This window comes from Brevibacillus laterosporus, assembly GCF_030489605.1.
Taxonomy (GTDB): domain Bacteria; phylum Bacillota; class Bacilli; order Brevibacillales; family Brevibacillaceae; genus Brevibacillus_B; species Brevibacillus_B laterosporus_E.
On the sequence record NZ_JAUKFY010000001.1, the window covers coordinates 230686 to 288356 of the forward strand.

General features: G+C 42.1%; 49 protein-coding genes (2 of these 49 only partly in view). 35 read left to right on the plus strand and 14 right to left on the minus strand.

Annotated features, from left to right (window positions below):
* On the plus strand, window positions 1-1646 hold the 3' portion of the coding sequence (locus tag QZ995_RS00825; protein ID WP_301801842.1) for a thiamine pyrophosphate-dependent enzyme. Its footprint begins 649 nt before the window's first position; the window shows 1646 of its 2295 coding nt (coding positions 650-2295); its start codon lies beyond the left edge, outside the window; it ends in the stop codon at window positions 1644-1646.
* A gap of 101 nt (window positions 1647-1747) precedes the next feature.
* Here the strand turns inward: QZ995_RS00825 and QZ995_RS00830 are convergent, their stop codons facing one another.
* Entirely contained in the window at window positions 1748-2329 is a 582-nt protein-coding gene (locus tag QZ995_RS00830) for a biotin transporter BioY (protein WP_301801844.1), read from the minus strand.
* A 239-nt stretch (window positions 2330-2568) separates the two neighbouring features.
* Between QZ995_RS00830 and QZ995_RS00835 the strand changes: the two genes are divergently transcribed.
* Entirely contained in the window at window positions 2569-3540 is a 972-nt protein-coding gene (locus QZ995_RS00835) for a nucleoside hydrolase (protein ID WP_301801846.1), read from the plus strand.
* Window positions 3541-3543: 3 nt separating this feature from the next.
* On the plus strand, window positions 3544-4491 hold the full coding sequence (locus tag QZ995_RS00840; RefSeq protein ID WP_301801848.1) for a nucleoside hydrolase: 948 nt from the start codon (window positions 3544-3546) through the stop codon (window positions 4489-4491).
* Window positions 4492-4575: 84 nt separating this feature from the next.
* On the opposite strand, the gene QZ995_RS00845 is transcribed toward QZ995_RS00840, so the two are convergent.
* The 7 genes from QZ995_RS00845 to QZ995_RS00875 all read right to left on the minus strand — a co-directional run bounded on the left by QZ995_RS00845 (window position 4576) and on the right by QZ995_RS00875 (window position 13074).
* A complete protein-coding gene (locus QZ995_RS00845; RefSeq protein WP_301801849.1) occupies window positions 4576-5436 on the minus strand; it encodes a DUF2087 domain-containing protein in 861 nt (286 codons plus the stop codon).
* 133 nt (window positions 5437-5569) lie between these two features.
* The gene (locus QZ995_RS00850) at window positions 5570-6871 is read right to left on the minus strand and encodes a Ger(x)C family spore germination protein (RefSeq protein ID WP_301801850.1); all 1302 of its coding nucleotides are present in this window, start codon (window positions 6869-6871) and stop codon (window positions 5570-5572) included.
* Window positions 6846-7958 (minus strand): GerAB/ArcD/ProY family transporter, encoded by a 1113-nt coding sequence (locus QZ995_RS00855; RefSeq protein WP_301801852.1) that lies wholly within the window; start codon window positions 7956-7958, stop codon window positions 6846-6848. Before QZ995_RS00855 ends, QZ995_RS00850 begins: the two co-directional genes overlap by 26 nt.
* Before the next feature lie 23 nt (window positions 7959-7981).
* Entirely contained in the window at window positions 7982-9574 is a 1593-nt protein-coding gene (locus QZ995_RS00860) for a spore germination protein (protein WP_301801853.1), read from the minus strand.
* A gap of 319 nt (window positions 9575-9893) precedes the next feature.
* The gene (locus QZ995_RS00865) at window positions 9894-10883 is read right to left on the minus strand and encodes an ABC transporter substrate-binding protein (protein WP_301801855.1); all 990 of its coding nucleotides are present in this window, start codon (window positions 10881-10883) and stop codon (window positions 9894-9896) included.
* A gap of 129 nt (window positions 10884-11012) precedes the next feature.
* Window positions 11013-12071 (minus strand): FecCD family ABC transporter permease, encoded by a 1059-nt coding sequence (locus QZ995_RS00870; RefSeq protein ID WP_301801857.1) that lies wholly within the window; start codon window positions 12069-12071, stop codon window positions 11013-11015.
* Complete coding sequence (locus QZ995_RS00875) at window positions 12064-13074, minus strand: FecCD family ABC transporter permease (RefSeq protein WP_301801859.1); 1011 nt, start codon at window positions 13072-13074, stop codon at window positions 12064-12066. The genes QZ995_RS00870 and QZ995_RS00875 overlap by 8 nt, the downstream gene beginning before the upstream one ends.
* A gap of 402 nt (window positions 13075-13476) precedes the next feature.
* Between QZ995_RS00875 and QZ995_RS00880 the strand changes: the two genes are divergently transcribed.
* Window positions 13477-13950, plus strand: a complete 474-nt coding sequence (locus QZ995_RS00880; RefSeq protein WP_301801861.1) for a GNAT family N-acetyltransferase — start codon at window positions 13477-13479, stop codon at window positions 13948-13950.
* A gap of 126 nt (window positions 13951-14076) precedes the next feature.
* On the opposite strand, the gene QZ995_RS00885 is transcribed toward QZ995_RS00880, so the two are convergent.
* Window positions 14077-15858: a flavocytochrome c gene (locus tag QZ995_RS00885; RefSeq protein WP_301801863.1), complete on the minus strand. Its 1782-nt coding sequence runs from the start codon at window positions 15856-15858 to the stop codon at window positions 14077-14079.
* A gap of 362 nt (window positions 15859-16220) precedes the next feature.
* On the opposite strand from QZ995_RS00885, the gene QZ995_RS00890 reads away from it, so the two are divergent.
* The gene (locus tag QZ995_RS00890) at window positions 16221-16784 is read left to right on the plus strand and encodes a DUF402 domain-containing protein (protein ID WP_301801864.1); all 564 of its coding nucleotides are present in this window, start codon (window positions 16221-16223) and stop codon (window positions 16782-16784) included.
* An 18-nt stretch (window positions 16785-16802) separates the two neighbouring features.
* Here QZ995_RS00890 and yunB read toward each other — a convergent pair whose 3' ends face one another.
* The gene (gene yunB, locus QZ995_RS00895) at window positions 16803-17507 is read right to left on the minus strand and encodes a sporulation protein YunB (protein WP_301801865.1); all 705 of its coding nucleotides are present in this window, start codon (window positions 17505-17507) and stop codon (window positions 16803-16805) included.
* A 143-nt stretch (window positions 17508-17650) separates the two neighbouring features.
* Between yunB and QZ995_RS00900 the strand changes: the two genes are divergently transcribed.
* The 22 genes from QZ995_RS00900 to QZ995_RS01005 all read left to right on the plus strand — a co-directional run bounded on the left by QZ995_RS00900 (window position 17651) and on the right by QZ995_RS01005 (window position 45228).
* Window positions 17651-18433 (plus strand): Cof-type HAD-IIB family hydrolase, encoded by a 783-nt coding sequence (locus tag QZ995_RS00900; RefSeq protein ID WP_301801867.1) that lies wholly within the window; start codon window positions 17651-17653, stop codon window positions 18431-18433.
* A gap of 268 nt (window positions 18434-18701) precedes the next feature.
* On the plus strand, window positions 18702-21137 hold the full coding sequence (gene nirB / locus QZ995_RS00905; protein WP_301801869.1) for a nitrite reductase large subunit NirB: 2436 nt from the start codon (window positions 18702-18704) through the stop codon (window positions 21135-21137).
* A 49-nt stretch (window positions 21138-21186) separates the two neighbouring features.
* The gene (gene nirD / locus QZ995_RS00910) at window positions 21187-21513 is read left to right on the plus strand and encodes a nitrite reductase small subunit NirD (protein ID WP_301801871.1); all 327 of its coding nucleotides are present in this window, start codon (window positions 21187-21189) and stop codon (window positions 21511-21513) included.
* Between the two features lie 363 nt (window positions 21514-21876).
* Window positions 21877-24141 carry a formate C-acetyltransferase gene (gene pflB / locus QZ995_RS00915; protein ID WP_301801873.1) on the plus strand — a complete coding sequence of 755 codons (2265 nt, stop codon included), beginning with the start codon at window positions 21877-21879 and terminating at the stop codon, window positions 24139-24141.
* A gap of 141 nt (window positions 24142-24282) precedes the next feature.
* Complete coding sequence (gene pflA, locus QZ995_RS00920) at window positions 24283-25023, plus strand: pyruvate formate-lyase-activating protein (RefSeq protein WP_301801875.1); 741 nt, start codon at window positions 24283-24285, stop codon at window positions 25021-25023.
* A 425-nt stretch (window positions 25024-25448) separates the two neighbouring features.
* On the plus strand, window positions 25449-26585 hold the full coding sequence (locus tag QZ995_RS00925; RefSeq protein ID WP_301801878.1) for a KamA family radical SAM protein: 1137 nt from the start codon (window positions 25449-25451) through the stop codon (window positions 26583-26585).
* Window positions 26582-27946 (plus strand): ATP-grasp domain-containing protein, encoded by a 1365-nt coding sequence (locus QZ995_RS00930; RefSeq protein WP_301801880.1) that lies wholly within the window; start codon window positions 26582-26584, stop codon window positions 27944-27946. Before QZ995_RS00925 ends, QZ995_RS00930 begins: the two co-directional genes overlap by 4 nt.
* A gap of 11 nt (window positions 27947-27957) precedes the next feature.
* The gene (locus QZ995_RS00935; protein ID WP_301801881.1) at window positions 27958-29205 is read left to right on the plus strand and encodes an MFS transporter; all 1248 of its coding nucleotides are present in this window, start codon (window positions 27958-27960) and stop codon (window positions 29203-29205) included.
* 235 nt (window positions 29206-29440) lie between these two features.
* On the plus strand, window positions 29441-31240 hold the full coding sequence (locus QZ995_RS00940) for a M3 family oligoendopeptidase (protein WP_301801883.1): 1800 nt from the start codon (window positions 29441-29443) through the stop codon (window positions 31238-31240).
* Between the two features lie 115 nt (window positions 31241-31355).
* Entirely contained in the window at window positions 31356-32834 is a 1479-nt protein-coding gene (locus tag QZ995_RS00945) for an aminoacyl-histidine dipeptidase (protein ID WP_301801885.1), read from the plus strand.
* A gap of 42 nt (window positions 32835-32876) precedes the next feature.
* Window positions 32877-34292: a sigma-54 interaction domain-containing protein gene (locus QZ995_RS00950; protein WP_301801887.1), complete on the plus strand. Its 1416-nt coding sequence runs from the start codon at window positions 32877-32879 to the stop codon at window positions 34290-34292.
* Between the two features lie 171 nt (window positions 34293-34463).
* Complete coding sequence (gene gabT, locus QZ995_RS00955; protein ID WP_301801888.1) at window positions 34464-35828, plus strand: 4-aminobutyrate--2-oxoglutarate transaminase; 1365 nt, start codon at window positions 34464-34466, stop codon at window positions 35826-35828.
* Window position 35829: 1 nt separating this feature from the next.
* The gene (locus tag QZ995_RS00960; RefSeq protein ID WP_301801891.1) at window positions 35830-37254 is read left to right on the plus strand and encodes an aldehyde dehydrogenase family protein; all 1425 of its coding nucleotides are present in this window, start codon (window positions 35830-35832) and stop codon (window positions 37252-37254) included.
* A 270-nt stretch (window positions 37255-37524) separates the two neighbouring features.
* Complete coding sequence (locus QZ995_RS00965; RefSeq protein ID WP_301801893.1) at window positions 37525-37989, plus strand: DUF1284 domain-containing protein; 465 nt, start codon at window positions 37525-37527, stop codon at window positions 37987-37989.
* A 166-nt stretch (window positions 37990-38155) separates the two neighbouring features.
* Entirely contained in the window at window positions 38156-38485 is a 330-nt protein-coding gene (locus QZ995_RS00970) for a hypothetical protein (RefSeq protein WP_301801895.1), read from the plus strand.
* A gap of 89 nt (window positions 38486-38574) precedes the next feature.
* The gene (locus QZ995_RS00975; RefSeq protein WP_301801897.1) at window positions 38575-39102 is read left to right on the plus strand and encodes an ACT domain-containing protein; all 528 of its coding nucleotides are present in this window, start codon (window positions 38575-38577) and stop codon (window positions 39100-39102) included.
* A gap of 561 nt (window positions 39103-39663) precedes the next feature.
* On the plus strand, window positions 39664-40683 hold the full coding sequence (gene coxB, locus QZ995_RS00980; protein ID WP_081873049.1) for a cytochrome c oxidase subunit II: 1020 nt from the start codon (window positions 39664-39666) through the stop codon (window positions 40681-40683).
* A 36-nt stretch (window positions 40684-40719) separates the two neighbouring features.
* Window positions 40720-42567, plus strand: a complete 1848-nt coding sequence (gene ctaD, locus QZ995_RS00985) for a cytochrome c oxidase subunit I (RefSeq protein ID WP_301801898.1) — start codon at window positions 40720-40722, stop codon at window positions 42565-42567.
* Window positions 42567-43193 (plus strand): cytochrome (ubi)quinol oxidase subunit III, encoded by a 627-nt coding sequence (locus QZ995_RS00990; RefSeq protein WP_301801900.1) that lies wholly within the window; start codon window positions 42567-42569, stop codon window positions 43191-43193. The genes ctaD and QZ995_RS00990 overlap by 1 nt, the downstream gene beginning before the upstream one ends.
* 1 nt (window position 43194) lies before the next feature.
* Window positions 43195-43509 carry a cytochrome C oxidase subunit IV family protein gene (locus tag QZ995_RS00995; RefSeq protein ID WP_301801902.1) on the plus strand — a complete coding sequence of 105 codons (315 nt, stop codon included), beginning with the start codon at window positions 43195-43197 and terminating at the stop codon, window positions 43507-43509.
* 323 nt (window positions 43510-43832) lie between these two features.
* A complete protein-coding gene (locus QZ995_RS01000) occupies window positions 43833-44738 on the plus strand; it encodes a cytochrome c oxidase assembly protein (protein ID WP_301801904.1) in 906 nt (301 codons plus the stop codon).
* Window positions 44739-44769: 31 nt separating this feature from the next.
* The gene (locus QZ995_RS01005) at window positions 44770-45228 is read left to right on the plus strand and encodes a DUF420 domain-containing protein (protein WP_301801906.1); all 459 of its coding nucleotides are present in this window, start codon (window positions 44770-44772) and stop codon (window positions 45226-45228) included.
* Between the two features lie 163 nt (window positions 45229-45391).
* Here QZ995_RS01005 and gerQ read toward each other — a convergent pair whose 3' ends face one another.
* Both gerQ and QZ995_RS01015 read right to left on the minus strand, forming a co-directional pair.
* Window positions 45392-45880, minus strand: a complete 489-nt coding sequence (gene gerQ, locus QZ995_RS01010; protein WP_301801908.1) for a spore coat protein GerQ — start codon at window positions 45878-45880, stop codon at window positions 45392-45394.
* Window positions 45881-45898: 18 nt separating this feature from the next.
* Window positions 45899-46321 (minus strand): cell wall hydrolase, encoded by a 423-nt coding sequence (locus QZ995_RS01015; RefSeq protein ID WP_301801909.1) that lies wholly within the window; start codon window positions 46319-46321, stop codon window positions 45899-45901.
* Between the two features lie 185 nt (window positions 46322-46506).
* On the opposite strand from QZ995_RS01015, the gene QZ995_RS01020 reads away from it, so the two are divergent.
* Window positions 46507-47883, plus strand: a complete 1377-nt coding sequence (locus tag QZ995_RS01020; protein ID WP_301801911.1) for an amino acid permease — start codon at window positions 46507-46509, stop codon at window positions 47881-47883.
* 293 nt (window positions 47884-48176) lie between these two features.
* On the plus strand, window positions 48177-49301 hold the full coding sequence (gene ald, locus QZ995_RS01025; RefSeq protein WP_301801913.1) for an alanine dehydrogenase: 1125 nt from the start codon (window positions 48177-48179) through the stop codon (window positions 49299-49301).
* A gap of 187 nt (window positions 49302-49488) precedes the next feature.
* On the opposite strand, the gene QZ995_RS01030 is transcribed toward ald, so the two are convergent.
* The gene (locus tag QZ995_RS01030) at window positions 49489-50064 is read right to left on the minus strand and encodes a YqaA family protein (RefSeq protein ID WP_301801916.1); all 576 of its coding nucleotides are present in this window, start codon (window positions 50062-50064) and stop codon (window positions 49489-49491) included.
* A gap of 253 nt (window positions 50065-50317) precedes the next feature.
* Between QZ995_RS01030 and QZ995_RS01035 the strand changes: the two genes are divergently transcribed.
* The 6 genes from QZ995_RS01035 (at window position 50318) to QZ995_RS01060 (ending at window position 56459) form a co-directional block, all read left to right on the plus strand.
* Window positions 50318-50536 carry a hypothetical protein gene (locus QZ995_RS01035; protein ID WP_301802250.1) on the plus strand — a complete coding sequence of 73 codons (219 nt, stop codon included), beginning with the start codon at window positions 50318-50320 and terminating at the stop codon, window positions 50534-50536.
* A gap of 82 nt (window positions 50537-50618) precedes the next feature.
* Window positions 50619-51725 (plus strand): cyclic dehypoxanthinyl futalosine synthase, encoded by a 1107-nt coding sequence (gene mqnC, locus QZ995_RS01040; RefSeq protein ID WP_301801918.1) that lies wholly within the window; start codon window positions 50619-50621, stop codon window positions 51723-51725.
* 364 nt (window positions 51726-52089) lie between these two features.
* Entirely contained in the window at window positions 52090-52962 is an 873-nt protein-coding gene (locus QZ995_RS01045; RefSeq protein WP_301801919.1) for an FMN-binding protein, read from the plus strand.
* 80 nt (window positions 52963-53042) lie between these two features.
* Window positions 53043-54923, plus strand: a complete 1881-nt coding sequence (locus QZ995_RS01050) for an FAD-dependent oxidoreductase (RefSeq protein WP_301801921.1) — start codon at window positions 53043-53045, stop codon at window positions 54921-54923.
* Between the two features lie 131 nt (window positions 54924-55054).
* Entirely contained in the window at window positions 55055-55492 is a 438-nt protein-coding gene (locus tag QZ995_RS01055; RefSeq protein WP_301801924.1) for a hypothetical protein, read from the plus strand.
* Window positions 55479-56459: a polyprenyl synthetase family protein gene (locus tag QZ995_RS01060; RefSeq protein WP_301801926.1), complete on the plus strand. Its 981-nt coding sequence runs from the start codon at window positions 55479-55481 to the stop codon at window positions 56457-56459. Before QZ995_RS01055 ends, QZ995_RS01060 begins: the two co-directional genes overlap by 14 nt.
* A 1118-nt stretch (window positions 56460-57577) precedes the next feature.
* On the opposite strand, the gene QZ995_RS01065 is transcribed toward QZ995_RS01060, so the two are convergent.
* Window positions 57578-57671: the final stretch of a UbiA-like polyprenyltransferase gene (locus QZ995_RS01065; RefSeq protein WP_301801927.1), read on the minus strand. The gene runs 779 nt beyond the window's last position; 94 of the gene's 873 nt are visible here — the last part of the coding sequence; its start codon lies off the right edge, out of view; the stop codon is at window positions 57578-57580.

A 57671-nucleotide genomic window follows, 5' to 3' on the forward strand; every position in this document is an offset into this window, starting at 1 on the left:
ATTCCACTGATGTGAAAAATCCGACTACCATCGGTCCATATATGAACGACCCTGATTATATCAATAACAAATATCAGCAGTCGCAAGCCATGTACGAGGCGGAGCAGGTGTTCCTTGATGTGGCTAAGGAGTTTGAGGAGCTAACGGGCAGACGCTACGGCTTGCTGGATGAATATAGAATGGAAGATGCAGAGATCGCGCTGTTTTTGCTAAACTCCGCGTCTGATACCGCCCGTGATGTAGTAGACAGCTTACGGGAAAAAGGAATCAAAGCAGGTGTGGTATCTCCAAATATCATCCGTCCTTTTCCGAAAAAAGCTGTGCAGGAAGCATTTCGTCATGTAAAAGTGGTGCTAGTAGGGGAGCGGGCGGATTCCTACGGAGCTCATGGCGGGAATATCAGTCATGAAATTAAAGCCGCTATGTTGGACGCCAAGGCTGATACGACTGTCCTAACGCGGATTTTTGGCTTGGGAGGTAAAGATTTTTATGCTTCAGATGCAGAAGCGTTCTTTACACTATGCTTACAAAAATTACAGGGAGGAAAAGTAGCTTCTTTTGACTACCATGGCATTACCCCTGGGGATGAACAGGCTAGTCCAACACGCGTGCTGGAACCATTGACGAAAGAGCAAACCAGTGGCTTCATTACAGTTACTCATGATGAGGAAAGCGGCGACTTGAAAGTAAAAGTACCACCAATGCGCATGCTAACTAAAAAAGCAAAGCGTATCGCCCCAGGTCACGGTGCCTGCCCAGGCTGTGGAATTTTTTCTGGGTTAGAAATGTTCTTTAAAGGGATTGAGGGTGATATTGTCGTTCTCTTCCACACAGGCTGTGCGATGGTTGTAACGACGGGTTATCCATATTCTGCTCATAAGGTCAATTATATTCATAACCTCTTCCAGAATGGTTCTGCCACGCTCTCAGGTGTCGTGGAGATGTTCTGGGAACGCATACGCCGAGGGGAAATTGAAGTAGATCAGAGCAACGTAACCTTCATCATGATTTCTGGTGACGGTGGTATGGACATTGGAATGGGACCTGCAATTGGTACAGCATTACGCAATCATAAGCTAATCATTTTGGAATATGATAACGAAGGCTACATGAATACAGGATCGCAAATGTCGTACTCCACGCCAATGGGGCATATGACATCTACCTCCAATCTTGGAGAAGGGCGACAAGGGAAGGCGTTCCACCATAAAGATACGGTACAAATCATGGCGGCAACCAACATTCCTTATGTTTTTACAGGAACAGAGGCTTTTCCGCAAGATTTAATTAAAAAGGCGGCAAAAGCCCAATGGTATGCTCAGCATGTCGGTACGGTTTACGGCAAAATTTTAATTAGCTGCCCTCTCAACTGGAAAGCTCCGGAGGATAAGGGGAAATCCATCGTGGAAACGGCCGTTACTAGCTGCTTCTTCCCGTTATATGAAGTAGAGAAGGGAAAAACTAAGATCACGTTTAATCCGGAAGAGAAAAACAAACGTGTACCAGTGACAGAATGGCTTCAATTATTAGGGAAAACGAGACACTTGCTGCGCCCTGAGAATGAATCCTTACTCAAGGAATTTGAAACGGAGATCGAACGTCGCTGGAATATGCTGAAAGCGAAGCACGAGAGTCCTTATTTATAAAAGTTAGTTATTGTTATAACCTAAAAAGCGAAATCCCGTCTCTGAGAGTTGTATCAGGACGGGATTTTTTAAAGTTTAGGTCAAACAGAATCGAATTCTATTTAATTTGGTACCAAACGGTTGGTGGATGATTTATCTTTTAACATCCCGATCGAAATCAAACGTTTCCGCAGAATAATGCCTACGTAAGCAGCCAGCACTGCTTTAATAACCCCACCAGCGATGAAAGGAGTTACCCCTGCAGCCATTGCACCAGCCCAGCTTAGGTTCAGGACTAGCTTCAGTTGGACTACACCGAAGAGAAAAGTGACTGCCATCCCAAGGAGGTTCGCAATCAATGCCATAGGGAAGGTATATTTTGTTTTTTCCAAAAGGCAGCCCATTATAAAGGCAGTAGCAATAAAGCCAAAGATAAAGCCTCCGGTAGGGCCGATCAATACTTGTGGACCACCAGAGAAGCCTGCAAACACTGGTACGCCAATTGCTCCTAGCAGGGCATAAAGTGCCATAGATACAGTACCATAGCGACTTCCAAGTACTGTTGCCACTAAGCCTACAGCTAGAGTTTGGCCTGTAATGGGTACGATTGGCAATGGAATTGTAATCTGTGCAAATACTGCAGTAATCGCAGTAAAAATAGCAATGACCATATAAGTTCGTAAGCTTTCGTTGCGATGTTGCATGAGGCACCTCGATTCTTAATGTAAACAAATAGTATAGTTAGGTTTACTAAAATTGTATCAAAAGAATATTTCGCTGTAAATAATGGGATGTGATAGAAGAAACAATTTGAATATTTGAGGAAGCCAGAATGTAAGATGCCTAGCTTGGCATGATAGGGCAGAAAATATGGTACACTTGGAGATAATGAGGGTTTATGATCATGAAAAACTAGCTTTTTTCTAACGACAGGAGTGGGACGATGGCAGACCAAAAACGGTTGTTACTAGATGTAGATACAGGCATTGATGACGCACTTGCTATCTTATATGCGTTGCAATCGAAAGAGGCTCGCGTGGAAGGCATTATTACTGGGGCAGGGCAGGTTAGCTTGGACCAAGCCACTTATAATACCTTACAGGTAGTCGAAGCAGGACAAGCAGGATACGAGGTACCGGTAATAAAAGGGGCCTGTAAGCCATTAATTCGTCAAGAGATTGGCAATGAGCAAAATGACGGTACGAACGGGCTGGATCATGCTTATTTACCTGAGCCCCGGCAAAAAGCCTTGGCAACGTCAGCTAGTGATTTTATCCTATCGAAAGCGAAAGAATGCGAAAATGAGCTAATTATCGTCACGATGGGACGCCTCACAAATCTAGCAAATGCGGTTGCCAAGGACCCTTCTCTTGGAAGAAAAATCAAGCAAGTAATCATTGCAGGTGGCGCAATTCGTACAGCCGGAAATGTGACGGCGGCAGCAGAATTCAATTTTTGGGGAGATCCCGAAGCTGCCTTATTTGTGTTAGAAGCCGATTTGCCTATTACAATCGTTGGGTTAGATATAACTCAACCAACACTGTTTACATCTAGACACCTAGAGCAATTACTCCACAATAAATCAGCACATACAGAAAGTGTGCTGTCCTTTATAGAAGAGATGGTACGTTTTCAATTTGGGAAATATGAAGCTGCCGAGCAGTGCCAGCCCTCAATCGCTATGCAAGGTCCGTTAGCGGTTGGTATAGCACTAGATAGTAGCTTAATTCGTACCGAAGAGACTTTTGTTCAAGTGGAATGCAAGGGGGAGGTTTCACGCGGAGCCCTTATCGCCGATCTACGACAAACAGCGAGCGTTGGACGAAAAGTGCTTACGGGTGCAGAGGCAGACAGTGAGCGTTTCATACAGCATTGGATTACTACTTTAACGATGGATGCGAGCGGGAGGAATTAATCGATGAAATACGTTATTTTAGACGTCGATACAGGAATTGATGACGCGCTTGCGCTTGCGTATGCGATACAATCGCCTGCTTTACACGTTCTAGGCCTAACCACTAGCTTTGGAAATCACGTTGTGGATATTACGACAGAAAATACGCTAAAAGTGCTTGAGATTCTAGGGGCAACGGATATCCCTGTGGCAAAAGGAGCAGGCAAACCTTTGCTACGTTCCCCTTTAAAGGCGAATGCTACGCATATACATGGGGAGGACGGTATTGGGAATACCTATTTGCCCAAACCAAAGGCAAAGGAAATCGACCGGCATGCCGCTGATTTTATCATTGAGCAAGTTCGTAAATACCCGAAGCAAGTAACGCTTATTACTGTTGCTAGCCAAACCAATTTGGCCTTGGCCATTATGAAGGACCCTGAGATTGTTTCACTCGTAAAGAGAGTTGTCATTATGGGAGGAGCAGTTACAGTTCCGGGAAATGTAACTCCGGTAGCGGAAGCAAATATTTATACGGACCCAGAGGCGGCAGAGCTTGTGTTTCAATCAGGTATACCGATTACCTTAGTAGGGCTAGATGTTACTATGCAAACCCTGCTGACCAAGGAACATACCCATATGTGGAGAGAGTCGGGTACGCCAGTAGGCAAATTCTTAGCATCTTGTAGCGAATTCTATATGGATGCCTACGCTAAAATTAACCCCTACCTTGGAGGATGCGCTTTACACGATCCGCTAGCAGTAGGGGTGGTTATTGATCCGTCCTTTGTTCAAGCAACGCCAATGTACGTATCTGTGGACACGGAAGGCTCGGCCTCTATCGGCAGAACCATCGGTGACAGACGAAATCCTCCAAAGCAATCGCCCAATATGGATGTATGCCTACAAGTAGATGTTAATCGCTTTGTTTCCCATTTCCTACAGCAGGTGATAACGAAAAACAACATCTAAGCAGCTGGCCCGGAGGAAGGATGCGGCTCAAATCTTAATTAGTCAGCAGTCAAGAGCAGACAGTAGTGTCTGCTCCGACTGCTGTTATTCTGCTGGCGGTTGCGGTGTAAATGGAATGAGCCAGTACGAGCTGCCATCTGCCTTGCGATCCATATAGCCATATTCAATTAGATAGCGGCGTAAGATGGCGTAATCTTCGTAGACGGTTGTAAGTATAGCGTTTACCTCTTTTTCAGTATAAAGTGTGTTGCGCTTAAAACGACCTACGATATGATGCAGTATTGCTGCTTTGCGCTTTTCTTTAAGTGGGAATTCCTTTATCCTTCCATCCAATCCGTCAGGAAAGTACGTCCGTAAGATTTCTTGATATTCTTCTTCCGTCATAGCAAAGCGCTCGTCTTGAAATTTAACAGTAGGTGGAACAGCTAGAAAAGGACTTTTCGGTTCACGGATTTTTTTCTTGGGTGATGCGGTTTCGACTGAAGGAGCAGAGCCAGCGTTTGATTTGGGGGAAGACTGGTTAGCTTCTCCCAGCAATTCCATGATGGCGAGAAAAATCTTGGCCTGCTTTTCCTTCTCTCTTAACATAAAACGGTGGTTACGGATAGTGGAATTGCTTCGTCCTTTGCTATTTTGGACAATTTGGGCATCGGTTTGTCCTTCATAAAACTGAGCAAGGAGCTGACGCTGTACGTCGGTTAATCCGGTCACCTTTTTATCCAGTGATAAAAGAAAGTGAAACATCGAGGTATGAGCGTCATGAATATGATGCTTCATGGCTTTTTTGGCTTCATACCAATTGTCACTAATTGGGTAAATAATTCCTTCTTCATAGGTCTGACCGCAAACGAGACATGTAAAGTTCTCTTGTTTCTCATTGTAAACATAGCCATTTTTTATTTCTTCCATAGATGCTTTCCAAAACAAGTCAGCTAAAATATCCATAGATGAAAACCCCAATCGTTTGTTTATTTATAGACATATTAATATCTTGTCTGTTTTTAGTCAAGATTAACGTATAAAACCCACAAAGGTCGTGACCCTGTGGGTTTTGTTTTTGATCATGTAGTTCCGATAATTAATGTTTTGAGCCTTTTAATCCGAATTCCCTTACATGCACTTTTACTTGAACGTCAACAGGAGCTTTGCTAAATTCCTCATCCCAATTGTCCTTCATTTTTTCCCAAACATCTGGATAGTGAACAGACAGAGCCTTGTGAAATTCCAAAACATCTATTTTCCATTTTTTTTGGAGCTTGTTAAGCGTGTTTCTCGTTAATTCCTTGATCTTTTTCTCAAAAGCTTCTCCAGCCTTCTCAAGATAGCTGTCTTCAAAGCTGTTTTCCGTTTTAGACCAATTTTCGCCGATTCGTCCATTCAGATTTATCTGTACAGAGAATGAGACTTTTCCATTTTGGACTTTGGGCGTTACCTTACTTGAAATGGTGCGAATCTCATAGATAATCATGCTGTTATTCGGAGGCATAGTAGTTTTAATCAGACCCGCGTGCTTTTCCCATTTCGATTTTCCGCTTCCTATGAGCAGATTGGCACCGCGTACTTCTTCATCGCCTAGCCATCCGATCATTTTTCCGATGTCACCTTTAATAAGAGCAGCTCCTGATATCTTCATGGTCTTGTTTAATGTTTCTATGCGCGGAATCATAAAGCTGCTTTTCGTGGTCATATTCTCTGAAATATAACCGAGTGAAGCAGGAGTGGCGATATCTAAGCTCTTTCTGACATTATCTAGAATACTAAGGATTTCGATTGCGGGAAGCGTTTCATTAAGCGGTTTTTTATTCAGTATATCAATAGCTCGACCTTTGGCTACCACAACCAGTACGGTTCTGCGAAGTTCCGTGTCGCGTAAAAAGTACTCTAGCATTTTGTTCAGGCTTAATTTTTTAGCGATAGCTTCCCCGATCACCATCGTCTTGACATGCAGAAAGAATGGGGGTCTGGAGCTTTTGGTAGCAAAATTGCGGATTATTTCAAAGAACGAGTTGCCTTCACCAGAAATATTAAAATAGGCTTCTTTTTGAGTGCCGGTTACTTTAGCAGTGCCAACCAGAACCTTAGGTAAAACATTTTGATGAGTTAAGAGGATGGGGATTTTTTGATTCACCTTAGTGCCTGAGCCAGCATCATCTTCCTGCTGTGTTGATTCAGAGTCAGCATCAGATGACCCCCCCTCCTCTCCCTCTTCGTTTTGCTGTGAATCAGAATCGTTTCCCTTCTGGGGGGAATCAATTCCAACTCCAATGACCATACCCAAATCTTCAATTTCCTGACGGTCCCAACATCCCGATATCAATAGGGTTAAAGAGAGTGTGAGCACAAAAGCCACCCAATTATGTTTGTTTGTCTTGCTGGGCATTGACAGGTTTCCTCCATTTTGAGAAGAGTAGCAATAAAATCGGAATGACTACGGATGTTATAATTGAAGCATAACCAAGCTGTGTGCCTAATGAGAAGGCTTGGTCTAAATTTTGCGGTACCATGGCGAAAGCATATAGAAGCAGGGTCAACAAAACCTGTAGCAAAGGCAGCCTTATCGGTACAAGTAAGCTTAATCCTAGACTTACTAAATAAAAGCAAAAGACAAAAGTAGTAAAAATGCTAAATACCCAGATGACCATAAAAAACAATTCGTAGTGTTCAAAGAAGGCCCCGGGAAATTCGATCTGCTTTACGAACTCCATCGTGGGCCAAGTCAGCGTTTTAACCTCATGGGCAGTCAAGGTTCCTACTACCATCAAGGTAATTGTTGTATAGATCAGGGTAGCAAAGCCAAGACCTATTACTACACTTTTCGAGGAATCTGCAGGTGATTTCATCATATAAGTCAAAAACATAATCACCTCGAAGGTCATATAGGAGGGGGAAGTGGCTGGCAAGCCATGGAGCAAAGGCATCCAGCCATCTTTTAAAACTGGTAATAAATTTTGAATCTGGAAGCTTTGGTAATTAAGGAGAACAATAGAAAATAAAATAAGGATCGTGACCGGAAAATAGAGAAGGAACAGACGAACAATAGGATGTGCACCGCCCATTACCAAATATAATCCTGCCAATAAAAAGCAGATGATCGTCATATGAATAGGCGTTTGGTCTAACAAAAAATGACGAATAACCTCAGCTTGTACCCGTGCTTCATAGACGCATAAAAAAAAGTAAAAGAGAGAATAGATTAAGATAATCAGTGAGCTTATCCATTTTCCTGCAATAATTTGCGTTATTCGATAAAAGTGATACGAGGGATACTGTTGGCTTAATTTGGCGCAAAAATAGCCAGCTATCATTGCTAAAATCCCCCCAGCCAGTACATCAATCCAGACATCAGCTGTCCCTACTGCTTCAACAGCAACACGCGGTAAAGTCAGAATAGATACTCCTATGACCATAGATGCAATAAAAGCGGACACATCAAGACCAGAGAATTTAGGCTGGAAATTAAGTGACATTCTTTCTCGTACCTCCTTCTTGTTTAGTTCCTTGTAGAATTATCTTGAGGTTTTTTCCTTATTCTTTTTGTATCCATCGGTTGAAGAATTTGAGGGCGTCTCACTAACAATTTATGGGGCAGACGTAAAATAAAATCTTTCCAATCCTTGGTTATGATCGGTGCAAAAGGTGCTAGATAATCGACACCGAAGCTCTTGAGCTTTACCAAATGAGAGGTCAGAACAATAAAGAACAAAATGACCCCATACAAACCTAGAAAAGCAGCAGACAGCATCATTCCAAAACGTAAAAAACGAATGACAATTCCTGCTTCATATTGAGGAATCGTAAATGATGCGATGGCAGTAAGAGCGACCACCACGACCATAATTGGACTTACGATCCCTGCTTCTACAGCCGATTGCCCGATAACTAAACCGCCAACAATTCCGATCGTCTGTCCTAAAGGCTTGGGGAGGCGCAAGCCCGCTTCACGCAGAATTTCAATAGTAATTTCCATGATTAATGCTTCAATGATGGTTGGAAAGGGTACACCTTCTCGTGTCCCAGCAATCGTAAAGGCGAGCCGCATGGGAATCAGCCCTTGATGATAAGAGACCAGTGATACATAGAGAGATGGTAGAAACAACGAGATTAGCACACAAATAAATCGTAAAAATCGCAGGATCGACCCGATATACCAAAGCTGGTAGTAATCATCAGGGGATTGCAGCAGCATGGGATAGGTAACGGGAGCAATTAAGATAAAGGGTGATCCGTCGATTAAAATGGATACTCTTCCTTCTAATAAAGCAGCCTCGACACGATCGGGCCGTTCCGTGCTTTGAATCAATGGAAACGGCGACCAGGGATCATCCTCAATCAAGTGCTCCAAATAGCTGGATTCCTGCAGATCATCAATCATAGTGTTGCTTACGCGGCGTATGACCTCATCCACTAAAGCAGAGTTTGCAATTCCTTCTATATAAGAGATTACTACCTTTTTAGGAGCAAGCTCCCCAATTTCTTGGGAAAGGAAGGTTAATTTAGGATTTCGTATACGGTGGCGCAATAGGGCAACGTTATCAGCAATAGTTTCTACAAAGCCAATCCGTGGTCCCCGAATAACTGATTCAGTGACCGGTTCTTCCATAGGACGTGAGGGAAAATAGGCTGTATCCAATAGAAAAGCACAATCATATGAGTCGATTAACAGTGCCGTATATCCACGAAGAATATCCTCTATGCAATCAGAGGCCCGTGTATATGTTTTTACTTTCCGACAAACGGAAAGTGTAGTAACCAGTTGCTCAACGGAAGGAGACGGAGTTGCTTCTGCGTTTTTCTGGGCAGATTGGTCCTTCGCCTTTTTTTGATTGGAGGTAAAAGGGGATAAAAACTCCTTCCATTGTTGCTTATCAATAATTCCCTCTACATAGAGAATAGCCGCTTTTTTTTGTAATTGATTCAGATAGATTTCGCGTGTGGAGACATCATAGCTTTTTCCAAAAACATCTTGTAATTGATAAAGAGATCGCGATAAATCTGATGAAAAGGGAGCACTTTCTTTTGAATTTTTTTTTGCAGACAAATGCTTCTGTCGTAACTGTTTTGCGCGCTGAAAAAAAGTGGACATAATTAACCCCTTGTATCGCAGTAATAAACAAAAGAGTAGTCAGATACCTAGCTTACTGGTGTTAATAGGAAGTATTTGTATTTTATAGGTAAAACATGCAGGCCAGCTTGGAAATCGCCTTTTAATGGGAATCCAAAAGATGCTCAGTCCCCTATAAGAGAACGAAATAACAAAAACACTCTGTATGAAAGTTTTTTTGTTATAACCCTAAGAGTCGCAATAAAAAAGGGTGTCTCCACTGTCCTCCTAGTTAGGAGCCACAGGGATTCACCCAGTTTTGATATGTTCCTTGCTTTACACGTTCACTTACTCATGAAACCTACAATTTTTCAACGAAGCCTAAAAACTCATCTAGCATATTATGAGCAGCTTTGATACCACCAGACGTGTTCCAAATAATTTCGTTTACTTGGAAAGCTGTATTTTTCTTCGCTACATTAAGGCTTTGGAAGAGCGGATCGTTCATCCATTCTTGTTGGTTCTTTGTTCCGCCTTTTTTCTCATCATAATCTGCGTTAAAGAAGAACATGACATCGCCATCTAAATCATTGATACGTTCTTTCGTAACGACTTCCATAAAGTTATCTTTATCTTGCGCAGCAGGACGGGCAACACCTAAATCCTTGAGCATCACGCCGGCGAACGTGTCTTTTTGATAAATACGTACTGCATTTGGCAAGAAACGTACAATGGATACTTTCATATTAGCTTTATCGCCCAGTTTTGCTTTAATCTCTTCCACGTGCTTATCATAAGCAGCCATGGATTTTTTACCCTCTTCTTCTTTATTTAAAGCTTTTGCGTACAACTTGAAGTTTTCTTTCCATTGACCTGCTAAATCTTCAGAGAATACAGTAGGTGCAATGCTTTTCAATTGATCGTAGATTTTTTCCTGACGGCCCTTGTTTCCAATGATTAAATCAGGCTTTAAGGATGCAATTAGTTCAATGTTTGGCTGTGATTCATAGCCTAGCTCGGTTACTCCATCCATTTCGCTTTTAATATGCGGATACCAGCCATCGCCAACACCTGAATTAACAGCACCTACTGGTTTTACCCCAAGTTCTAAAAGTGCTTCTGTGCCCTCATTGGTTAAAATAACGACTCGTTTCGGGGTCCCTTTTATCTCTGTTTTGCCCATCGCGTGTTCTATGGTGTAAGAATCACCTGATGCTGTTGCTAATTCTGTCGAGGCTTTTGCAGGAGCTGATGTTGCAGTGTTGGTTGGGCCACAACCGGATACAAGAAGAGAAAACACCATGCAAAGCAGCATCAATGCAGGAATTTGAAACCATTTTTTTTGAACCATGAATTGATTCTCCCCTTAAATGTTCTAAATTTGAAAATACTCAAATGATAACAATAATCATTATCAAATATATTTTATATACAATATATGGTACATGTCAACATAATTTCCAGAATAAATTGTATATACTTACTTTTTTCCTTGTCCTCGATAGAGAAGATAGAGAAAGAATGGTGCACCAATGATTGCGGTAAAGACTCCGGCTGGGATATCGGCAGGAGAGAATAGCATTCTGCCTGCAAGATCAGCCAGCACTAAAATAATAGCACCTAATAGAGCAGAGGCTGGTATTAATACCCCATAAAGCGAACTGACTAAACGCCGAGCAATATGGGGTGCAGTAAGCCCAATAAATGATATATTGCCGGCTAGTCCTACAGCGGCTCCAGCGAGTGCTACACTGATAAGAATGAGCAAAAAACGGGTTGTCTGTACAGGATTGCCCAATCCGGTTGCGATTTCATCACCGAGCGTCAGCACGTTCAGTCTGCGAGCCAGTAGCCAAGCGAGTGGCACAAAAAAGATGATCCACGGCAAAACAGCTATGACATGCTTCATGGATGTGCCGTAAATTGTACCAGTCAACCAGCCGAGAATTTGAGAAGCTAAATGTGCCGGACCACTTAGTAATAAAAAAGTGGTTAAAGCGGACATGGCCGTAGAAATTCCGATGCCGATCAATACCAGTCGATAAGGCGAAACGCCACCTCTCCAAGCAAACGTATAGTTTATGAAGGCTGTTGCAAAGGCGCCGCCAATAGCAAGAAGCGGTAGCCAATGGATGCTGGTTTGTCCATTGCTGAATGTCATAAAGGCTACGGCTGCCACTGAGCCCCCCCCCGTCACGCCTAATAAATCGGGTGAGGCTAGAGGGTTGCGGAAGACTCCTTGCGTAATAGCACCAGCTACGCCTAAAGCAGCACCAATCATAATGGCCATTAATGTTCTTGGCATTCGTAATTCCAAAATGACGATCCGATTAGTCACGTCTCCACCTACAAACGTGGCTAGGATATCTGGAATGGGGATTCGAGTCGTGCCAAAGGCAATGCTTAGCAGTGTGCAGACAATCAACACCAAAAATAGGATAACCAATACAAGTAAATCACAAATAGAAAGCTGAGCGGAGAGGGCCGGTCTATTACTCCGAATGGTTATAAATTTATGAACAAAAGATGGTTTACTCATAGCTACTCCTTCTAGCGATATAAATAAGGAATGGGACGCCTAACAATGCTGTGGCTACGCCAACGGGAACCTCTTTTGGCATCAGTAAGAATCGAGAGGCAGTATCGGCTGAAACCAATAAAATAGCCCCGGTTACCCCGCTAAATGGAATCAGCCATTTGTGATCAACTCCAACAATATATCGGCAAATATGTGGGATAATCAGTCCCACAAAAGCAATTGGGCCAGCTAAGGAAACAGAGCCACCTGCTAATAAAATCACCGCAAGAATGATGAGAAGCTTAGCGAAAGCAGTATGTAAGCCCAAGCCCTTTGCCATATCATCTCCCATTGCCATTAAATTGAGCGCGTGAGAGAGACACAGAGCAATCATCCAGCCGATCACCATATAAGGCAAGACCGTGGTAAGATGCTCCATTTTTCGTCCAGTGACGGAGCCCACTAGCCAAAATAATGCTTGATTTAACGATTCATTATTTATAAGCATAATCCCTGAAGTAAATGAGGAAGCAAATACCGAAGCAGCCGCTCCTGCTAATGTTACTTTGATAGGCAAAAAACCATCCTTGCCCATCGTACCTAGAATCAGCACCAGCACGGCAGTCACACCAGCTCCAGCAAAAGCGATCCAGACCATCTGTGTAAGGGTTAAATCCGAGTCAAAGAAAAATAGAGTGAGCACGATAAAAAGTACCGCACCAGCATTAATACCGAATAAAGAAGGCGAGGCTAACGGATTTTTTGTTAGATTTTGCATCAAAACGCCAGCAATGGCTAGACTAGCCCCTACACTGGCCGCAATAAAAGCTGCGGGTAATCGAACATCTCTGAGAAGGAGATGTTCCTTTGAACCATCAAATTGGCAAAGCATATCGAGTAACATGTGGAAGGTAAACATATGATAGCCGAACAAGATACTCATCAGCATAGAGACGAACAGCAACAAGATACCGGTCAATAATGCCCAGACTTTGGCTCGGCGGCTCTGCAATAAACCAGACATGACAGAGACCCCTCTCTAGGAAAATATTGCATATTAGCATATTGATTGTAAAAAAATCAGAATATAATGTCAATGAAAATCGTTATCAATTATATGCCGATAAACTTTTTCCCGACGAGGATAGCTGTCTTCATAGATTAGGTCTTGATTTAAAAAGAACTGATTTCGTTATTTGAGAAAATAGAGGTAACTCAAGGAAGCGCTATTTGATAAACAGCTTTTCACTCCTGCAGCATGCAGAATAAAGGGGGGGAAGGTAAGGAAGGGATGTTATCAATTGTGTACAGGCGCTGTGCAATAAAACCATAAATGGGCTGATATTATCAAAGCCCACGGCCGTTTTTCCACATGATAAGAGCAGAGTTGCTCATGAAGGCATTATTGTGTATGGGAGGTAGTATCATGATTTTCATTCGCAAGGTAGCAAGTGAGGCAGATGATGGCTTTTTATTTCAGGTATATGCTAGTACACGTGAGCAAGAGATAGCTGAATGGGGATGGACCAAGCAACAGCAGAAAGAGTTTCTACAGATGCAATACACCTGTCAAAAGCGCTCTTATGAAAGTAATTATCCACACATGGAATGGTACGTAATTGTTCACCAGAAGGAGCGGATCGGTCGATTATTAATTGATAAGCAACCCGACTACTGGACTCTTGCAGATATGACGATTCTGCCAGCCTATCAGAGGAGAGGATATGGTTCACAGCTACTTCAAGAGCTGCTAGAATCGGCTAATCAAGCCGGGGCTAACGTTCGCCTGCATGTTGCTGCAACCAATCAGCGGGCAAGAGATCTGTATAAAAAGCATGGCTTTCAAGAGATTGATCATTCAGGTATCTATGTGCAAATGGAATGGAAAACCTCACAGTAATCAAGCAGAAAAGAAAAAAGCCAATTCTGTAGAAGAGGCTTTCCTCAGGCGCGTCAGGAATAAAAAAGCTACCGAAAATTCTCCGGTAGCTCGATGTTTCTCATGTTAATCGCTAATCAATCTGCATTATTTTTGTGCAGCCGCATTCTGTCCGGCAATGCGACCGAATACGAAAATGTCGGCGATTGCGTTACCACCTAGACGATTTTTCCCGTGGATCACGCCGGTTACTTCTCCTGCTGCGTAAAGGCCAGCAATTATTTTTCCGTTGGTATCCAGTACATGAGTCTCAGGGTCAATGACTAATCCACCCATGGTATGGTGCACGGAAGGAACCGCTTTTTCAATGTACCAAGGGCCTTGTGTCATTTCGATTAACTTTCCACGATGATGAAAATCTAGGTCTTTACCATTCTTAGCAAATCCATTGACACGGTCAACTGTTTTTTGAAGCTCTGTTATTGGGATGTTAAAATGCTTTGCTGCCTCTTCCAATGTATCAGCCTTCACTAATAAGCCTTCTTTTACAAGCATGTCATATTCATCTTTATGCACGTCTACTGTTTTACCAATATCACCTACAGCTTGGTTCCAGACCTGATAGGCATATTTACCTTCCTGAGCAAGGATCGCTTTCGAAATCACATCGCGGCGCTCTAATTCCTCTACAAAGCGCTTACCACTTTGGTTCACTAAAATAGCTCCATCAAAACGCGTATCCGCTACCAATGAAATAACACCTGTCTTTGGATTGCAGATTGGGTATGTTTGAATACTCTCCATATTTGTGATGGCTGCCCCGATTTTTTCGCTCATCACGATACCGTCACCAGTTGTACCAGGAGTATCGGTAGACATGTAGCTTTCATCTAAAATTGGGTTGTATTTCTTACGCATTTCTACGTTGGAACCGAATCCACCAGTTGCAACAATGACACCCTTGCTTGCGTTAAAGGTAATTTCTTGACCAGCGGCAGTTTTGGCTTTAACGCCAACGACACGACCTTCGCTATTTTTCAATAATTCTTCCGCTTTCGTTTCCGTTTTGACAGGAATTTGCAGCTGATCAGCTTTTGCTTTTAGTTTTGTAATTACTTCTGCGCCAGTGTGACCTTTAGGGATGAGGGCACGAGGCACAGAGTGACCGCCGAATTGGAATAGGTGATCTGGTAAAAATTCCACCTTTATTTCATCCCTTAGCCATTCTGCTGCGCTTGTTGCATTATCTGTCAACACACGCACCATAGCAGGGTTCCCTACGTTATCCCCGCCTTTTAAGGTGTCTTGGTAGTGGGACTCCTTGCTGTCTTTTATGCCTTTTTTTGCTTGTACCCAGTTGTTAGCAGCATTCATCTCTGCGCCGGAAATCAGAGTGTTACCGCCGACGGATGGCATTTTTTCCAGCAGAACTACAGAGGCCCCGGCTTTTTTCGCCTCCATAGCAGCCGCGAAGCCTGCACCACCTGCGCCAATGACTACTACATCGTAATTTTGTACAGCCTCCTCTTTGACTGTTGCAAAAGTATCTGAACCTTTAGCAGTTAACGTCAGTCCGGATTTACTCAAGGCGTCCCCTACAGCATTGATATAGCCTTGGCTTGTAAGAGTAGAACCACTTATCGCATCTACCTCCGTGCTGTTTTTGGCAATGATTTGGTCTCGCAATTTCTTGTATACCGGCTCGGATAATACTTCATTTTCCTTTTGTTCGAGAACCTTAATATCTGAAAGCTCGTTGTTTGTAATTGTCACCTCAACCTTGATTGGGCCATGTTTACCGTCAGCTTGACCGATAGCTTTCACAGTTTCACCTTTTGCAGGGGCGGTGCCTTGATTGCTGCATCCAGCCATGGCTACTATGATAGCCATACTTAAGAAAAGCATAAAAATCCTTGATAAACCCTTCAAGACGATAACCTCCTTGGATATATGTATAGTAATGAGAAGGGAGAGCAGGAAAAAATCTGAATCATAATTCTTGATTGCAACCAAGGATACTCATAATCGGTTCACCATGATTGTAATAACCATTCATAAAAGCTTAAGTGAAAAAAATCACAATTTACAGATAGCGTCATCCTGTATAGGTACGATGTGATTCTAAAGCGTTTTCATATCAAGTGTTTTAAGCGATTGTGTTTAATCTGTGAAGTTATGTTGACGAGATTTTCAAGATGAAAATAGTGCTATAAGTCTTAAAATTCAAATTAAATTTCCGTCTGTTACAATGAAAAGAGACGATGATGCTACAGGGTAAAGGAGACGTATTCATGAAACGGAAATATGCAGATGTAACAGGGTGGACAACAGTGATAGACAAGCATTTTATACCATTGGCCCAACGTGGAGAGTACTTTGACGGAATCATTACTGGTCTCGTTCTAACAAAAATGGAGGAACCATACTGGGTAACGTGTAACGAACAAGAAATTTGTATCGCTGATGATGGATACGTCTGGATACAATGCTTTCCCGCGGGGCGGCATTATGTTATGACCGCGATGATAGATCAGACAGGTAAAGTAGTCTACTTCTATTTTGATATTGTTCTTAGGCATGCTATAGGGGAAAATGGTGTTCCTTGCTATGATGATTTGTATCTAGATTTAGCGATGATGCCTTCTGGGATCACTGAGATTTTGGATGAGGATGAACTGGAGGAGGCGTTCCAAAACAACATGATTAGTGAGTGGGAGCGTGATTTGGCCGTAATGGAAATGGAACGGCTGGTCGCAGAGGTAGCAAATGATACATGTATCTTACCAAAGCTAGTGCTAGCTCATGCGACAGAATGGCGAGATATCGTCCTGCAAGTAAAAGAATCCTCCCAATAAAGGAGGATTCCTTTTGTATTATTTAGCTGGTGGCTCTACCTTCATTCTGGGAACCTCTGGCTTGCCTAGCGGATTGTTGTACAGATAGTCCGGCACTTCTCCCACGACAAGAGAGTTGGTAATGGGAATGGAGGTTGTGACAATGGTTTGATCAGTTGCAAAAGGTATGATCACTTGCAAGCGAACTTCTACTTGCAGATAGATCGTTACCATCACCATGTTAATCCCAGCTTCCGATAGCTTAGGGTCAAGCCATGTTTTTGCAGAACCAACAGGGCTAAAGGTGATCGGTAATTTAGGCCCCGTATCGGACAAGAAAGAGTTGCCTGAGGCTAATCCCAGAGGTACGCGAGCTTCAATTTTTTCACTTTCAAACTCTTTTAGTCTGTTTTTAATACGTTGATTGGCTTCCCCCATGATTTTTGAATATCCTTGAAAATTAAAATTAATAGCCCGTATTTTATTATCGCTGTCCTTCTCAATGTCTAGAACTTCGGCTGTATTCATATCAATTTGAGCGATCTTTTTGGTCACCGCGTCTGCGATGGCCTCTTTGGCAATTTGCTCTGATTTCTGCTTGGCGATCACTAATAAGGTAGGTTTAATTTTTTGCTCTAGGAAGACGATACTCTGGATGATGATTGCAAGAAAAATAATGAAGGTAATAAAAAAAATTTTCTTTTTGGACGTCCGAATGCGCCGGCGTCTCATGCGAATAGCCATCTAGATCACCCCATCTGTAGACTATATGTTACAAATAGGGAGAAACATGACAGCTTGCCAAGGGTTCATGCAAAGAACTTCATTTATGAAGTGAGAATATTTCGTTTATAATGAACGGTAAATCAAAAAAAGGAGTGAAGCGCATGCCCTACAAGGTTATCTTTTTTGATATGGATGGCACGTTGTTAAATGAGCAGAAGCAGATTCCAGAGGATACTCGAAAAGCACTCCGTCAGCTACAGGCTAGCGGGATTCATACGGTTATTGCTACTGGGCGTTCACCGTTTCATGTTCGAGACCTCGCAGAGGATTTAGGAATTGAGACACTGGTATGCTTTAATGGTGCGTATGTAGAGCACAAAGGGGAAGTGGTTTATTCTACTCCTATTGATGCTGAAAGTATTGAGAAACTGTACCAGCTTGTGATGGCACGTGATCATGCTCTTGTGTATTTGAGTGACGACTCCTTTTATGCGACACATGAGGGAAATGAGATGGTGAATCGTGCTGTTTCCTCTATTCTATTTGACCCGCCCGGCATGAATGCAGAGGCATTCCGTAACAAGCCGATTTACCAATGCTGGCTTCACTGTGCTCAAGGAGAAGAAGGGGTCTACGAGCAAGACGATGCGCTTCAAAACGTGCGCTTTTTCCGTTGGCATGATGTGTCCTTGGATGTGATGCCAAAGGATGGCTCTAAGGCAAAAGGCATTGAAGCCTTGCTACAGCACCTAACAGTAGATCGGTCAGAAGCGGTAGCCTTTGGTGATGGCAAGAATGACATTGAGATGATTCAATTTGTAGGAATGGGAGTAGCGATGGGAAATGCGCATCCTGACGTATTTCCACACGCAAACTATGTCACGAAGCACGTAGATGAGGGCGGTATCAGCCATGCTTTAAAGGAATTGAACATCTTGCTGTAAAGGAAAGCCGACCGTCTTTTTCAGGGACGATCGGCTTTATTTCATTAGCTAGAAAAATTGTCATTTTACCTGTGATTTACCACACATCTGCTGGTCTTTTTCTATACTATACTCGGTCTGTACACAGATAAAAAGAGCAGTAAAATCCTTGGTATATCAATGCTTTACATGAAGTGAAAATAGATCATAGAGCGAATTTAGAATCACGTAGAGTCATTTTTGTGCATTATTTCACAAACATATATAGAATATTTTGGGGGGATTGTCTATGAAGAAGCAACGTCTCGTATTAATCGGAAATGGTATGGCTGGCGTCAATGTTATTGAACAAATCTTAAAGAACAACAAAGAGATGTATCATATCACAATCATAGGAAACGAACCGCATCCCAACTACAATCGCATTATGCTTTCGTATGTGCTGGAAGGCAGTAAAACGATTGATGATATCGTGTTAAATGACTATAGCTGGTATCAAGACAATCAGATTGATCTACAAACAGGCACAGCAGTGACTCATATTGATACCGAAGCGAAAAAGGTGTACACAGATAATGGATCGGTATTTTCTTACGATAAAGCCATAATCGCTACTGGCTCTCAACCATTTGTTTTACCTGTGCCTGGTGCGGATAAACAAGGAGTAATTGGCTTTAGAGACATTCAGGATTGCAATCAAATGATAGAAGCTGCTAAAACCTGTAAAAAAGCTGCCGTGATTGGTGGCGGTCTGTTGGGCTTGGAAGCAGCTAAGGGCTTGGTTCATTTGGGAATGGAAGCAACGGTCGTGCATTTAGGCAATGTTTTAATGGAACGGCAACTGGATGACACGGCAGCAAACATGCTAAAAGAAGAACTAGAGCGTCAGGGCATCCGATTTGCAATGGAAAAACAAACGGTAGAGCTGCTTGGCGACGAGCGAGTCTCGGGACTTCGTTTTGCAGATGGAAGCGCTTTGGAGACCGATTTTGTTGTAATGGCAGTGGGAATCGTACCGAATACCAGCGTGGCCAAAGCAAGCAATATTGAGGTAGCACGAGGAATTGTTGTAAATGACCTGCTGCAAACATCGGCACCAGATGTGTATGCGGTTGGGGAATGTACTCAGCATCGCGGACTTTGCTACGGTTTGGTAGCTCCATTATTTGAACAGGGTGCTGTATTAGCCAAGCATTTATGTGAGCTTGAGACGAAGGGCTATGAAGGCTCCGTTGTATCTACTAAATTAAAAATTTCTGGAGTTGACGTATTTTCAGCAGGTGAATTTCAGGATCAAGCGGATATGACCATCGTACGTATGCAGGATGATTGGAAGAAGATCTACAAGAAGATTCTGATTCGAGACAACAAAATCGTCGGCGGAATCCTATTCGGCGATGTTAATGAGTCTGCTCGCTTACAAAAGCTGATCAACAACCACACAGAAATGACCGACGAGGTGTACGCTTCCATAATGGGCGGAGGAGCTTGTTGTGGTGGAGGAAATCAAGCAGCTTTAGTAGCGGAGATGTCTGATGAAGAGATCATCTGCGGCTGTAACGGTGTCACAAAAGGGAGTATCGTGACAGCGATAAAGGAACAAGGCTGCTCAACGGTAGATGAAATAAAAGCCTGCACTGGTGCAGCACGATCCTGCGGGGGATGTAAGCCAATGGTGGAACAAGTGTTGCAATATGTGCTTGGAGATCATTTTGATATCAATGCCAATAAACAGGGAATTTGCGGATGTACTACGTTAAGCCGTGATGAAATCGTAGCCCAGATACAAGAGATGGGCCTTGCTACGATTAAAGAAGTAATGCATGTATTAGCATGGAAAAACCCAGAAGGCTGCTCCAAATGCCGTCCTGCATTGAACTATTACTTAGGAATGATTCATCCGACAACGTATCAGGACGAAAAAGCTTCACGCTTTGTGAATGAACGTTTGAACGCTAACATTAATAAAGACGGTACCTATACGGTAGTACCACGTATGTACGGCGGGGTAACGACAGCGGAGGATTTGAAAAAGATTGCTGATGTGGCTGTGAAATATGATGTGAAAATGGTCAAAATGACAGGTGGACAGCGAATCGACCTGGTGGGTGTACAGAAGGAGGATCTGCCAAAAGTCTGGGCAGAGCTCGATATGCCGTCTGGTTATGCCTATGCCAAAGCCTTGCGTACAGTGAAAACCTGCGTTGGTTCTCGTTTCTGTCGATTTGGGACTGTTGATTCGATTGGGATGGGTATTGCTTTGGAGAAAAAATTCGAACGTCTCGATATGCCCGCTAAATTAAAAATGGCGGTAAACGGTTGTCCACGCAACTGTGCGGAGTCCTGCACAAAAGATATCGGGATTGTGGGTAACGATGGCGGATGGGAAATCTATGTTGGCGGTAATGGCGGTATTAAAGCACGTGTCGCTGATTTATTGTGCAAAGTAAAAAACGATGAGGAATTAGTTGAGATTTGCGGAGCAGTCATCCAATACTATCGTGAGACAGGCAAGTATCTAGAACGTACTTCTGAATGGGTCGAGCGAATGGGGTTGGAAATGATTCATAAAAATGTGGTTGAGGATGTAGAGAATCGTCAGCAGCTATTTGCTCGTATCGAATTAGCACTTGCTCAAGTCCAAGATCCATGGCAAAAAGTACTGCAGGATCAGGAAACCAGAACAAAGCTGTTTGAACCAATTAAGGTGGAAAGTCTGTCATAGTACAGAAATGATAATGGACCAATGTCATGAAAAAAAGGGGGAAAACAGGATGGGAGATTTCACTAAAACAATCACGATTGGACGAGTGGAAGAGTTCCCTGTTCAACTGGGGAGAGTGGTACAGCTAGGGGAGGAGCGAGTTTGCGTCTTTCGATTATCGGATGGGAATATGTATGCCCTTGAGGATAAAAGTCCGTATCGGGGAGGGCCTTTATCAGAAGGCATCGTTTCCGGCAAATATGTATACGATCCTCTTTATGATTGGAAGATTTGCTTACAAAGCGGTCAGGTTCAGGCTCCTGACACAGGCCAGGTCAAAACCTATCCATTACAGGTGATAGATGATATTGTTTCGATTCATATGGAGTGCAGGTAAAAGTGAATGATACAGGTTTATAACCTGTATCATTTTTGTTTTTTTGATGATCCGAAATGTGTTATATATCAATGGTTTTTAGTGTTACAACAGTTTTATAAGTGAAATGAAACAAATTTGTGAACCATATCACAAAACAGGTACAAATGTGATCTTTTTCACACACTGAGGTGCAATCTCTCTTGTATGATGAAACTGTAAAGAGCAGTTGTTCAGAATGGAAACAAGCTCTTTTACGCAATAAATCCTTCAATAGCTTTTTAATCATATAGAATGGCCTTCGTTACAGGCAGAGACACCTCATGTAAAGAGTTGTGCTGCCGAGTACAGAACAACGAGCCAATACTTGAGGAGGTATGTAAGATGGCGATTCAAGAGAAAGACCTGCAAACATTTGAACACGCATGGAGAGGCTTTAAGCCAGGGAAATGGATGAAAACGATTGATACTCGTGACTTCATTGAAGAAAACATCACTCCTTACCATGGCGATGATAAATTTTTGGCTGGTGCTACTGCTAATACAAAAGCACTGTGGGACATCATCTCTGACTTAACAAAAAAAGAACGTGAAAATGGTGGGGTTCTTGATGTAGATGTTAACACTCCTTCTACTATTACATCCCATAAACCAGGTTATTTGGATAAGGATAAAGAAAAGGTTGTAGGTTTACAAACAGACGAACCATTCAAGCGTTCGCTTCAGCCTTTCGGTGGAATCCGCATGATGATTGATGCTTGCAAGGCGTACGGCTTTGAAGTGCCGGAATCAATCATTAAGTTGTTTACCGATATTCGCAAAACACATAACCAAGGCGTTTTCGATGCCTATACAGAAGAAATGAAAAAGGCTCGTCGTGCAGGCATTATTACAGGTCTTCCAGATGCTTACGGTCGCGGCCGCATTATCGGTGACTACCGTCGTGTAGCTTTATATGGTGTTGATCGTCTAATCGCTGAGAAAAAAGGCGACCTCCAACAATTGGAAGTAGATGCTTTAACAGAAGATGTTATTCGTTTACGGGAAGAAATCTCCGAACAAATTCGCTCCCTTCAAGAACTAAAATTGATGGCAAAAGAACATGGTTTTGATATTTCTGTGCCTGCTAAGAACGCACATGAAGCATTCCAATGGTTATACTTTGCTTACCTAGCTGCTATTAAAGAACAAAATGGAGCCGCAATGAGTTTAGGACGTGTTTCCTCGTTCTTAGATGCTTACATTGAGCGTGACCTTGCTGAAGGTACATTGACAGAGGAAGCGGCACAGGAACTGGTTGACCATTTCGTTATGAAGCTGCGCATTGTTAAATTCCTGCGTACTCCTGATTACAATGAATTATTCTCCGGCGACCCAACCTGGGTAACTGAATCCATCGCTGGGATGTCCTTGAGTGGTAAAACTCGTACAACGAAAAACTCTTTCCGTTTCTTGCATACACTCTATAATCTTGGTCCGGCTCCAGAGCCAAACTTGACTGTTCTTTGGTCTAAAGATCTTCCTGAGAACTTCAAAAAGTTCTGCGCAAAAGTATCCATTGAAACAAGCTCTATCCAATACGAAAACGACGATTTAATGCGTCCGTACTTTGGTGACGATTATGGTATCGCCTGCTGCGTATCCGCTATGAGAATTGGTAAGCAAATGCAATTCTTTGGCGCACGTGCTAACCTTGCGAAAGCACTGCTTTATACAATCAATGGTGGTGTGGATGAGAAATCAGGCGTACAGGTAGGACCTCAATTCGCTCCTATTACTTCCGAGGTGCTTGACTTTGATGAAGTCATGGCGAAGTTCGACAATGTTATGGAGTGGCTCGCGAAGCTATACATGAATACATTAAACGTAATTCATTACATGCATGATAAATACTCTTATGAGCGTATTGAAATGGCATTGCACGACCGTGAAATCCTCCGCACGATGGCTTGCGGTATCGCTGGTTTATCTGTAGTAGCAGACTCCTTATCTGCAATCAAGTATGCGAAAGTAAAACCGATCCGTAATGAACAAGGTATTGCGGTCGATTTCGAAACAGAGGGCGAATATCCTCAATATGGTAATAACGATGATCGTGTTGACTCCATTGCAATTGATATCATGGAGCGCTTCATGAACAAAATTCGTAAGCATAAAGCCTACCGTAATGCGTTGCCAACAATGTCAGTACTCACAATCACCTCCAACGTAGTTTATGGTAAAAAGACTGGTACGACTCCAGACGGACGTCAAGCTGGTGAACCATTTGCACCGGGGGCGAACCCAATGCATGGACGAGATAAAAAAGGTGCTTTAGCATCCTTGTCTTCCGTAGCTAAACTTCCTTATGAACATAGCTTGGATGGTATCTCTAATACATTCTCAATCGTGCCAAAAGCGTTGGGCAAAGACCTAGAATCTCGCGTTACTAATATGGTTGCGATGATGGACGGTTACATGACGCCAGACGGCGGTCATCACCTAAATGTAAACGTATTTGACCGTGAACAATTGCTGGATGCGATGGAACGCCCAGAAGATTATCCGCAATTAACCATTCGCGTATCCGGTTATGCGGTTAACTTCATCAAATTGACTCGTGAACAGCAATTAGATGTTATCAACCGTACTTTCCATGGCAAAATCTAGGCTTACATGTATCCCGACTGTTTCCGAGGCAGCTAGCTGGCTGCTTCGGACAACAGCAAGGGAAGGAAAGTGACGGAGCATGACACACTAACTTAGAACAGCTTTCCTTCTCTTGCTGTTGTGTAGAAAGGATTGATCAACATGAAAGGTCGAATTCACTCCCTTGAAACATTTGGTACTGTAGACGGTCCAGGTATTCGATTTGTACTATTTTTGCAAGGCTGTGCTTTAAAATGCAAATTTTGTCATAATGCAGATACATGGGATACAAGCGGTGGAACAGAGATGACGGTAGACGAGGTCTTGGCTGAAATTGAACCCTATCTGAATTACTATCGTAACTCTGGCGGAGGTCTGACAGTCACAGGCGGCGAGCCGACCCTGCAAGCTCCTTTTGTAACGGAGGTATTTACTGCTGTTAAAGAAAAATGGGGTCTTCACACTACGCTAGATTCTTCAGGCTTCTGTGACACAGCTAAGGCGGATAAATTACTGGAAGTGACCGATTTGGTCCTTCTTGATCTAAAACAGATGAATCGCGAAAAACATATCTGGCTTACCAGCCAACCAAATGATCGGACGTTAACATTTGCCAAGTTTTTATCTGATCGCGGCAAAAAAATGTGGATTCGTCACGTGTTAATCCCAGGTATTACGGATTCGGCTGGTCATTTGCTTGAAATGGGGGAATTTATTGGCTCCCTACAAGGTGTGGAAAAAGTAGAAATTCTACCTTACCATGAAATGGGCATATATAAATGGGAGGAGCTGGGCAAAGAGTATCCGCTAAAAGGACAGCGCTCTCCCTCAGAGGAAGAAGTTAAACGTGCCTATGAATTAATTGAAAAAGGCAGAACGAATCAGCTTCAAGTAATTAAATAAAAGATAGTCGATAAAGCCAAACTCGCTCTGGATTAAGGAGGGTTTGGCTATTTTATTGCGGCAAATGATCTCTCGTGTAATCTTTTAATTGCTCACCCTTTTTCCACTATTAAGTTCGCTTTTGTCAACATTCCTTATGACGGAACTAGATTTTCATTTTGTTAAATACGAAACGAGACCATTCTAGTATTAAGTCATGAACAAGACATTGTGAATTGCCAAAAGATAGTCCATTGATAGAATGGAGAATGGATCTTGGAAGCAGATAAGATTTTTAACAAATCATAGTAAATTTGACCTAGAAGAATCGGGGATTTCCCGATCTTTTTTCTTGTGGATGAGCAAAAAACCTATTATTGACAAAAATGTAAATTAAATATAAGGTTTAAATGAAAAAATCAAATTTTATTAAGGGAGGTAACAAAATGTCAAGAATGACGGAAACAATGGTCTCTGAAAGAGAAAGAGAGATGCAGAAGCAGGTAATGCAAAAATTCCGTTCCAAAATTAGTCCTTCTCTAGCTAAGATTGTGAAACAATCTCAGGGTGTAGCCAAGCAATTTGTACCAAGTCCCTATGAAGCATTAGAATACGGCACAGAAAAGCCTTTTGAAGAGGGCAAAAATAATAAAGGAATATATGGACTTGAAAGAATATACGAGGATCGAGCAGTATTGACTCCTTATTTTGAATGTTCTGCCTATTGTAGATACTGTTTTAAGAAAACCCGTACGTTAGCGGGAGAAGCCAAGCGGATGTCGGATGAAAATATTGCAGATGCGATCAACTATATAAGCAATGATGATCGGATTAAAACGGTATTAATTACCGGCGGGGACCCGTTTCTCGATGTAACATTACTGCATAAGGTTCTACAGCAAATCAAGGAAATTGATCATGTACGAAACATCCGGGTAGGTACGAGAAATATTTTATTTGCTCCCGAAAACATCACGGATGAAACAGCAGAGATGTTATCGGAATTTAATCAAATTAACTACGACAACCCGCGTTTATCCAAGAACCTTTCCATTGGTTTATCACTAAATCACCCAGATGAACTTACCCCAGAAGTTATTCGCGCTGCCCAAAAGATCATTTCTCGCGGTATTACTATAAGAGGACAAATTGTTTTGATGAAAGATATTAATGATAATACCAAAACGATGAGGGAATTAATAGAGCTGTTTCTCTGTAATGGGATTGTGCCTTATTATCTTTTCCACTGCATGGCTGTAGTCGGAGCTAAGCATTTCCGTACATCGGTTCAGAAGGGAATTGATATTATACGTGAACTATCCGCTTTCTCTGGTAGCATTGCTCCGCATTATGTTTATGTAACTCCAATTGGTAAGCATCGAGTCGGTACGAATTCCCAGCTCGATTATGTAGAGATTGAGGGACAACGGTATATTCGCTCCACTACACCATATAAAGCAGCTGATTTCTTACATTTCTCTGATAACACGATGCTGCCGCCTCTCCACGAAATAAATGAAAACGGATACATTGTTTCTCATTATCTTGACGGAGATGACAATCCGATGGAGGCATTGATATGAAAGAATTAATCGTATTTATTGAAAATCTCTCGGTAGTTCCTACCATTAATCGCGCTGTTCATGCTACGAAAATGGGGTACCAGTGTGCAATCATTACTCGCCCTCTCACAGAGCATGAAAAATCGAAAATCGCTCAATTAGAAGAAGAAAACCACATTCCTGCTTTGTTTGCCGAAATTATTGAGACTACTGATTTTGGCTATGAGGAATTAGAAAAAAAGGTCTGCATGCTTGAGGAAACATATAAAATTTCTGCTGTACTTAGTATTCTTGGATTATTTTCAAGCGCAGGTTTATTAGGGGCTGATGTCGCGAAGATAGCTGAAAAAAGAGGACTGCCATCTCAGGACTCAGATGCGTTGTATCGTACAAACAACAAATATCTTATGCGTGATGCACTAAGACATGCTGGAGTGCTAACGGTTGATTATGGGCTAGCAGTCGATGTGGATTCAGCAGTCGCCCATGCGGAACGGATTGGCTATCCGGTGATTTTAAAGCCGATTAACGGAGTTGCTTCTCATTTAATTCTTAAATCCCACAATCAGCAAGAGGTAAGGGATAATTTTACATACGCCCTTCAAAAGCTGCCTGACTGTAATTATTCCAATCTTTATGCATCCTGTCACACCTATGCGGCGAAGGATGGGAATCTTATTGATTTTAATCCCATGGGTTGCATGCTAGTGGAAAAATATATGAATGGTCGGGAAGCTAGTGTAGAGATGGTGATCACAGAGAAGGAAATCATTCCTCTGCTTGTGCATGATAAGCTAAAAGTCACAGAAGAAAAGCAGGTGTTCTATGAGCATCTTCTGGTCGTTCCTCCTCTTCGCTTTACAGAGAAGGAAGTTGAGGAGCTCAAACATTATGCAGTGGAAGCTGTTCGCGCTGTTGGCTTAAAGAATTCGTTGTCCCATGTTGAATTGCGCTATGACGAAAAATTAGGTCCGCAGGTATTAGAAATCAATCCGCGTATAGGTGGTATGTGTGTTAAGGATAGCTTAGAAACAATGCTTGGGTTTGACTCGGTAAAAGCCCAATTGGGAATTGCTTTAGGAACCTATGAATTACCTACTCTACCAAACCAAGAACAAACCCCTCACGCCATGTTTACTTTATATCCAAAGGAGAGCGGGATTCTTCGAGCGGTAAACGGACTAGAGGAGCTTGAAAAAATTCCTGGGGTATTAAGAGTAACACAAGTCTATCCGATAGGTGCAGAGATAAGAGGGGACGAGGAAGAAGTATTTCTAGTTATGTGCTGGATGCGTGGAGAAAGCTATGAACATATTGAACAAGTGTATGAAAAGGCGTGCGAGCTAGTCACGTTTGAAATCGAGAAATTGGTTAAGGTGTAGGAGGAAAGAACATGACAACAACAATTCCAGCAGGACAGAATAATAAAATGCGGTACATTTACCAGTTGATTGCTGGAAGAACCATTTCAGATATAGGCAGTTATTTAGATATGATTGCACTAAATCTGTATGTGTACCTATTAACGGGCAGTGCTGTTTACATGGGATTATTTATGGCTGTTCGTTTATTGGGAAGCTTTTTAGCAGGTTTTTATTCTGGTATGCTAGCAGATAAATTTAACCGTAAAAAGCTAATGATTATTAGTGACGTTGTGCGGTTTTGTCTTCTATTTTCTCTATTTATTACACCACAAGAATATCATTTTTATATGCTGTATGTTGTGATCTTTGGTATGGGAATGTTTAGCTCGATGTTTAACGTATCCATGCAATCCAGTATTCCTATGCTTGTTTCACCGGAAAATAGAGTAAGAGCCAATGCTTTATTACAGTCTTGGCAAGCCATTGCCATGGTTGTGGGGATGCTCTCAAGTGGGATTCTCATTAATCTGTTAAGCTATCAAAATATTTTCTTGCTTGACTCCCTGACGTATTTGCTTTCGGCTGTGAACCTAATTAGCCTGCCCATTAAAACGAATGAAACGCGAACTCAATCAGATCAAAAGGCTTCGTTTTTTTCAGAGTTTTCGTTTATTTATCGGTATTTACGTGTAATTCCCGTTTTATTATCTTTAATGACGATTCGATTATTTGATACCTTTGGTTCCGCAGCGCATAATGTAGGGATACCGATTTATTCGTCTATGATTAAGCCGGACAATCCCTCTATGATTATGGGCTTTATATGGGGAATCTGGGCAATTGGTAATCTTGTCGGTTCTCGTTTTATGAGTAAGCATTCTAAAAATGCTAAGGAAGTATTCACCGAAAAAGCATTTGGCATCTCGACGATTTTAATGTCGTTCTTCTTTATCTTACTGTTTGCGTTCTCTACAACGTATCTTCTGCTTGTCTGTGCTTTCTTAGCGGGAGTATCTGACGGTATATCGGCCATTTGCTATAACTCCCGCCTACAGCAGGTATCTGATGACAAGCGTGGTCGTGTTTTTGGAGTATCCTCCACGTTGCAAACCATTGGATTTGCGTTTGGAATGCTGATTTGTTCCCCTTTATTTGAAATCATGCTGCCGATATGGGTAGTAGGTATCCTTCATGGTGTACCTATGGTCATGGCGCTGATATTCACGATCTATTTCTATCGGAAATGGAAAGCACCAACTGAAGTTGCTTCTTCGTAAAGAAGAAAGGATTAGCTTGGCACCGCCAAATGTAGCGGTGCCTTTTGTATCGAGGAGTCGGGTTATACACTCCGACAACTTGCTTTTAGTCTTTACCTAGTTTTTCTTTATCCGTTTACAGTCAAAAAATTTTTTCCGGTAAAAAAAGCATACCAATCCGGCAGGAAACAGGTACAATGAGAACTAAGACTTATACATAACAGGCGAGTTTTGCCAAGACAAAGGAGGATATTGCATGCTACAAAATCTTAAACCCGTGTGGGACTTAGATAGCATCTTTCCTGGAGGAAGCGACTCAAAGGAATTTGCTGCATTCTTGGATAAATTAAAGGAACAAACGGCTTCTTTAACGGCTGATTTAAAAGCGTTAGAAGCTCCTACAACGCTTGAGCAGCTTAAAAAACTAGAAGCGATTGTAGCACGTTTTGAACAGGTACGCTCTGATTGGATGCAGGCAAGCTCATTCGTTTCCTGCCTTGAGGCACAGAATGTACATGATGGAAAAGCTCATTTTCTGCGTGATCGTGTAACACAATTAGGAGCGGCAAATCAAGAAACAGGAACATTGTTTGATCAGTACATTTTAGAAGTGCCTGAGGAGCTATGGAAGCAATTCCTAGAGTTAGACAGCATGAAACCAATTGCTTTCATTCTGGATGAACGCCGTCAATTAGGGGCGGCTAAGCTTCCTACTGAGCAAGAAATTTTGGCAGGAAATTTAGCAGTAGATGGGTATCATGCATGGTCGCAGTTATATGACGTGATCGTTGGACGCATGCATATCCCAAGCGAGAAAGATGGGAAAATTGAGAAATTATCAGTCGGGCAAGCTTTTAACCTGCTCTCTGATACTGATCCTACAGTTCGCAAGCAGATGTTTGCCAATTGGAAACAAGCGTGGTCTGAAAATGAAGACCTATGTGCAAAAGCATTGAACCATTTAAGCGGCTTCCGTTTAGCATTATATAAAGAGCGTAAGTGGGATGACTTTTTGAAAGAGCCGGTTGAGATTTGCCGTATGAGCGAGAAGACGCTGAATGTCATGTGGGAGGTTGTGGAGAAGAATCGTGAGCGCCTAGTTCCTTATCTAAAACGGAAAAAGGAATTACTTGGCATCGATTCTCTGTCTTTCTACGATTGGACGGCACCATTGCCTGGCAGTACCAGCAAAATGAGCTACGATGAAGCAGCCCAATTCATTACAGAGCAGTTTGAGAAATTTAGTCCCAAAATGGCTGAATTCGCAACAATGGCCTTTGAAAAACATTGGATTGAAGCTGAGGATCGTCCTGGCAAGCGACCAGGCGGCTTTTGCACCGATTTACAGTCCAGCAAAGAAACGCGTATTTTCATGACGTTTGACGGTAGCATGTCTAGCACCTCTACACTGGCTCATGAATTAGGACATTCCTATCACACCTATGTAATGAAGGATTTGCCTGAGCTGGCGAAGGATTATGCCATGAACGTAGCCGAAACAGCTTCCACCTTTGCAGAATTAATCGTGAAGGATGCTGCCCTACAAAATGCAAAATCTGATGCAGAACGTATTTCCATGATCGACGATAAGCTTGGTGATGCCGTTTCCTTCTTTATGGATATCTTTACTCGCTTTACATTTGAGAAGAAATTCTACGAACAACGCAAGAATGGAATGCTAAGTGCGGAAGAGATTAATCAACTAATGGAAGAAGCGCAGAAGTTCGCATTTGCTGGAGCTTTAGACGAATACTTCCCTAACTTCTGGTCCGCTAAGCTTCACTTCTATATTAGTGATGTTCCGTTCTATAACTTCCCATATACATTCGGATACATGCTAAGTGTTGGTTTGTTTGCGCAGGCACAAAAAGAAGGGGCTTCCTTTGAGGATAAGTATATTGACTTCTTAAAAGACACAGGTCGCATGACAGTAGAAGATCTGGCGAAGGCTCATCTAAATGTAGATTTGACGCAACCAGATTTCTGGCAAAGTGCTGTAGATGCTGCTTTGGCAAACATTGATGAATTTATGACGCTAACAGAGAAAAAAGCGTAAACATTCTATCTAACGTAACAAGCAGGAAGAAAAGGGAAAAGCTCTCATATAAGAGGGCTTTTTCCTGCATCTAAAGCAATCATCTAATCCATTAATTAGAAGCGAGGGACCACATATGGCTAAAACACTCCAGGAAGTCTTACAGCATCCCGTATTTCATTACTTTGCGGAAATATCGAAAATTCCAAGGGGATCAGGCAATGAACAAGCAATCAGTGCCTATCTATTAGATTTTGCGGCACAGCATGGATTAGACGCTACACGGGATGAGGCATTAAATGTAGTGATTCGCAAACCAGCCTCAGCAGGTTACGAAGCATTGCCCACCATTATTTTACAAGGGCATATGGATATGGTTTGTGAAAAAAATCAAGGAACCGTACATAATTTTCTAACAGACCCCATCCGGCTACGGGTAGTAGACAACATGCTATATGCCACGGAGACAACATTAGGTGCAGATAACGGTATAGCCGTAGCTTACATGCTTGCTCTGCTAGCTGATACGACTCTCATGCATCCCGCCTTGGAAGCACTTATAACCACCGAGGAGGAGTCATCAATGGGTGGGGCAATGCATTTTGATTTTAGTCAATTAAAGGGCTCCATTCTGCTTAATATTGATTCGGAAGAGGAAGGACGTTTGCTGGTAAGCTGTGCAGGTGGTGTCACGGCGAGGCAACGATTTGAAATAGAATGGGCTGACGCCGATGACCGAAGTAAGGCATTTCGATTGTCTGTACATGGCTTACAAGGAGGACATTCAGGAGCTGAGATTCATAAGGGACGCGGCAATGCTAATAAACTGCTAGGTCGTGTGCTGCACGGTCTTCAGCAAGAAATTCCTTATCAGCTCCAACATGTGCAAGGTGGAATGAAAACCAATGCTATTCCTCGGGAGGCAGAGGCCATTTTGTATATAAAAGAGGAAGAAATAGAAAAAGCAAAGCAGCTAGTGAGCGATTTTCAAGAACGATTTGTTACAGAATTACGTGCTGGTGATCCTGAGGTTGGTGTAAAACTCACAGAAGTACGGGGGAATGAAAAGCGTGTATTTTCCGCCCAGACATTTGAACATGTACTTGCCTCTTTGATGCTCACGCCAAATGGAGCTCAAAGCATAAGCCAAGAAATTGAAGGACTCGTAGAAAGCTCCACTAATTTAGGTGTTGTACGAACAGATGAAACCTACATTTATTTGGAAAATGAGGTGAGAAGCTCTGTGGCTAGCTTGAAGGGAGCCATTGTGAAACAGTTGGAAATGCTTGCCTCCTTAACAGGCTCTGAGCTTATCGCCGATTCCGATTACCCAGAGTGGGCATACCGCCCGGATTCTGTCATCCGGGAGATTTGTGAGCAGGTGTATGAAAAGATGAATGGTCAAAAACCAGAAATTACGGCGGTCCATGCAGGCTTAGAATGCGGTGTATTTGCAGAGAAAAATCCCAAGCTGGATATGATATCTTTTGGACCAAATATTTATGGGGCACATACACCACAAGAGCATGTTGAAATTGATTCAGTGACTCGCGTTTGGGGATATTTGGTGGGGATTCTGGCTGCAATGAAAGAGGCCAAGCGTTTCGCTTCATAGCAAGCATGTTATGATGGAGGAAAAGATTTACGGAGGATAAAGATGGACAAGGCAGACACGGACAAATGGATGGGGCGTATTTTAGAACAGATCGTCCACTATTCGCACGAGCACCTGCTTATTACCGATCGAGACGGTGTAGTTCGGCTAGTTGGGCCTACGTGCGAAGCAATTTATGGTAAAAAGCAACAGGAATTACTTGGACGAAATGTAAGGGAATTGGAGGAGGCTAAAGTTTTTTCTCCGTCCGCCACTCGTTTGGTTCTGGAATCAGGGGAAGCCCAGACAATGATGCAGGAGACGATTTATAAGCAAAAGCTGATGGTGTCTGCCTTTCCCATTTGGAAAACGCCTGATGAATTGGAAGGTGTAATTAGTTTTTCACATGATTTGACTGAAATTCTAGAATTAAAACGCCGTTATGAGAATCTGACACAGCAATTGAAACAATTCGAAAATGAGATTGAGGAACTTCGTGAGAAAAACAGTGGTTCCGATCAAGTTGTAGCAGTTAGCCCAGCTATGAAAGAAATGTATCGTTTAGTAGAAAAAGTAGCGGGGGTAGATTCAACGGTCCTTATTTTAGGGGAATCAGGAGTGGGGAAAAACGTTATCGCCCGGGAAATACATCAGCGAAGCCGTCGTTCACACGGAGAAATGGTGGAAATTAATTGCGGGTCCATACCCGATGGACTATTAGAGTCTGAGCTGTTTGGTTATGAGGCAGGGTCTTTTACGGGAGCTGCTAAAGCCGGGAAGATGGGGATAATCGAACGGGCTGATCAGGGAACCCTATTTTTGGATGAATTAGGAGAGCTGCCCTTGTCCTTACAAGCCAAGCTGTTAAAAGTCATTCAGGAAAAGCGGCTACAGCGTATCGGAAGCACTGCGTATCGAGAGGTGGATTTTCGCCTAATTGCAGCTACGAATCGGGATTTGGAGGAAATGGTAAAGAATGGATCGTTCCGCCAAGACTTGTACTTTCGCTTACATGTGATTCCCCTACGAATACCACCTTTGCGTGAGCGAAAGGAAGATATCGCTGCCCATTTGAAATGGACATTACGTGCTTTAAATGATCGGTACGGGCTGCAAAAGCGACTTTCCTCTCAAGCGACTCAATTGCTCCTGCAATATGAATGGCCGGGGAATGTTCGAGAGCTTGAGAACGTTTTAGAAAGAATGGTAGTCATTGCTGACGAGGATACGCTAACAGCCGAGCATCTACCAGCGGAAATCAGTGCATTGCGTATTCCTGCAATTCTCTCAGGGGAACATTCCTTCCCTCCAACTGTGCCCTTGAAAGAAGCTGTGGAGAGATTAGAGAAAAGTATGATAGAACAGGCAGCTAACATTTGTCAGACAACAGTAGAAATGGCACAGATGTTAGGAATCAGTCAGCCTTCTGTAGTAAGGAAGTTAAAAAAGTATCAGATAAAACGATTCAAAAATGAATAATTATTTATAAATGAATAAAAATCCGGTTCCAAGATAGAGTGTTTTGTATTGTCATGTTATTTTCTCCGCTTCGATACTTTGGCACGATAATTGCTAGTGATAAAATAGTAGAAAATTGGCTGAGTAGCAAATATATAAAAGCGTAGGCAAAATATGAAGGGGGAGTATAACATGGCAACTACTAAATGCGTATCCATAAACACCAGCATTCCTGGTCCAAAATCAATGGAGCTGATTGAGAAACGAAAGGCTTATGTACCCAAAGGTGTAGGTAATAATTCTCCTATTTTTGTAGAAAAGGCAGATGGGGCACTGGTTCATGATGTAGATGGCAACGTGTTACTTGATTTTGCAGGCGCAATTGGAACATTGAATGTAGGGCACCGCCCGGAGGAAGTCGTTGAAGCCATCAAAGCCCAGTTAGATAAATACATTCATACATGCTTTCATGTAGCGATGTATGAGCCTTATCTTGCTCTAGCTGAAAAATTGGCTGAAATCACTCCAGGCTCTTTTGAGAAAAAAACGATTTTGTTGAACAGCGGGGCAGAGGCGGTTGAGAATGCTGTAAAAATTGCTCGTAAATATACAGGCAGATCAGGTATCGTTTCATTTACACGCGGATTTCATGGGCGTACATTGCTCGGCATGTCTCTTACCAGTAAAGTGAAGCCATACAAATTCCAAATGGGGCCGTTTGCACCAGCTACCTATAAAGCAATGTTTCCCTATCCCCTGCATCGTCCAGTTGGTATGACGGAAGTTGAGTATGCTGAGTTCTGTGTTGGGCAATTTGAGGATTTCCTGCACACAGAGGTAGCCCCGGAAGAATTGGCAGCGGTGATTATGGAGCCGGTCCAAGGCGAAGGTGGCTTTATTGTTCCGCATAAAACATTCGTGCAGGGCATATTTAACATTTGCCGCAAGCATAACATTTTATTTATTGCCGACGAGGTACAAACAGGCTTTGGGCGCACCGGTGAGATGTTTGCCTCGACGCATTTTGGTATTGAGCCGGATTTGATTACCATGTCTAAATCTCTTGCAGCCGGATTACCCATCAGTGCAGTTCTCGGACGTGCGGAAATTATGGACGCACCAGCGCCTGGAGAAATTGGCGGAACCTACGGAGGAAGTCCGCTTGGATGCGCAGCCGCTCTAGCTGTTATTGAGAAGATAGAAAAAGAAAATCTAGTAGAACGGTCTCGCCGGATTGGTGAACAAATCATGGAGAATTTTACAGCCCTGCAACAAGAGGTGCCAATTATCGCAGAAGTTCGCGGCTTAGGGGCAATGTGTGCCATTGAGCTTATGCATCCTTCTACCAAGCAGCCGATGAAAGAATTTACGGCTGCTTATACAAAAGCCTTATGTGAACAAGGTGTCATTGTGCTATCAGCTGGCGTGCATGGGAATGTGTTGCGCTTTTTGACACCGCTTGTTATTACTGATGAGCAATTGCAAGAAGGTCTAAGCATAATGAACCGTCTTTTAGTCAGCATGTATCAATCAACAGTAGCGACGGAGGTAAAATAACATGAAGAAGCATTTATACATTAACGGTACTTGGAAGGAAGCAAAGGAATACCAATCACTTACATCGCCATTTTCAAACGAAGTCATTGCACAGATTGGTCAGGCAGCTCGAGAAGATGTAGAGGAAGCGATTGAGGCGGCAAAGCAGGCAACTGCAATTATGGCGAAATTGCCTGCTCATCAAAGAGCTACCATCCTGGAAAAAGCAGCAGCGATTATGGAAAACCGCAAGGAAGAATTAGCTCGGCTCCTAGCATTAGAAGCGGCTAAACCATTGAAGACTGGTCGAGCAGAACTAGCCCGTACCATTCAAACCTATAAATTTGCTGCGTCAGAAGCCCGTAGTATTCACGGAGAAACCGTTCCGTTAGATGCCGCTCCTGGCGGAGAAGGGCGACTCGCTTTTACTGTACGCAAGCCAATCGGGGTTGTAGGGGCAATTACCCCGTTTAATTTCCCATATAATCTCGTAGCACATAAAGTAGGCCCAGCTATTGCTGCCGGTAATACAGTCGTTTTAAAACCTGCCGGGCAAACTCCGCTCGCCTCCCTGGCATTGGCTGAGATTTTTGAAGAAGCAGGCTTACCAGCAGGGGCACTTAATGTGCTGCCAGGCAAAGGAAGCGTAGTTGGAGAGGCACTTGTTACAGACCCGCGTATTGCTGCAATTACCTTTACCGGCAGCCCAGAGGTTGGAATCTCTCTAAAGGGCAAAGCAGGATTAAAACGCGTTACTTTAGAATTGGGCTCCAATGCGGCACTGATTATTAATGATGATGTGGAGCTGACTCAAGAGCTGATTGACCGTTGCACATTTGGTGCATTCACATTTGCAGGACAGGTTTGCATTTCTGTACAACGGATATTTGTACACGAGAGTAAATTTACAGACTTTGTTGAAAAGATGAAGCTTGCGGCAGAGAAGATGGTAGTGGGAGATCCGCTTGATGAGGCCACTGATCTGTCCTCCTTAATTGCTCCAAAAGAGATTGATCGCATGGAGGAATGGGTTAGCCAGGCTCAGAGCTTAGGTGCTAAAGTGGTGACAGGCGGGAAAAGACTGGCTGAGCGTTTGTACGCACCAACGATCCTTACCGATGTGCCTGCTCATGCAAAGGTCTCTTGCCAAGAAGTGTTTGGACCGCTAGTAATGATAGCCCCATTTTCAACATTAGATGAAGCAATTGCAATGGTTAATGATTCTCGTTATGGCCTACAGGCAGGCATTTATACAAATAATATTCATGCAGCGATGAAAGCGGCCGAGGAGCTTGAGGTCGGCGGTGTCATGATTAATGATTTTCCAACATTCCGCGTAGATAACATGCCTTATGGTGGTGTTAAGGAAAGCGGTTTTGGTCGTGAGGGCATTAAATATGCTGTTGAAGAAATGACTGAATTAAAGCTAATCAGTATCAAGCTGTAATCAGGATAAAATTGGCAGGTGTCAGAAAGCAGGGAATAAATATCCCTATGTAGAAATAATTACATTTGTTCAAATTTAAGAAAAGATGGTATTATTGAATACAAGGATCTTTGTCCATCATGTTTTTCATAGACAAAGTTCACTTACTACCCAATCCAAATATTTACCCTGTTCGAGCAGTTTGCTTGGATAGGGTATTTTTTTATGCGTTTTTAGGTGGGGTTTTGGAGTATTACATGCTATAGTCGAAAAGACAAAGGAGGTGGTTTGGTGGTAACAGATAGAGATGCCAAAAATATTATTACATTACGCGGACATCATTTATTGTGTGTACATGGGTTCAGGGGAATGGGATATAGCCCAGCTTTTGCGGTCAAAATGAAGGAGATTGTTGAAAAAATTAGGGATCATCAAGCTGACTTCCCTATTCGAGTGGTTCATGCTTTAGACGATACCTGTCAGTATTGCCCGAATAAAGGAGAAGGGATTTGTGCAGCTGACCCAACCTCAGAAGAGCATGTGCAGACAATGGATGAGGCTGCTCTTGAACAGCTCGGTCTGGTATCTGGACATATATACCGCAAATCTGAACTGGTTGAGCGGACAAAAAACAGGGTAGAACCTGCTGACTTAGATCGGATTTGTGCAGGCTGCTCTTGGTTATCTTACGGGGTTTGCAAAAAAGGAATTGCGTTGCTAAAGGAAAACAAATATATGGAGATAGATGCGATTTGATGGGTGAGAGCAGGGAGCAGATCACTTTATTCGCAGCAGTGGCTAGATTCGTACAAATCTTTTAGGCTTAGTCCATCGTGCATTTTTTAGTTAGGATATGTATGGAAAGGTATGGAAAAAGAGAGAGGAGGGCATAAAGAAAGAAAAAAGCAGGTATAGAAAGGAGATGCCTTACTTGTCAACAACACCAGCTCCTGATAAAAAACCATACTATTTATCCATTCACCCTCATTCCGTAAAGGGAGATATTATCGACAATCCTACAGATACGTCTTTTGATTATGAAGTATTAGCCACACCTGGCGAGATTAGACAGCTTCAGGAATTATTCGAAATGGCCTACGACGAAGATCTAGGTGGCGAACCCGAGGAATATGACGAGGCTCTTGATAAGATCTATCAGCTTATTTACCATTTAGGCAGCTCAGATACTCGTAGAAGACTAGAGAGCATTGGTATACATGGTGAAGATCACAGAGGAAGTGCAAATATGTAAAAAATCGAGTTTTCCCTTCTATAGGCATTGCTAATTATCCTCGGACGATGTATATATATGATACATTGACAGACGAGAGGGGAAACAGTATGACAGACTACTCAGGGCTGCGCTCATTGGCTAAATTAGTGGAGCGTTTTGAGTCCAACATGGAACAAGTAACATTAACCATCATGACTGCAGACGACCGAGAACAAATTGTTAATTTGTTACTTGCCGGATTGCGAGAATTAAATCCAGATATGCAAATAAAAATAGAAAATAGTACAGGGGAATACGCCAGTCATGTTGCCCAGCTTATCGTGGGAGACAACAAGTATGTGTTCTCCAAGGATTATAGAGAAACCTTTATAAGTGAGATTAATGTATACGCGTGCCGTATCACAGCAGATACCCATGGGATATTGGTGTACCATCATGATTACCCTGGCGTTATTCACGATGTTTCACGCATTTTGGCGCAACATGAAATTAACATTTCAAAATTGAATGTCTCTCGTGAACAAAAGGGAAAACTGGCGTTACTGGTTTCGTTAACTGATGAGGAGATACCAGCCGAAACAATTGAACAGATTGAAACGTTGCCTAATGTTACGAAAGCGATTTCATTGCAGTAACTTCAAGGCAAAACAAAAAAGCATGAAAAATGGAGAAAAAGTGATCTAGAGCGGAAAACATTGGTTTTCCGCTCTTTGATAGCGCTTGCAGAACATGATATGATTATTTTGTGATCAATGAAAAAAATCACAAAGGAAAGAGTCACCAGAGTCAAAAGAGTTACATTTGTATGAACAATTTGTGAATTATTATCGCTCTTTTGCTAAAACAGCCGGAAATTGTTTACAATGGATGTATCTGTTTTTAAAATTAGCTTTTGTCAGTCTAGCCTCAATTTATTGTTTATTTATAATTGCGGCAAAATGACGCTACATATGAATGAGAAGGGGGCTATAATGGAACAGATAAAGCAGGTTGTAAAAATTTTTATTTAGTAAGAAGAAGGATTTGTTATCATGATTTGTTCTTTTTACCAAATTTACATAATATCTATTGCCTCTAGTGGTAAATATACGGAGCACATTCTAGATAACAAACATGATTGCATTAGTAGACTTAGTGTGATTACTATTATTAGGTCTATTAAAGGTAAAAAGGAGAGAAAGTGAGGCTAGATCGCAATGATGAGACGATTGCAGCAAGTCGGGCGCCTGCTTCCTATGTTAGTAATGGTAGCGCTTTTACTAACTGGATGTGGCGACCCTTATCTGTCTGCGCTGCAGCCAAAAGGGACTGTAGCAGGCATGCAATATGACTTGATTAAGCTTAGTGTTACCATCATGTTAGGCGTCTTCACTGTGGTTGTCGTTATCTTTACCTATGTATTGATCCGATACCGTAAACGTAAGGGCGATAACAGTATTCCAGAACAAATCGAAGGAAACCACAAGTTAGAAATTATTTGGACGGTTATCCCTTTCATTCTTTTGATTGTTCTTGCGATTCCGATGGTTTCGACAACATTTACATTGGCAAAGGATTATTCAAACGACAAGGATGCTCTTCAAGTTAAGGTAACAGGACACCAATTCTGGTGGGAGTTTGAATATCCTGATTTAAAAATTAACACAGCTCAGGAATTATACATCCCTGTCAACAAAAAAGCGTACCTTTCTTTAGAGGCTTCTGATGTTATTCACTCTTTCTGGGTACCAGCACTTGGCGGTAAAAAAGATACAAACCCAGGTATGACCAACCATATGTGGTTAGAAAGTCCAGTTGAAGGGACCTTCCAAGGACGATGTGCCGAGCTCTGTGGTCCGTCCCATGCTTTGATGGATTTCAAAGTAAAGGTTGTATCACAAGAAGAGTTTGATAAATGGGTAGTACAAATGACAAAAGGTGAAAATGCACCTGCTGAAAATAAAGCTGTTGCAACTCAAGGGGAAGAAGTCTTTAAACAAAGCTGTGTTTCCTGCCATGCCGTTGATGGTAATGGTGGTAAAATCGGTCCAGACTTAACTAATTTTGGTAATCGCCAAACTGTAGCAGGTGTGTTGCCTAACGACAAGCAACACGTTGCTGAATGGTTGAAGGACCCAGAATCAGTGAAGCCTGGTAACTTGATGCCTAACCTGAAGTTAAATGATGATCAGGTGGATGCTCTTGTTGAATACCTGTCCAGCTTGAAACGTCAATAATAGCTGAATTTTGAATCTAAAAGAGGGGGCAAAACCGTGGCTCAACATGTTCGTCCAAGAAATACGGGCTTGTGGGATTGGATCACAACCGTGGACCATAAAAAAATCGGCATTCTGTACCTATTAGCCGGTGGATTCTTTTTCTTGCTTGGTGGACTTGAAGCATTGCTGATGCGTATTCAGCTCATGTATCCAAATAGTAAAATGTTCATTGGCTCCACGTTTAATGAATTGCTAACGATGCATGGTACCACTATGATCTTCCTAGCTGCCATGCCATTGATTTTTGCTGTCATGAACGCAATCGTACCGCTACAAATCGGTGCTCGTGACGTAGCATTTCCATTTGTAAACTCACTTGGCTTCTGGCTGTTCTTCTTTGGTGGATTGTTGCTTAACGTAAGTTGGTTCATGGGCGGTGCGCCTGATGCAGGTTGGACGGCGTACGTGCCATTAGCTTCAAACACATACAGTCAAACCGCTGGGGTCAGTTTCTATGTATTAGGTTTGCAGATAGCTGGTTTGGGAACCTTAATCGGGGGGATTAACTTCCTGGTTACAATCATTAACATGCGCGCACCAGGGATGACCTTTATGCGTATGCCGATGTTTACTTGGACAGCATTTATTACTTCTGCATTAATCCTGTTCGCTTTCCCTGCAATCACTGTAGGTTTAGTTCTATTGATGTTTGACCGAATTTTCGGAGCGCAGTTCTTTGAAGTAGCTGGCGGCGGTAACGTACTGTTGTGGCAGCACTTGTTCTGGATTTTTGGTCACCCAGAGGTTTACATCCTGATCCTTCCGGCATTTGGTATGATCTCTGACGTTGTTAGTACCTTTGCCAAAAAACGTCTGTTTGGATATTCCGCTATGGTATTTGCGACCATAGTGATCGGATTCTTAGGCTTCATGGTATGGGTTCACCATATGTTTACGGTAGGTTTGGGTCCGGTAGCTAACTCGCTCTTCTCAATTGCGACGATGCTGATTGCCGTTCCTACCGGTATAAAAATCTTTAACTGGCTATTCACATTGTGGGGCGGTCAAATTCGCTTTACCACAGCTAATCTGTTCGCTACAGGCTTTATTCCGACCTTTACCATCGGCGGTATGACCGGGGTTATGCTTTCTGTAGCACCAGCAGACTATCAATATCAGGATTCTTACTTTGTAGTAGCTCACTTCCACTATGTTCTTGTTGGTGGTATGGTGCTGGGGCTGTTTGCAGCCTTCTACTACTGGTGGCCAAAAATGTTTGGTAAATTACTAAATGAAGCAATTGGTAAATGGAACTTCTGGTTATTCTTTATCGGTTTCCATTTGACTTTCTTCCCTCAGCATTTCCTTGGCTTGATGGGTATGCCGCGTCGTGTATACACCTTCTTACCGGGTCAACAGCTGGAATTAGGGAACTTGATTTCCACTATAGGTGCCATTATTATGACTGTCGGTACCGCGTTGTTTATTGTTAATGTGATTTATACGAATGCGAAAGGCAAAAAGGCTGTGGCAGATCCATGGGATGGCCGTACGCTCGAGTGGTCCATTCCTTCCCCAGCACCTGAGTATAACTTTGCTCAAACACCTCGCGTCCGTGGTCTTGATGCTTTCTGGGTTGAGAAAATGGCAGGCAACAAAGCAATGACTCCGGCTGAACCGCTTGGCCCGATTCATATGCCGTCACCATCTGTTTTGCCATTCCTGATGTCTGTAGGGATGTTTATTGCAGGATTTGGTTTTATCTATCACAAATATGTGCTGGTCTTCGTAGGATTGGGGCTGTTTATCCTTTGTATGTTTGCCCGTTCCATTAAGGATGACCATGGTTTCCATATCGAAGTAGACGAGATTAAGGAAACAGAAAAAGGGGGTAGGCTGTAATGCAACACACGGATCATGGTGTTCTACCTGCTGAGCCTGAAAAGGCAACCCTTGAAGGCAGAAATAAAATACTAGGCTTCTGGCTTTTCCTAGGTGGAGAAATGGTATTGTTCGGTTCTCTATTTGCCACGTATTTGGCTCTCAGAGATCAATATGTATCAGGACCAGCTCCGCATGAAATCTTTAAAGTTGAACTGGTTGCTATGGCGACAATTTTACTATTGACCAGTTCTTTAACAAGTGTATTTGCCATCATCGGAATGCACCGTCATAACTTTAAAATGATGATGTTCTGGTTTGCTGTAACCGTTGTACTAGGATTTGCGTTCTTAGGACTAGAAATTTATGAGTTCTATCACTACTATCATGAAGGTCATACAATGACTAGCAGTGCATATGGTTCCGCTTTCTACACGTTAGTTGGATTCCATGGAGCGCACGTTTTGTTCGGGGTTACATGGATAGCGACCCTGATGGCTTCTGCTATGAAAAAAGGTCTGACCGTGGTTACTGCACCGAAGTTCTATATTGCAAGCTTGTACTGGCACTTTGTTGACGTAGTGTGGGTATTCATTTTCACAGTCGTGTACCTAATGGGTATCATGTCTGGACAAGGAGGAGCATAAGATGAATCAACACAATCATTCATCTCAACCTTCAAAGCATTCCCATGCCCATAGCACTAGCATGAAGCCACATATCGTTTCATTTATTTTGTCCATTGTATTAACAGCATTAGCGTTTGCGGCGGTTATCTACATGCCGGATAAAAAAGGGTTTGTTTATCCTTATATTATCCTGTTGGGTACCGTGCAGGCTTTGGTGCAATTATACGTTTGGATGCACTTAAAGGATAAAGGGCATCTATTTCCAGTGGTGGCAATTTTCACTGGGGCGTTTATCATGGTAACATGCGTTGTCATGGCGCTGTATTGGGTATAAAGGTAAGGGAGAAGGTCCAACTTTGATTCTACAAAGGTGAAGACTTAGCCCCGATCCTGTTAAAAAGCGGGCTACTTGAGTAGCTCGCTTTTTTTCGTAAGAAAGACTAGCTTGTTCTGCTGTAATCCAGACTGAATAATTGGCTTGTTTTAGTACTTTTGCAGAAATTATGGCAAACAAGTGAACAGGGAGAATGCATTTCCATTCTTACCCACTAAAAAGCAAGTTGGTCGCTAGCTTGTCTGAGATCGGTTCAGTATAATATACATGTATGTTTCCACTTATCAGAAAATAGAAACCTTCCGCATGAGAGGGGGATACGGATGGGTACCCATGAACAACATTTACTTTTGCATGGTTATCAACCGAAGTTTGCGGAGTTATGGAATCCTGAATTTTTAGCTTTTGTTGTCTTGCTTGGTGCGGCATATTTTATGTTAATTGGCCCATGGCGTAAACGGTTTATTCATGCAGAGCCTGTTACAATAGGAAAGCAGATTACGTTTATGACCGCTCTTCTTACCTTATATGTAGCTATGGGAAGTCCACTCTACTTTTACGGGCATGTGTCGTTTACCTTGCATATGACCCAGCAATCATTGTTAGTAATGATTTTCCCACCACTTTTTGTGATGGGCCTGCCAGTGTGGTTTATAAGAGCAGTTCTACAGCCAGTTTTTGTAAGGAAATGGTTTGATCGTCTGACAAAACCGTTGATATCTTTATTTATGTTTAATTTATTTTTCTCTGTTTATCATATTCCGCTTGTACTTGATTTCGTGATGCAGTACCATGGAGTTCATATTGCTTATAAGCTCCTGTTATTAATTACAGCCTTCATGATATGGTGGCATATTGTCTGTCCGGTTCCAGAGTTACAACGGATTAAAAACGTCAAGCTAATGGGGTATATCTTTGCAGCGGGTGTGCTTATGACACCGGCCTGTGCGTTAATCATATTTGCTTCCCAATTGGTCTATGAATCTTATAGCTATGGACCGCAATTGTTTGCCATCCTACCGATACTCGATGATCAGCAATTGGGCGGTGTCGTGATGAAAATGGTACAGGAAACAGCATATGGAGTTGGGCTATGGCATGTGTTTTCTAAATGGTACCGTGAGGAAAATCCGACGACGGGTATTGATGAAATCGATCCGCTTGAATCCTTTGAACCCATGGAACAGCAAAAAGAACTCACTATCGTTCCCACTAGTGGGCGAGTATAAATTTTAAAAAAGAATAAGAGGAAGTGATCGAGTGCTAACGTTGTTGCCTGCACTTAGTACAAGTTTTATTGCCATCAGTGCAATCCTTGTAGCAATCGGTTGGGTTCAAGTAGCCAAACGAAAATTTGAGGCCCATAAAAAAACAATGATTGTTGCATCCGTGTTTGCCCTAGCATTTTTCATTATTTATATGTCTCGAACGATTTTCGTGGGAAATATGAATTTCGGCGGACCGGATGAATTGCGCTTATACTATCAAATCTTTTTGATATTCCATATCACCTTGGCTACAACAGCAGCCGTTTTTGGATTGGTAACGTTATATTTAGGCTTTACCAAGCAATTTGCTAAGCATCGCAAGTGGGGGCCAGTTACTTCTATTATCTGGTTCGGTTCAGCGATTACCGGTATAGCTGTCTACTTTTTGCTGTTTATCATTTATCCAGGCGGAGAGACATCAAGCTTATTCCGAACCATTTTGGGCTTTTAAGTAAAAAAGAATAATATACACATTCAAAAAGTAAGCAATAAGCCTCCAGATTCACTTTCAAGTGCACATGGAGGCTTGTTTAGTATATTGTTCCGCTACTAATAATAGGGAACCAGATTATTTGTACATTGACGAGTTGTCTCTCCTGGTAATGATTAAGTGACTAGCGTGTACGAGCAAATGGGTTTACTGGCGGAATGTAGTTAATTTCTTCATCAAAGGTAACATAATCGAGGTTTAGCGTCAGAAGCAAAAAACGCATACCGGTTTGCGGATCACTGATGATGATATGATCTCGACCTGCAGTTTCTATGACGCCGCGGAAAATTTTTGCATTCCATTCGCTGTTATTTTCATAGGTCATATAGAAAGTACCGATTTTTCCACGATTGAAACGTAAAATATTTTCTACGTAGGATTCTTCGACTACAGGAAGGGGACCACCGGGAATTAAGCTACCATTTGCAGTAGGAGGCACGACTTGCTGAGGTTGTTGCTGGATTTGTTGGGTAGGACTTACCTGTGTGGGACTCATTTGCGTGGCTTGTGTCTGCTGTTGTGGAGAAGGGTAATATGGATACATGTAGCATTGTGGATAGTATGGGGTGCCGCAGGGGTCGCATCCTTGCTGAGCATAAGTATTATAATACATCTGGTTTTTCTCTCCTCTTTAATAAACTCTAGGACAATCCTGAACGGATGGTGCAAAGAAACAATGTGCTTTAAATCGTCCAGTGTTTCTCTGGTTGAACCATGTGGGAGGGCAACTGCCGACAGGGCGGTAGAACCAAAGTCCGTTGCTAGCAGGATGTGTTCTCTCTCCGTTAATTACGCGCTTGGCCAAACGTTTCTCTGCTTCTCTAGCTTTTTGGTAGAAATAAGGTTTTTGAACAGATTCGTATCCGCCGGGTCTTTGATATACCATTTGAGGGATGGTTCGTATGTTTTTAAAATCTAAGCAATTGGCAAGGATACGGTTAACGGAAACATTTCCAACCATTAACATTCCAAGATCTCCTTCTCCTTCAGCTTCTGCCCTAAGAAGCCTAGCCAGCATGTCAAGATCACTGGAGTTGTACTTAATAACAGCCATTCATTCACCTCCCCTTTTTCTCTCCTATTTCAATATATAAGTGTTTTCTTAGATAGGTGATTGTACAGTATAAAAAAACGTGTTTTTTCGAATTTTTGAGAAAAATCTATAAATACAACAAAATGAATATTGTGTGGTAGGATACTTATGTGAAGGAAACAAGTTATTAATCAAGGGGGGGCAATATGAGCAATCTTTTGAGAAAGAAATCAGTTACTGACTTATTGCAACAAGGTCAAAAAAAATCATTAAACAAAACACTAACATCCTTTGACCTTTCTTTACTAGGCATTGGGGCAGTGCTAGGAACTGGTGTTATGGTACTTACAGGTATTGTAGCAGCTAGAGATGCTGGTCCTGCTGTTATTCTTTCGTTTATAATTGCTGCACTTGTTTGTGGTTTTGCTGCATTTTGCTATTCAGAATTTGCTTCCACCATCCCGGTTTCTGGAAGCGCTTACACCTATACGTATGCAACACTCGGTGAATTTGTAGCGCATCTGATGGGATGGACATTGCTATCCGTTTATTTTCTTACCACTTCAGCAGTTGCTGTTGGATGGTCTGCTTATTTTAATAATCTGCTGACAGGTTTTGGCTGGGGTTTACCTGAACAGTTGGTCAGCACGCCGATGAGTGGCGGAATTATTAATCTACCGGCTGTTATCATTGTCTTACTAATCACTTTTGTATTATCTCGCGGAACAAGAGAAAGTAAGAAGTTTAACAACTTCATGGTATTAGTCAAGCTATTGGTGATCTTACTGTTTATCGCTGTAGGTGTATTTTATGTTAAGCCTGAAAATTGGAACCCATTCATGCCGTATGGTATTGAAGGAGTTTTTGCTGGAGCAGCAGCGGTATTCTTCGCGTTCCTAGGCTTTGATGCAGTATCAACCTCTGCTGAGGAATGTAAGAACCCGCAAAAGGCTTTGCCAGTAGGGATTATTTCATCACTTGTTGTTTGTACGATCCTTTATGTAATTGTATGTCTTATCATGACAGGAATCACTTCTTATAAGAACTTAGATGTACCTGAAGCAATGGCGTATGTCTTGGAGCTTGTAGGTCAGGATACGGTAGCGGGAATCGTTGCTGTAGGAGCTGTTATTGGTATTATGGCAGTTATTTTTGCTTATGTATTTGCTGGTACTCGTGTCATCTTTGCGATGAGTCGCGACGGGCTACTTCCAAAACGCTTCTCTCGTGTTAATAAAACAGATACACCTGTATTTTCTACATGGCTTACAGGATTACTCAGTGGTGGAATTGCAGGATTTGTAGAAATTAAAGAACTATCTAATTTAGCAAATATCGGGGCGCTGCTCACGTTTGCTATGGTCGCATTATCAGTTATCGTACTGCGTAAAACGCATCCAAATTTAGAGCGTGGCTTTAAGGTTCCATTAGTTCCCTTCATTCCTATCTTAACAATAGTATTCTGCGGGTTCCTCATGATTAATCTTCCGGGAACAACCTGGATGTATTTTGGAATCTGGGTGGCTATCGGAGCGGTTGTCTATTTTGTTTACTCTAAGAAACATAGTATGTTAGAGAAATAGTAGGTTAGAGAACGTAGGCTCTTCGGACGGGTCTAATTGGATTGGGAAAAATCATATTTTCATGTAAAGAGAACAACAAGTCACCAGTAGGGGATAGCTGGTGACTTGTATTTTTTATATACTTCAAAACTATCTAATAACTTAGGAGAATGTGAATTTATAGATTTTTTGTAAGCGCTTTCATTTACGGATCGTACATGATACAATCAATGCGTGGATAAAGCTTCTACTTTGAATTAATCATCAGAACTGTTTGAAACTATTTATGTTTAACTTACTGAGGAGGTCGAAACATGCGCATCGGTATTCCAAAGGAAATTAAAAACAACGAAAATCGAGTAGCTATGACACCAGCAGGAGCAATGAATTTGGTGAAGAATGGACATGAAATCTTCATCGAAACATCGGCTGGACTTGGCTCTGGATTTACTGATGAACAATTTGTAGCAGCTGGGGCTAAAATCGTCCAGACTGCACAAGAAGCTTGGGGAATGGAAATGGTTATGAAAGTTAAGGAACCATTGCCTTCCGAATATCAATACTTCCGTGAAGGACTTATCCTGTTCACATACTTGCATTTAGCTCCAGAACCAGAATTAACGAAAGCGTTAGTTGATAATAAAGTTATAGGGATCGCTTATGAAACCGTTCAACTGAGCAATGGCTCACTGCCGTTGTTAACCCCTATGTCAGAAGTTGCTGGGCGTATGTCTACCCAAATCGGCGCTCAGTTCCTGGAAAAACAGGAAGGCGGGAAAGGTATTCTTCTCGGCGGTGTGCCAGGGGTTCAACGCGGTAAAGTGACCATTGTTGGCGGAGGAGTAGCCGGTACGAATGCGGCGAAGATGGCAGTCGGTTTAGGTGCTGATGTTACCATTATCGACCTGAATCCTGACCGCTTGCGTCAAATAGAAGATATTTTTGGACATAGCGTAAAAACCCTTATGTCCAATCCATTTAATATTGCACATGCCGTACAGGAATCCGATCTAGTTATTGGGGCTGTTCTTATTCCAGGAGCAAAAGCACCAAAATTGGTTACAGAGGAAATGGTTAAATCCATGCAACCAGGATCCGTTCTAGTAGATATTGCGATTGACCAAGGCGGTATTTTTGAAACAACCGATCGCATCACTACTCATGATAACCCAACGTATGAAAAACATGGTGTGGTGCATTATGCGGTGGCTAATATGCCTGGCGCTGTTCCACGCACATCTACATTTGCTTTGACAAACGTGACGGTTCCCTATGCGGTGCAAATCGCCAATAAAGGCTATCAAAAGGCATGCTTAGAAAACCCTGCATTACTAAAAGGGGTAAATACACTGAATGGACATGTAACATATCGGGCTGTTGCACAAGCATTGGGCTATGAGTCTGCAGATGCGAAGGAATTGCTAGATCAGCTAAGCTAAAAAGCATAGAGTGATAAAAAGGGCTATCGTACATCTTAGAAGATGGATAGCCCTTTTTTTGGTGTGAACGTATAGTTCGAGAGTTTATTATTTTACAATCATAATGAAACAAAAAGTCATCTCGACCAAAGGACTCCATTTGGTTACAATGTAGAAGCCTCAAGGGCAGGGATAGCGATTAAAACGTTTATTTTTTAGCAGCACGTCGCTTTCTTATTTGCATGAAGATCAGCCAGCCTGCGGCAAGCAGAACAGCTACAAGTAAAAGAGAAATATCCATATATTCATCAATTAACAATTTTGCTTGCTTCCCATACAAATGGAAGATTAAACCGATAAGAAAAAATTTAAAACCTCGACCAATAACCGCATAAACCATCAGTTTTTTGAAGGAGAAGCCGAGTACACCAGACAGGATGGTAAATACCTTAAAAGGAATCGGTGTAAATGAGCCAATGATAATCGCAGCATCACCGTTTTTAGTCATTTGTTCTGTTGCTAGACCGATCCATTTTTCCGGAACGATTTTGTTCATCAGCGGTTTGCCAAACAGTTTGCCGAGAATAAAGCCGCATGGTGCCCCCAGTAAAGAACCGATAAAAGCAAAGAGAGCATATTCCATAGCAAGTGAAGGCTCCAATAAACTCATTGCGATCTGTAAAAAGAATGGGGGAAACGGCAAGATGATTGAATCTAGAAAGGAGAGTGCAAATAATCCCCACGTTCCGTATTGCTGAAAGATTTCATTGATTTGGTCAAGCATCGTAGTCTCCTTTATGTATAAAGTCGATTCTTCTCGTAGTCAAGGATCGAACAAAATTTGTACTTTATTAGATGTATGGTCGTCCAGTCTGGGATATGACAAGTACGACCAATATTATAGCATGCTACATAGGTTATACGAACACTTGAGCAAAAAGGATTCAGTTTTCTCTCAATCTATACAGATAGTTGACGTTCTCAAACTTCTCTACTACTATTAAGATAAAAATTTTGAGAATTCCGAGGGATTGTATATGAAAGATATTGGTTCTGGAGTCATAACCTTCTATTCGCCGGATGGAAAGCGTCAAGAGCTTAAAGGAGAAATTGTAGTACGAGGGGATCGTGTGTCCGTAACGGAAATCATTCGCTTCAATGGTCAGCCGAATGGTGCACGCGAAATTAATTTACCCCTAGCAAACTGTGTCATTTATTGGGAACCGGAAGTTTATGAAGAAATTGGCTACGAATAGCACTATACTTCTAGCGTAGGCAGGAATTTGATTTTATGATAGGATGAAAGGTGGAATATGCACAGGATAGGAGGAATTCCTCTTGATTGATCATATATTGGACAAAGCTCTTCGTGGCGAGCGACTTCAATTAGAGGATGGTTTAGCCCTTTTTGCTTCTGATGAAATTGAGAAAATAGGTCATGCAGCGAATCAGATTATGCAAAAGTGGCATCCTGAACCGATCACGACCTTTGTCATCGGACGGAATATCAACTATTCCAATGTCTGTGATACCTATTGCCGTTTTTGCGCCTTTTATCGCCCGCCTGGCTCGAAGGAAGGCTATGTTCTTCCAAAAGAAACAATTTTCGAAAAGATTCAAGAAACGGTTGATGTTGGCGGAACAGAAATTTTAATGCAGGGTGGTACCAATCCTGATTTAAAACTATCATATTTTACGGATTTGCTACGCGAGATTAAACAGCGCTTCCCTACCATTACGATGCACTCTTTATCTACAGCCGAGGTGGCTAAAATGGCTGAGGTCTCCAATGTTTCAGTTGAAGAGGCCCTAAGACAGCTAAAAGAAGCCGGTCTAGATTCTTTGCCAGGAGCAGGCGGAGAAATTCTTGACAATCGGACGCGTAAAAAGATTTCACGTTTAAAAGGAACCTGGGAGCAATGGGTGGATATCCAAAAAGCAGCCCACCGAGCAGGTCTGCCTGGAACGGCTACGATGGTTATCGGTTTTGGTGAAGAAATGGAAGAGCGAGTGTTATCTTTGCTGCGCATTCGTGACGCTCAGGATGAGACAAACGGATTCAAGGCTTTTATTGTCTGGACCTTCCAGCCTGATAATACCAACATGAAAGCTACGAAAAACACTCCAGAAGAGTATCTAAAAACATTGGCGATCAGCCGTTTGATGCTGGATAATATACCAAACTTTCAATCCTCCTGGGTAACAATGGGACCTGAGATCGGTAAACTGTCCTTGTCTTATGGAGCTAATGATTTTGGCTCGACTATGATGGAAGAGAATGTTGTATCAGCAGCGAAATGTGCTTACAAGGTAAATACAAACAAAATCCTAGAGTTAATCCGTGAAGCGGGAAAAATTCCTGCTCAACGAAATACCGCCTATGAAACTCTACGCGTGTTTCAAGAGGGCGAATGGGCAGAGACGGATTTTGTTATGCAAAATTAATAAGTGCAGAGAAACCGAATGAAAGCTGGCTTATTGATGGTGGTCGTCAGCTTGCTTGATGCAAAATGATAGAGAAAACCCGTCTTTTTATAGGACGGGTTTTTTGTTTTATATGAAGATTGTATGACGTTTTAAAGCGTTTTCGCAATAGGAATATTCATATTTTTCATTTATTTGTCTCGTAGATTAGAATAAACAAAATCGTTCTCCAGATTGTCAAAAAAAGGCCTGTTTTTTAGCCTAATTTAACATAAAAATGGAAATAAAAGGTCTTGATTATTTAGTTAGGAATGTTAGAATGATGGCGTAATGATATTTGTGTAATTTTTCACATGCGTGTGGAGAAAAAGGGAGGAGAAAGAAAATGAAAAAACTTTCACTGATGATGGCAAGTGTATTAGCAGTTTCAATGCTAGCAGGATGCGGTGCTGATTCACAACCTGCTCCTGACAAGAAAACAGAAACAGCCGCCCCGGCTAATGCAACGGATAAAAAAATAGCGGATGGCGTGTATTACGCTCAACAAAAAAATGCTGATGCGGACTGGAACTATGCAGTTGTACTAGATGTAAAAGATGGAAAAATTATGAATGTAAACTGGACTGGGATCGGTAAAGATGCGGGACCAGATAAAAAAACATTATCTAAAGATGGCAAATATGGCATGAAGGAAAAAGCAAAAGCTCAAGCTGAATGGCATGAACAAGCCGAAAAAGTAGAAAAATTCTTGATAGAAAAACAAGACCCAGCGGCAATTACAGTTGATAACGAGGGAAAAACAGATGCAGTTTCAGGTGTCTCTATTAAGGTAAATGACTTTACTGCTTTGGTAACGGAAGCTTTAGCCGCAGGTCCGCAACAACCAGGCCCTTATAAAGACGGTGCATACCATGCAGAACAGCCAGAATTTGAAAAAGATTGGAAATATACAGCGGACTTTACTGTGCTAAATGGTAAAATTGTTGCTGCGAACTGGAATGCAATTAATGAAAAAGGTGAAGCAGATAAGAAAACACAGTCTAAAGAAGGCAAGTACGGCATGAAAGAAAAATCCAAAGCACAGGCTGAGTGGCATGAGCAAGCAGCAAAAGTAGAACAGGCCCTAATTGAAAAACAAGACCCAGCGGCAATTACAGTTGATAACGAGGGAAAAACAGATGCAGTTTCAGGTGTTTCCATTAAGGTAAGCGATTTCGTGAAATTAGCTGAAGAGGCTCTAAAAGACGCGAAAAAATAAGGCAATTATGCATAGGGGGATTACCATTGCTGGTGAAAATCGTCAACGGGTAATTATCTATGGAAATGAGAGGACATGTTATGAAAAAAATAATTGTACTAGGCGGAGGTTACGGTGGTGTCTTGACAGCGAAAAAGCTGGCAAGCAAATTTAAAAAAGATACCGATGTCCAGATTACATTAATAGACCGTAAGCCATTCCATACTCTTCTAACGGAATTACACGAAGTAGCGGCTAATCGTGTTGAAGAGGACTCCATAAAAGTTGACCTGAAAAAGATATTTGCAAAACGGAAGGTTGATGTGGTGCTTGATGAAATTTCCACGATCGACTTTGCTAGCAAAAAATTAGTGTCCGCGAATAGCACCTACGAATATGATTACCTAGTAATGGGTACAGGCTGTAAGCCATCCTTCTTTGGAATCCCTGGTGCAAAGGAGAATGCGTTTTCCCTTTGGTCCTTCGAGGATGCTGTTCATCTACGAGAGCAAATTCGTAGTATGTTTATTAAGGCTTCAAAAGAAACGAATAAGCAAAAGCGTCAGGATATGTTGAGCTTCGTGGTAGTAGGTGCTGGTTTTACTGGCATTGAGATGGTAGGGGAATTGGCGGAATTCCGAGATGAATTATGCAAAACCTACGCAATAGAGCCGTCTGAAGTACAACTGCACGTTGCTGATATGGCGCCAAAAATCTTACCAATTTTGCCTGACAAGCTCATTCAGAAGGCAGAGCGACATTTACATAAGTTAAACGTTAACATTATTACAAACAGTAAAATTACTGGTGTTTCCCCAGATGGAGTTGAGTTGGGCGAGAGAGGATTGCTTCGTTCTAAAACAGTTGTCTGGACAGCAGGTGTTGAAGGCTCTGACCTATTGGAAGAAGTCGAATTGGAACAAAAGGGTCGTAAGCGTATCGTGGTTAATGATAAGCTACAGAGCCCTGAGCATAACAATGTGTATGTCGTAGGGGACAACATTTTCTTTATTCCAGAAGGTGAAGAGCGCCCTGTACCGCAAATGGTTGAGAATGCTGAACATTCAGCTCCAATCGTTGCACATAACATCTATGTAGATGTGAAAGGCGGTACACACAAGTCCTACAAGCCTACATTCCATGGCTGTATGGTATGTATCGGTAGCCGCTATGGTGTAGCTAGTGTAGGAGTGCCAGGAAAAATGTTCTTGATGAGCGGTTTCATGGCGATGTTTGTTAAACACTTTATCAACATGGTATATCTCGTTCAAATTTGTGGATTTAATAAAGTTTGGTCTTATCTCATGCATGAAATTTTCCATGTTAATAATAGACGCAGTTTCTTAGGCGGCCATTTTAGTAAACGCTCACCTAACTTCTGGTTAGTACCTTTACGTGTTTTGGTCGGCTCCATGTGGTTGTCAGAGGGCTTAGCGAAAATGAGCAAAGTGCTAAAGGACCCTTCTAACATCTTCTTAATACCGCCATCTCCAAAAGCGGTTGACGGAATTACGTCAGCCTCACAAGCGGTACAGGATGTGGCCCAAACAGTAGATACTTCTTCTGCTGCTTCAGCAGTCGCTACAGCGAAAGAAGCGGTACAGGCACTCCCCGTACCTGGGTTTATTGACAGCATGGTAAAAGGCTCAATGGAAATGTTCTTCTACAATGCAGATGGAAGCTATACAGCATTAGCCTCTGTGTTCCAAACGATGATGGTCTTCGCTGAAGTAATATTTGGCGCATTGTTGATCATCGGCTTATTCACAGCTATATCTTCCATAGCTACAGTCTGTATGGGTTTAATGATTTGGTCTTCCGGAATGGCTCCATATGAGATGCTTTGGTACCTGGGAGGAGGTATTGCCCTCATTGGTGGTTCTGGAAGCACATTAGGTCTGGACTACTATGTGTTGCCGCAATTAAAAAGAGTGTGGAAAAAAATCCCGTTCGTCAAACGTTGGTATTTATACGTAGATTAATTGTATAACAAGATAGCTATATCATGGAATGGGGGAATGTGCTGTGAATTGTACATTCCCCTTCTTTCCACATACAGACCCATTAGATAGAGGGATACGAAAAAGAAAAGCGTGAGTAGGGGATGAGAGAGATGAATGGAATTCGGGAATCATTGCAGAAGCTAGAGAAGCAAATGTCACCACAAGCTGGCGTCAAGCTTGAAGTGGATAGGCGGCTGTTGGAGGAGATGGGACGTCTGCTTGATTCATTTGAGCTTTCATCTGCACGCAAAGAGCATATATTTGGGTGCTATGTCCTGTTGCAGGCTGCTTTTCGCAAGCATAAAAAGCTGACATTCGACAATCCTTGCTTGACAAAGGATATTTTAGATGGTGATTATCTGCAAAGCTTTTATTATGAATATGCATGTAAGCATGGTGAAAAGGATTTAGTGAATTTTTTGGCTCCTATTCTAAAGCAAATTCAAATCCGTCTGATCCAAGGTAAATCAATAGAACGTATTCTTTTTCAACGCATAGAAAAATTCCTGACAAAAACAGAGCAGCAGGTGACTTATGAAGTTAGCTGACCAATTGCACATTAATCTAGACATGATTGATAAAGAGATGCTTCGCATAGTTCGGACGGATATGAGTTTACCCATGCTGTCATCCATCGCTGGCAATATAAGTCGTATGATAGGAGCAGGGGGGAAACGACTACGCCCCATGATGGTAATGGTCGGTAGCCGTTTTGGCAGAATGGCAGACCCCCAAAAAGTATTGCAGATGGCAGCTGTGTCAGAATTTATCCATGTAGCTTCATTAATTCACGACGATGTAATTGATCAAGCGGATACGAGACGTGGAAAACCAACCTTGCATGTGCTTACTGATATACCCACAGCGATTCATACGGCTAATTATATGATGACGAGAGTAGCTGAGCTATTGAGCAAATTGGAGGATGATAGACATCCGTATCGGGAAGAGATAACCGGTCTATTAACCTCGCGGCTTTGTTTAGGTGAATATCAACAGATGGCAAACCGATTTAATTTTGATTTATCTATGGATGACTATTTAAGCAAAACACGCAATAAAACAGCCGTTCTAATGGCAACCTGTCTAGAGATTGGAGCAAAGCTGGGACATGCAACTCCAGAAGTAACAGCTAAATTGGCGCAATTCGGTGATGATTTAGGCATGGCCTTTCAGATTCGTGATGATGTGCTAGATTTTGCAGAGACATCAGAAGCGCTAGGAAAGCCAGCAGGCAGCGATTTAGCCAATGGCAATATTACGTTGCCAGTTATGTATGCGTTGCAGGACGAGTGCTTGAGCAAGTGTGTGCGCCAGCTCCATGAGCACTCCACACCGAGAGAAATTCAAAGTGTGGTCAGGCTAATTCGCGATAGCGACATTTTAGATAGAGCAGATCAACTAGCAGATCAGTATTTGCAAAATGCGATGAGAGTTGTCGAGGAGTTAACTGAGTTTGTAGCACATAAGGATTTGAGTGTCCTGATTGCGTATTTTGGGAAGCGGAAGATGTGATAGCTACCAATCTAAGTAAGCCATCACGAACACAAATGTAGATAGTGTCTAATGAAGGACAAGCCAAATACCTTGGGGGCTAGATCGGGTAAGGATTGCAAGTGAGGAGCCGCAAACCAATAGAGTTAATCCAAAATTCTTGACAGGTTTTTATAAAATATACCTAACATCTATAGAGTGTTTATTATTAAATAACGATGACTGAGGAGTGATACTGGGCTACTACAAAAGATGACTAGTAGCCCAATTAATCAAAATTATTGGTGTACATATTTTATTTTTTATTAGGCTAAGATATAAATTGTATTAAACAATAAGAAACTAATAAGTGATAGTATCCGGCAAGTCTTATAACGAGACATGTTTTTTTCCAATAATGATTTTATTACTTCAAAAAAATTAAACAAAAACGTAAAAGCAAATATCAATAACAAAGATAAATAATAGTATTTCATAAATACCTCCTAAATATAGGTTTCCTCATCGTCAACTAATTGGATAGACGAGAAAGTCCCCTTTCAAAAAGAGGACTTGTCTTGAAGTTTAGGAGGGTAGCAATATCTCTGTCTACCCGCGAAATCAATTACCTCACTTACTGATTGAGGTTTAATTGAAAGTCCAGCTGGAAATATAGCAAATTCTACATTCCCACCCCAGGTTTGGTGGCCGTATTGAAATTTATTATTTGTTGATCCTGAATTCCTTTCGTCTGTGTATACATATTGACCAATATATCCTTTGTGAAGGTTGTTACTTGGCATTGCTTCTAAATCTATTTCTCCACCTACGCCTACACCTGGATCCCAATTCTATTACACGAGTGTCAGGAGTAAGTAAAGGGACCATCTCCAAAATAGAAACTGGAGAAACAAGACGCCCGGAGCTAAAGACTTTAAGATCACTAAGACGGAGAAATGCAACTAACTTTTTCCATACCTTCTTAGTCAATTCCCGACCATCCATCACTACTTTGAATTTTTTTCGTAGGTCTTCATTCGGAAAGATGAATAGGGGAGGTAGAGGAGAAAATCAAAAACTCTCTGGAGGTCATTAAGTAGTACCCTTTCCTACCCTGACATCTAAAAAGAGCACCGATCCCCCTGAGAGTTTTCGATAGACTAGCTCATCATGTAAAAATCAACTAAGGTACAAATCAAAATAACCATACTAATTACTTGGTTCAGTTTATAGGAGGCCACTTTCATGAGGCTT

Coding starts and splice junctions, on each gene's coding strand:
- QZ995_RS00830 (WP_301801844.1), bottom strand. CDS start 2,329: ATGCAACATCGCAACGAAAGCTTACGAACTTATATGGTCATTGCTATT.
- QZ995_RS00835 (WP_301801846.1), top strand. CDS start 2,569: ATGGCAGACCAAAAACGGTTGTTACTAGATGTAGATACAGGCATTGAT.
- QZ995_RS00840 (WP_301801848.1), top strand. CDS start 3,544: ATGAAATACGTTATTTTAGACGTCGATACAGGAATTGATGACGCGCTT.
- QZ995_RS00845 (WP_301801849.1), bottom strand. CDS start 5,436: ATGGATATTTTAGCTGACTTGTTTTGGAAAGCATCTATGGAAGAAATA.
- QZ995_RS00850 (WP_301801850.1), bottom strand. CDS start 6,871: ATGCCCAGCAAGACAAACAAACATAATTGGGTGGCTTTTGTGCTCACA.
- QZ995_RS00855 (WP_301801852.1), bottom strand. CDS start 7,958: ATGTCACTTAATTTCCAGCCTAAATTCTCTGGTCTTGATGTGTCCGCT.
- QZ995_RS00860 (WP_301801853.1), bottom strand. CDS start 9,574: ATGTCCACTTTTTTTCAGCGCGCAAAACAGTTACGACAGAAGCATTTG.
- QZ995_RS00865 (WP_301801855.1), bottom strand. CDS start 10,883: ATGGTTCAAAAAAAATGGTTTCAAATTCCTGCATTGATGCTGCTTTGC.
- QZ995_RS00870 (WP_301801857.1), bottom strand. CDS start 12,071: ATGAGTAAACCATCTTTTGTTCATAAATTTATAACCATTCGGAGTAAT.
- QZ995_RS00875 (WP_301801859.1), bottom strand. CDS start 13,074: ATGTCTGGTTTATTGCAGAGCCGCCGAGCCAAAGTCTGGGCATTATTG.
- QZ995_RS00880 (WP_301801861.1), top strand. CDS start 13,477: ATGATTTTCATTCGCAAGGTAGCAAGTGAGGCAGATGATGGCTTTTTA.
- QZ995_RS00890 (WP_301801864.1), top strand. CDS start 16,221: ATGAAACGGAAATATGCAGATGTAACAGGGTGGACAACAGTGATAGAC.
- yunB (WP_301801865.1), bottom strand. CDS start 17,507: ATGGCTATTCGCATGAGACGCCGGCGCATTCGGACGTCCAAAAAGAAA.
- QZ995_RS00900 (WP_301801867.1), top strand. CDS start 17,651: ATGCCCTACAAGGTTATCTTTTTTGATATGGATGGCACGTTGTTAAAT.
- nirB (WP_301801869.1), top strand. CDS start 18,702: ATGAAGAAGCAACGTCTCGTATTAATCGGAAATGGTATGGCTGGCGTC.
- nirD (WP_301801871.1), top strand. CDS start 21,187: ATGGGAGATTTCACTAAAACAATCACGATTGGACGAGTGGAAGAGTTC.
- pflB (WP_301801873.1), top strand. CDS start 21,877: ATGGCGATTCAAGAGAAAGACCTGCAAACATTTGAACACGCATGGAGA.
- pflA (WP_301801875.1), top strand. CDS start 24,283: ATGAAAGGTCGAATTCACTCCCTTGAAACATTTGGTACTGTAGACGGT.
- QZ995_RS00925 (WP_301801878.1), top strand. CDS start 25,449: ATGTCAAGAATGACGGAAACAATGGTCTCTGAAAGAGAAAGAGAGATG.
- QZ995_RS00930 (WP_301801880.1), top strand. CDS start 26,582: ATGAAAGAATTAATCGTATTTATTGAAAATCTCTCGGTAGTTCCTACC.
- QZ995_RS00935 (WP_301801881.1), top strand. CDS start 27,958: ATGACAACAACAATTCCAGCAGGACAGAATAATAAAATGCGGTACATT.
- QZ995_RS00940 (WP_301801883.1), top strand. CDS start 29,441: ATGCTACAAAATCTTAAACCCGTGTGGGACTTAGATAGCATCTTTCCT.
- QZ995_RS00945 (WP_301801885.1), top strand. CDS start 31,356: ATGGCTAAAACACTCCAGGAAGTCTTACAGCATCCCGTATTTCATTAC.
- QZ995_RS00950 (WP_301801887.1), top strand. CDS start 32,877: ATGGACAAGGCAGACACGGACAAATGGATGGGGCGTATTTTAGAACAG.
- gabT (WP_301801888.1), top strand. CDS start 34,464: ATGGCAACTACTAAATGCGTATCCATAAACACCAGCATTCCTGGTCCA.
- QZ995_RS00960 (WP_301801891.1), top strand. CDS start 35,830: ATGAAGAAGCATTTATACATTAACGGTACTTGGAAGGAAGCAAAGGAA.
- QZ995_RS00970 (WP_301801895.1), top strand. CDS start 38,156: ATGCCTTACTTGTCAACAACACCAGCTCCTGATAAAAAACCATACTAT.
- QZ995_RS00975 (WP_301801897.1), top strand. CDS start 38,575: ATGACAGACTACTCAGGGCTGCGCTCATTGGCTAAATTAGTGGAGCGT.
- coxB (WP_081873049.1), top strand. CDS start 39,664: ATGATGAGACGATTGCAGCAAGTCGGGCGCCTGCTTCCTATGTTAGTA.
- QZ995_RS00990 (WP_301801900.1), top strand. CDS start 42,567: ATGCAACACACGGATCATGGTGTTCTACCTGCTGAGCCTGAAAAGGCA.
- QZ995_RS00995 (WP_301801902.1), top strand. CDS start 43,195: ATGAATCAACACAATCATTCATCTCAACCTTCAAAGCATTCCCATGCC.
- QZ995_RS01000 (WP_301801904.1), top strand. CDS start 43,833: ATGGGTACCCATGAACAACATTTACTTTTGCATGGTTATCAACCGAAG.
- gerQ (WP_301801908.1), bottom strand. CDS start 45,880: ATGTATTATAATACTTATGCTCAGCAAGGATGCGACCCCTGCGGCACC.
- QZ995_RS01015 (WP_301801909.1), bottom strand. CDS start 46,321: ATGGCTGTTATTAAGTACAACTCCAGTGATCTTGACATGCTGGCTAGG.
- QZ995_RS01020 (WP_301801911.1), top strand. CDS start 46,507: ATGAGCAATCTTTTGAGAAAGAAATCAGTTACTGACTTATTGCAACAA.
- ald (WP_301801913.1), top strand. CDS start 48,177: ATGCGCATCGGTATTCCAAAGGAAATTAAAAACAACGAAAATCGAGTA.
- QZ995_RS01030 (WP_301801916.1), bottom strand. CDS start 50,064: ATGCTTGACCAAATCAATGAAATCTTTCAGCAATACGGAACGTGGGGA.
- QZ995_RS01035 (WP_301802250.1), top strand. CDS start 50,318: ATGAAAGATATTGGTTCTGGAGTCATAACCTTCTATTCGCCGGATGGA.
- QZ995_RS01045 (WP_301801919.1), top strand. CDS start 52,090: ATGAAAAAACTTTCACTGATGATGGCAAGTGTATTAGCAGTTTCAATG.
- QZ995_RS01050 (WP_301801921.1), top strand. CDS start 53,043: ATGAAAAAAATAATTGTACTAGGCGGAGGTTACGGTGGTGTCTTGACA.
- QZ995_RS01055 (WP_301801924.1), top strand. CDS start 55,055: ATGAATGGAATTCGGGAATCATTGCAGAAGCTAGAGAAGCAAATGTCA.
- QZ995_RS01060 (WP_301801926.1), top strand. CDS start 55,479: ATGAAGTTAGCTGACCAATTGCACATTAATCTAGACATGATTGATAAA.